Source organism: Rhodococcus sp. 008 (genome assembly GCF_001682295.1).
Lineage (GTDB): Bacteria > Actinomycetota > Actinomycetes > Mycobacteriales > Mycobacteriaceae > Rhodococcus_F > Rhodococcus_F qingshengii.
Genome location: NZ_CP012749.1, coordinates 2,752,066 through 2,808,745, shown reverse-complemented (window position 1 = coordinate 2,808,745; position 56,680 = coordinate 2,752,066). Strand labels below are relative to the sequence as shown.

The following is a 56,680-nucleotide window of genomic DNA, read 5'->3' as shown; positions in this document are numbered from 1 at the left end:
GTTTCCTCCGAGGTGAGAGTTTCCTTGGTGGTCATCGTGCTCACCGCTTCCGCGACTTGGGATCGAGGGCGTCGCGCAGAGCGTCACCCATCATGATGAATCCGAGAACGGTGATCGCCAAAGCCGTTGCCGGGTAGAACAGAATGGTCGAACCCTGACGCAGCGTCACCTGAGCGTTGCTGATGTCGCCGCCCCACGAAACCTCGGTGGACGGAAGACCGATACCGAGGAAGGACAGCGTCGCCTCGGCAACGATGTACGTACCGAGCGAGATGGTGGCGACCACGATGATGGGCGCCAACGAGTTCGGGATGACGTGGCGGATCAGTGTCTTGAGCTTCGAGACACCCAACGCTTCCGAGGCCATGACGTAATCGTTGTTCTTCGCCGAGATCACCGCGCCTCGAGCGATTCTTGCCATCTGCGGCCAGCCGAAGAGCGCCAGCACGCCGACGACGGTCCAGATGGTGCGATCGGTGAACAGCTGCATCAGGACGATGGCAGCCAGGATCAGCGGGATGCCGAAGAAGATGTCGGCGACACGGGAGAGGATCGAATCGGTCCATCCGCCGTAGAAACCGGACAGCGCACCGAAGATCACGCCGATCACCAGCACCGACGCCGTGACGCCGACGCCCACGAGTACGGATGCGCGAGCACCGTAGATGGTGCGCGAGTACACGTCACAGCCCTGGCGGTCGAAACCGAACCAGTGCCCTGAGGTCGGCCCCTGCATGCTGTAGGTCAGGTCGCAGAACCGCGGATCGGTGCTCGTGAACAAGCTCGGAAACGCTGCGATGACGATGACCGCGAGGATGATGATCGTCGAGATGATGAACAGGGGGCGCTTGCGTAGGTCGCGCCACGCATCGGTCCACATGCTGGTCGGCGCCTGATCGAGTTTGACGGCGTCCGTCTCCCCGGGTGCCGCAACTTCGGGCGGTGCCACGAAATGACTTTGCCGGACGGCGCGTCCGGTCTTCACGGTCTCAGACATAGCGGATCCTCGGATCGAGCGCGGCGTACAAGAGGTCGACGAGCAGATTCGCGATCAGGTAGATCACGATCAGGATGGTGACGAACGAAACCACCGTCGGCGCTTCACCTCTGGTCACGGCCTGGTAGATCGTGCCGCCGACGCCGTTGATGTTGAAGATGCCCTCGGTGACGATGGCGCCGCCCATCAACGTTGCGAGGTCGGCACCCAGGAACGTGACCACGGGGATCAGCGAGTTGCGCAACACGTGCACGCGAACCACTCGTCCACGGGAAAGTCCCTTGGCGGTGGCAGTGCGCACGTAGTCGGCACTCAGGTTCTCCGCCACGGATGTTCGGGTCAGTCGCAGGACGTACGCGAACGAGACCGAACCCAGAACCAGGGCGGGGAGCAGGAGATTCTTGAAGCTGGTGTTGCCACCGACCGTCGGCGGGACGATGCCCCATTTGACGCCGATGAAGAACTGAGCCAGGAAGCCGATCACGAAGATCGGGATGGCGATGAGAACGAGGCTGAACAGCAGGACGGTGCTGTCGAAGAATCCGCCCTTACGCAGGCCGGCGATGAGGCCGAAGCCGACACCGAAGACGGTCTCGACGATCAGTGCCATGAAGGCAAGTTTCATCGTGATCGGAAATGCCTGTGCCAGAACTTCACTGACAGGTCGTCCGGAGAACGACGTGCCGAAGTCCAGCGTGAAGATGCCCTTCAGGTACAGCAGGTACTGCTGATAGAAGGGGAGATCGAGGTGGTAGCGCTCCCGAAGCTGTGCTGCCACAGCCGGACTGAGCGCCTTGTCGCCCGCCAACGCGGCAATCGGATCACCGGGAAGCAGGAAGACCATGGCGTAGATCAGAAGAGTGGCCCCGAGAAAAACCGGGATCATTTGAAGCACTCGGCGACCGATGTACCAGAGCATCGGATCACCTCCTTGTCGATGATCGTGTACGTCAGCGGACAGTCCGGTGTGAACACGAGTTCGGGACGGCAGGCAGGGCGCCTGCCGCCCCGAACTCACGTTTCAGATGCGGATCGTTCTACGCGTCAGTTCTTTTCGATGTCTTCGTAGACCGGAACACCGTTCCAGCTGATGGTCACGTTGGAAACGTTCTCCGACCATCCACTGGCAGCGTTGCGGTACCACGTCGGAACTGCGGGCAGGTCCTTGAGCAGGACTTCCTGGGCCTGATCGAGCAGTTCCTGAGCCTTCGCCTGATCGGTCTGGCCGGCCGATTCGCGCAGGAGGCGGTCGAACTCGGGGTTGGAGTACTCACCGTCGTTGGAGCTGCCGCCGGTCTGGTAGTTCTGCGCCAGGAAGCCGTACTGCTGCGGGTAGTCGCCCTGCCAACCGGAGCGGAAAGAGCTCTGGATGGTGCGGTCGGTGGCTTCGGTGCGGATCTGAGCGAAGGTGGCGTACTGCTTGCCCTTTGCGTCGATACCGAGGGTGTTGCGGATGCTGTTCGCCGTGGCATCGACCCATTCCTGGTGTCCGCCGTCGGAGTTGTAGGCGATCTCGAAGCTGCCGGACCACGGTGCGATGGCGTCGGCCTTGGCCCAAGCAGCCTTGGCCGCCTCGGGATCGAACTTCACGTTGCTGTTACCGGTCAGCGAGTCGTTCCAGCCCTTGATTGCGGGGCTGGTGAAGTCGAGTGCAGGCGTCCTGGTCTTGTTGAAGATCTGCTGGGTGATCTGATCGCGGTTGATCGCCATCGAGATCGCCTGACGGCGGAGCATGCCCTCTTCGCCGCTGAAGTGCGGCAGGCGACCCGGGATCGTGAACGTCTCGATGGTTGCCGACGGCTGGTTGACGGTGCGTCCGGGCAGGTCCGACTCGAAGGTCGTGACGGCGCTCGGCGGAACCTGGTCGAGAACGTCGACGTTGTTGGCCAGGAGATCGGTGTACGCCGTGTCGAGGCTGTTGTACATGATGAAGTCGACGCCGGCGTTCTTCGGCTTACGGTTGCCGTTGTAGTCCGGGTTCACGACGGTGTCGATGCGGACGTTGTGCTGCCACGCGCCGGTTCCGTCGAGCTTGTACGGGCCGTTGCCGATCGGGTTCTCACCGAAGGCGGTCATGTCCTTGAACGCGACCTCGGGCAGCGGGTAGTACGCCGTGAAGCCGAGGCGATCGGGGAACGCCGACTCGGGCTGCTTGAGTTCGATGGTGAAGGTGGAGTCGTCCACAACCTTCAGACCCGACATGGTCTGTGCCGTCGGAACCTCGGCGGCAACTTCGTCGTAGCCCTTGATCGGATCGAAGAACGATGCCTGAAGCTGAGCGTTGGTGGAGAGGGCGCCGTAGTTCCACGCGTCGACGAACGACTTCGCGGTGACGGGGGTGCCGTCCGTGAAGGTCCAACCGTCCTTGAGCTTGACGGTGAAGTTCTGACCGTCGGTGCTCTCGATGGACTCGGCAACCTCGTTCTCCGTACCGCCGTCTGCGGTGTACGAAACGAGACCGGAGAACAGCGAGTCGAGGACGCGGCCGCCCATGTTCTCACTCGTGTTCGTGGGGATCAACGGGTTCTGAGGCTCGCCCGCCCAGGCGTTGACGACGCCACTGGACGATCCGCCCGACGAATCGCCGGACGAACATGCCGTGATCAGCACTGCCGTCATTCCGAGCGCGACCGCGCCCGTCGCTATGCGTGAGATACGCAAAGGAATTCCTTCCACATCTAAGTGACCCCGAGCATGCTCGCGGCCTGCCGACAGCCGTAACTGCCGGCGTCGTGTCGCCTACAACTGAAAGTGAACGTGACTTCGAGTTGTGGTCGAATAATGGTTTGACAATAGACACATCCGACGCGGGGCGCGCATCGCACCCATTGTCCGCAATTCCGAGGGAAATCTGTCCGCGCCCATTCACTCGTCGGCGGAAGCGACCACCCGTCGCATCAATTCGACCGATCGTCGCAGGACAACGGGTTGCAACGTGATGCAACGGTGCGTTTACGCGAGCTTGTGACTACCCTCACACGGAGTCAGAAAAGTGTCGATCAAAGTGGAAAGAAGGCCGTCAGCCATGACAAGCGCAGCCGAAACAGACGTCCCCCAGGCATATCCGCCGAGCGCAGAGTTCGCTGCGGCCGCCAACGCGGGACCGGAGTTGCAGGCTGCCGCAGATACCGACCGCCTCGCTTTCTGGGCGAATCAGGCTGAGCGCCTTCACTGGCACGAGAAATGGACCGACGTCCTCGACTGGACCGACGCCCCCGTCGCCAAGTGGTTCGTCGGCGGAAAACTCAACGTCGCCTACAACTGCGTCGACCGCCACGTCCTCGCCGGCAACGGCGACCGCGTCGCCATCCACTTCGAAGGCGAACCAGGCGATTCCCGCGACCTGACCTACAACGACCTCCTCGCCGAAGTCAGCCGCGCCGCAAACACTTTCACCGACCTCGGCCTCGTCGCCGGTGACCGCGTCGCGATCTACATGCCGATGATCCCCGAAGCGATCGTCACCATGCTCGCCTGCGCCCGCCTCGGCCTGACCCACTCCGTCGTCTTCGCCGGATTCTCCGCCACCGCCCTACGCTCACGCATCGACGACGCCCAAGCCAAACTCGTCGTCACCGTCGACGGCCAGTGGCGACGCGGCGCCGCAGCACCCATCAAGACAGCGGTCGACGAATCCGTCGCCGGAGCCGAATCCGTCCAGAACGTATTGGTGGTCAACCGGACCGGCATCGACGTCGAGTGGACCGACGGCCGCGACCTGTGGTGGCACGAAACCGTCGCACAGGCCTCACCCGAGCACGAGGCGCAGGCCTTCGACGCCGAGCATCCCCTGTTCATTCTCTACACCTCCGGCACCACCGGAAAGCCCAAGGGCATCATCCACACCTCCGGCGGCTACCTCACCCAGGCCTCGTACACCCACCACAACGTCTTCGATCACAAAGCGGGACAAGACGTCTACTGGTGCACCGCCGACATCGGCTGGGTCACCGGACACTCCTACATCGTCTACGGACCCCTCTCGAACGGCGTCACCCAGGTCGTCTACGAAGGCACCCCCAACTCCCCGAACGAGCACCGCCACTTCGACATCATCGAGAAGTACGGCGTCTCCATCTACTACACCGCCCCCACCCTCGTGCGGACGTTCATGAAGTGGGGCCGCGAGATCCCCGACGCCCACGACCTGTCCTCGATCCGCCTCCTCGGATCTGTGGGCGAGCCCATCAACCCCGAAGCGTGGCGCTGGTTCCGAGAGGTCATCGGCGGCAACAAAGCCCCCATCGTCGACACCTGGTGGCAGACCGAGACCGGCGCGATCATGATCTCCCCACTCCCCGGTATCACCGCCACCAAACCCGGATCCGCGATGGCTCCACTGCCCGGTATCTCCGCGAAGATCGTCGACGACGACGCCAAGCCCCTCGGCCCCGGCGGCAACGGCTACCTCGTCCTCGACGAGCCGTGGCCGGCGATGCTCCGCGGCATCTGGGGCGACATGGACCGCTACCGCGACACCTACTGGTCCCGCTACGCCGAAGAAGGCTGGTACTTCGCCGGTGACGGCGCCAAGTACGACGACGACGGCGCACTCTGGGTCCTCGGCCGCGTCGACGACGTCATGAACGTCTCCGGTCACCGCATCTCCACCTCCGAGGTGGAATCAGCACTGGTGAACCATCACGGAGTCGCCGAAGCCGCCGTCGTCGGTGCCGCCGACGAGACCACCGGACAGGGCATCGTCGCGTTCGTCATCCTCCGTGAAGGCGTCGAGAACACCGGCGACGTCCTCATCGCCGAACTCAAGGCTCAGGTCTCCACCGACATCAGCCCCATCGCCAAACCGCGTCAGATCACGATCGTGCCGGAACTGCCGAAGACCCGGTCCGGCAAGATCATGCGCCGCCTCCTGCGCGACGTCGCCGAAGGCCGCGACCTCGGAGACACCTCGACCCTGGTCGACCCCAAGGTATTCGACGCAATCCGCGGCAAGTAGGGCCTTCGGCCCCTGTGCGCCTTTTTGGTAGTCCCCACTACCGGAAAGGCACACAGGGGCGGAGCCCCTCTCGCAACTTCACTTCCTCTTTCGGCGTCAGCCAGGACTCCTCGGCCACGCGAATGTCTGCGGCAACCCGCTTGTGCAAGGACTTTCCGCGCGAGGAGAGAAACACGCGTACCTTCCGGCGATCGTCCTCACCGACCTCGCGATAGATCAGCGCAAGCGAGACCAACTTGTCCGCAACTCGCGTCAGCGTCGGAGCCGGTGTTCCCGTCCGATCGCGCAGCTCAGCCATCGTCAGCCCCTCGGTCGACGCCAGGGCTTCGAGCGTCATCCAGTGATCGAGAGTGAGATTCTCAGCCGCCAGCGCTTTCTCCGCTGCTGCCGCGGCCATTCGAGCCGCTCGGACCAGCGCGGTCGTCAGCGAAGCATCAAGAATTCCGGAGTCACTTTTTCCCACTGATCGCTCCCCCGCTGTTGCGTACTTCACACTTCTCGGGCAATACTTTCAAATGAAATGATAGTAACCCAGGCCAGGCCGCTGACTTCCGATTCCGGCGGCGACGCATGAGCGCTACCGGCGCGCTCGAACGCGCGCGCAGCGCGGTGTGGCGCCTGGGCATGGTGCTTCCCCTCCAGGGACCTGCCGGACTGTTCGGCCCCTCCTGCGAAGCAATCAGCGAATTGGCCGCCCGCGACCTCAACAACTCCGGTGGCGTACTGGGACGCGAAGTCCAGATCGAAGTGATCGACGGCGGCGCGACGCCGAGTGCCGTCGCCGCCCGCGTGCAACAACTACTCGACGAAGGCGACATCGACGCCGTCAGCGGCTGGCACATCTCCTCGGTGCGCCATGCGCTTGCGCCCGTGGTCGCGGACCGCATTCCGTACTCGTACACCTCGCTCTACGAGGGCGGCGAGGTCAGATCCGGCATCTACTGCTCCGGCGAAACACCACGGCAGCAGATCGCGCCGGCGCTGAAGTGGCTGCGCGACAACGTCGGAGCGCGTAAGTGGTTTGTCGTCGGGGACGACTACATCTGGCCGCACAGCTCTCTCGGGTCCGTGAGGCAGTTCGCGACCGAACTCGATCTCACCCTGGTCGGTGGTTCGTTTGTCGACCTCGGGCGCGGAAACATGAAGCAGTTGGTCGAGACCGTCTCGAACTCCGGTTGCGACGGCGTGATCATGCTCCTCGTCGGCCAGGACGCCGTCGATTTCAACCGCGCCTTCGCCCGCCGCGGCCTCGACGAGTCGATGATCCGGTTCAGCCCATTGATGGAAGAGAACATGCTGCTCGCGAGCGGGCCGAGGGCAACCCGCAACCTGTTTGCCTCCGCCGCGTACTTCCGTTCGATGGTCGACGGCAACTCCATGGATCTTCTCGGGCGCTACATCGCACTGCACGGCGCGCACGCTCCGGCGCTGAACAATGCCGCCGAGTCGTGTTACGAAGGGATACATACCCTTTCGGCCCTGGTTCGACGCGCCGACAGCACACATCCGCGCGACCTGGACGCCGTCGTCGAGGGTGCCGCGTACGACGGGCCTCGCGGAACCGTCGAGTTTCGTGATCGTGTTGCACGGCAGAAGATTCAGCTCGCCGTCGCTGACGGACTCGACTTCTCGATCATCGCAACGCTCTGAGATTTTCCCTGAGATCTCCCTCTTGACTTCTGTGGCGCGCATCACTTAGTTTCATTTGGAATCATTTCATTTGAAAGTAACCCGTCCCGAAGTAACCGTCCCGAAGTAACCGGAGGTGCCCGATGGGCAGTGTTGGTTTGCTTTACGTGGGAGCCGTCCTCTTCGTCAACGGACTGATGCTGCTCGGCACAGTTCCCGTTCGATCCGCCTCGGTCCTCAACCTCTTCGTCGGCGCACTTCAATGCGTCGTCCCCACCGTTTTGTTGATTCAGGCTCAGGGAGATTCGAGTGCCGTCCTGGCGGCCTCAGGGCTCTATCTGTTCGGATTCACCTATCTCTACGTGGGCATCAGCAATCTCGCCGGCTTCGAGCCGGAAGGAATCGGGTGGTTCTCGCTGTTCGTCGCGTGCGCCGCGCTCGTGTACTCCTTCCTCTCTTTCACAGTGAGCAACGACCCCGTCTTCGGGGTCATCTGGCTCGCATGGGCAGCGCTGTGGACGCTGTTCTTCCTGGTACTCGGGCTCGGCCGCGAGAATCTCAGTCGCTTCACCGGCTGGGCAGCGGTCCTCCTGAGCCAGCCCACGTGCACGGTCCCCGCATTTCTGATCCTGACCGACAACTTCCACACCACACCCGCCGTCGCGGCCGGTTGGGCCGGAGCACTTCTGGTTCTCCTGGGCCTGGCCAAGATCCTCGCTGCACCCAAAACCGCAGTACCCCAATCCCGTCCAGTCTTCAACTGATCGACACAACCAAGGAGTGAAAGACAATGCGACACGGTGACATCTCCTCGAGCAACGACACGGTCGGCGTAGCAGTGGTCAACTACAAGATGCCCCGCCTGCACGATCGCGCCGGTGTCCTCGAGAACGCGCGCAAGATCGCCGACATGATGATCGGCATGAAGACCGGCCTCCCCGGAATGGATCTGGTGGTCTTCCCCGAATACTCCACGCAGGGAATCATGTACAACGAAGAGGAGATGTACGCGACAGCAGCCACCATCCCGGGCGACGAGACCGCGATCTTCTCCGCAGCGTGCCGCGAAGCCGACACGTGGGGAATCTTCTCCATCACCGGCGAACAGCACGAAGACCACCCGAACAAGCCCCCGTACAACACGTTGATCCTCATCGACAACAAGGGCGAGATCGTTCAGAGGTACCGAAAGATCCTGCCCTGGTGCCCCATCGAAGGGTGGTACCCGGGAGACACGACGTATGTCACCGAAGGCCCGAAGGGGCTGAAGATCTCGCTCATCATCTGCGACGACGGCAACTACCCGGAGATCTGGCGCGACTGCGCGATGAAGGGTGCAGAACTGATCGTCCGTTGCCAGGGATACATGTACCCCGCCAAGGACCAGCAGGTGATGATGTCCAAGGCAATGGCCTGGGCCAACAATTGTTATGTGGCAGTTGCCAATGCGGCCGGATTCGACGGCGTCTACTCCTACTTCGGACACTCCGCGATCATCGGATTCGACGGCCGGACGCTGGGTGAAACCGGCGAAGAAGAATACGGAATCCAGTACGCGCAGCTTTCCGTCTCAGCCATTCGCGACGCACGCGAGAACGATCAGTCCCAGAACCACATCTTCAAACTCCTCCATCGCGGCTACTCCGGTGTCCACGCAGCAGGTGACGGAGACAAGGGCGTCGCGGACTGCCCGTTCGAGTTTTACAAGCTGTGGGTCACCGACGCCCAGAAGGCTCAGGAACGCGTCGAGGCCATCACCCGAGACACAGTGGGTGTAGCGGATTGTCGCGTCGGAAACCTGCCGGTCGAGAAGACAATCGAAGCGTAAGGATCTCACTGTGCCTTATATCACCGACATGCTCCATGACCGGAACAGTGCAGCAGCACCACCGCCGGCCGAGGAACGAACCGAACCCGTACCGGTCGGGGCCTTCGACGCTCGCAAGCTCTCGAAAGCCCTGAGTTCCAAGATCGTCGGACAACAGGCCGCCGTCGACGCAGTGGTTCGTGCGATTTCGATCGCGCATGTCGGTGCCACGGATCCGACGCGTCCGCTCGCAAACATCCTTCTCGTTGGCCCGACCGGCGTCGGCAAGACGGAATTGGTGCGGCGCGTGGCCGCAGAACTACGGTCAGGACCCGATGATCTGTGCCGCATCGACATGAATGCTCTTGCGCAAGAGCATTATGCGGCGTCGTTCTCCGGGGCTCCACCTGGATATGCCGGTAGCAAGGAGTCCTTCACGCTGTTCGACAAGAACACCGTCGAGGGCGATCCGTACACCCCCGGAATCGTCCTGTTCGACGAAGTGGAGAAGGCCGACCCCACCGTGCTGCGTGCGCTCCTGCAGGTCCTCGACAACGGCGAACTCCGGTTGGCGAACGGTCAGCAGAAGATCTCGTTCCGCAACAGCTACGTGTTCCTGACCTCGAATCTCGGCTCTGCTGCGGTGGCAGAACGTCGGCGATCCCACCTGCGGCAGTTCGCCGATCGCGTCCGGATCGATCGACCGCGCCATGGTCATCATCTGGTGCAACGCGCGTTGGAGAAGTTCTTCGACCCCGAATTCTTCAACCGCATCGACGAAACCGTGATCCTCGACGAGTTCGACGAACAGACCGCGGAACAAGTGACCCGTCTCGAGATCGAACTGATCACGACTCGGTTGGCCAGGAGAGGCATCGACGTCGAGGTGGAGGACAGCGCCGTCGCCCTGTTGCAACGGCGCGGGTTCGACCCGGTGTACGGAGCACGTGGCCTGCGCCGCACCATCCGGAACGTCTTGGCCGACCCGGTGGCCGCCGCCGTTCTCGACCTTCGGCCGGTCGGGACGCAGCCACTCGCCTTGCAGGCGCGGGCAGTTGGTGATCAGATACAGGTAAAGAAAGTCCCATGAGTGCTCGCTCACGTTGCGGATCGAATCCGCAACGTGGGCGACACATTTCAAACATGTCCGCGTAACGCCACCTCCCTAGGTTGGGTGCCTGCACCGCAAAGTGCACATGCACAGGCACCCAGGGGAAGTGACGTCATGACAGCAGTGAACGAGCAGGTGTCCGCCGGCGCACCGGACAGGGCAGATCTCGGTGAGAATGCCGCACTGAAGGAGACTCTGGAGGACTACACCCTCCGATTTGCGCCACGCAGCTACCGCAAATGGGGAACCGGCGTCGTCGCGACCTCCGCGCTCGGCGGAATCGCGTATCTCGCAGACTTCTCGATCGGCGCCAACATCGGCATCTCGTACGGCACCGGTAACGCATTGCTGGGCATCGCCGTGTTTGCCGTCGTCATCATGGCGACCGGCTTCCCACTCGCCTACTATGCCGCGCGATACAATATCGACCTCGATTTGATCACTCGCGGAAGCGGTTTCGGCTACTACGGCTCGGTGGTCACCAACGTCATCTTCGCGACGTTCACCTTCATCTTCTTCGCGCTCGAAGGTTCCATCATGGCCCAGGGTTTGAAACTGGGGCTCGGGATCCCACTCTCGATCGGCTACGCGGTCTCGACCCTGATGGTCATTCCACTGGTCATCTACGGAATGAAGGCTCTGGCAAAGCTCCAAGTGTGGACGACGCCTCTGTGGCTCGTCATGATGGTGCTGCCGTTCCTGTATCTGCTGTTCAAGCACCCTGATTCGGTGAGCGCGTTCTTCGCCTTCGGCGGTGAGGACGGCGCAAACGGCAAGGGCGTCAACTTCGGATCGGTGATGCTGGCCGCGGGTGTCTGCTTGTCGCTGATCGCACAGATCGCCGAGCAGATCGACTACCTACGCTTCATGCCGCCCAAGACGCCGGAAAACACCCGTCGTTGGTGGGCTGCAGTAATTCTCGCCGGCCCCGGCTGGGTCATCTTCGGTGCGTTCAAGCAGATCGTCGGACTGTTCCTCGCTGTGTACATCATCGCGAACGTCGTCGACGGATCTTCGATCGCCAACCAACCCGTGCACCAGTTCCTCGAGATCTACCAGGACATGATGCCGCACTGGCTGGCCATGACGCTGGCCGTGATCCTCGTGGTCATCAGCCAGATCAAGATCAACGTCACCAACGCGTACTCCGGCTCACTGGCCTGGACCAACTCGTACACCCGCGTCACCAAGACCTACCCCGGACGCATGGTCTTCGTTCTGGTCAACCTGGCGATCGCACTGATCTTGATGGAAGCCAACATGTTCGACTTCCTCAACACGATCCTGGGCTTCTACGCCAACTGCGGTATCGCCTGGGTCGTGGTCGTCGCCTCGGACATCGCGATCAACAAGTACTGGTTGAAGCTCTCCCCGAAAGTCCCCGAGTTCCGACGCGGGATGCTCTACGACGTCAACCCCGTCGGCTTCGTGTCGATGCTGCTGGCCGCGGGCATTTCGATCCTGGTGTTCTTCGGTGCTTTCGGTTCGGCGATCAAGCCCTTCTCCCCGATCGTCGCAATCGTCATCGCGCTGGTGATGCCGCCGGTCCTGGCCGTCGCCACCAAGGGAAAGTACTACCTACGACGCACCGACGACGGCATCGAACTGCCGATGTTCGACGAGTACGGGAACCCCTCCGGTGAAACGCTTCTGTGCTGCGTCAGCGGAATCGAATTCGAGCGTCCCGACATGCTCGCGTCGAACGTGCCCGGCCCGAACGGCGAGAAGCAGTACATCAGCTCCCTGGCCTTGAGCACCGACAAGACCGGTGAGCACGTCCTGCCTGCTCAGCTTCCCTGACAACTGCTGTGCGCCTTTATTAACCGCCGGGGGTTAATAAAGGCGCACAGCAGGGTTATGCCCCTACATCGTCGAGCGACTCACCCTTCGTCTCACGCATGACCAGCAGCGCGACAAAAGTCAGCGTCGCCGCTACGAGAAGATAGATGCCGACCCAACCGACGCCGTAGTTCTTCGCGAGGTAGACGGCGATGAACGGCGCCACCGCTGCGCCCAGAATACTGGCCGTGTTGTACGCGATTCCCGAGCCCGTGTAGCGGACGTTGGTCGGGAAGAGTTCCGGGAGAACGGCACTCATCGGGCCGAAGGTCAGGCCCATGAGCAGCATGCCCACGATGAGGAACGCCAACATGCGACCGTCGTTCATTCCGTCCGGTTCGAGGAAGACACCGAAGGTCAAGCCGAACACCATGATCAGACCGGTGATGATCAGCAAGGTGATACGACGCCCGTAACGGTCGGCGAGCCAACCCGAGACCGGCACGGCGGCAGCGAAGAACACGACTGCGATCAACTGCAGGACAAGGAAATCGGTGTACTTGAAGCCCGCACCGGTTCCACCGTCGGCCGGCGTCTTGCCGGTTCCGTGGCTGAGAACCCAGGTGGTCATGATGTAGAACAGCGTGTACGTCGCGAGCATCACGAACGTACCGATGATCAGCTGACGCCAGCTGGTCTTGAATACCTCGGCGACCGGAGTCTTGACCTTCTCGCCGCGCTCGACTGCACGCGCGAACACCGGGGTTTCCTCGAGCTTGAGCCGGACGTACAGGCCGATCATCACCATGATTGCGCTGAGCAGGAACGGAATTCGCCATCCCCAACTCAGGAAGGCACCCTCGAGGTCCGGGCTGGAATTGTCGTGGTTCATGAACAACGTGATGATCAGGAACAGTCCGTTGGCCATGAAGAAGCCGATGGGCGCACCGAGTTGCGGCCACATCGCCGCCCAGGCCCGCTTGCCTTCCTTGGCTGTCTCGGTCGCGAGCAGCGCCGCACCCGACCATTCGCCGCCGAGCCCGAGACCCTGGCAGAAACGCATGAGCGCCAACAACGCCGGGGCCAGCAGTCCGATCTGGTGATAGGTCGGCAGTAGTCCGATGAGGAAGGTCGCTATGCCCATCGTCAGCAACGAGCCGACCAGAGTTGCCTTGCGTCCGACGCGGTCACCGAAGTGCCCGAAGAGAATCGAACCGAGGGGACGGGCGACGAACGCGAGTCCGAACGTCGCCAACGACGCGAGAAGCGCGGTGGTGTCGTTGCCCTTCGGGAAGAACAGGTGCGGGAACACCGATACTGCCGCTGTTGCATAGATGTAGAAGTCGTAGAACTCGATGGATGTACCCACCATGCTGGCGACCACGATTCGGCTGCGCGGCACTCCGGCGACGGTATCTGCGTCGCCGCCCTCCGGCTTGGGTGGATTCTCACTGACTGACGTGCTCAAAACATGCTCCTGCGCCGTTATACGAAAGATGCCCAATTGGTGGGATAGTGTCCCAATCAGTAGGAATTGAACACCCGCGGGGTTTTCCGACGCAAATTCGGTTCGCGAATTCGGCTCAGCGGGCAATCCGCGATAAAATTCCGTAAAGGTGAGCCGGGAAGTCTGGTCGGCACGTGCATTCGATGCGTCACAACGTCGATCACGTTCATGTCTGTTGCATCCGAATTCGGTTGCACGAACAAAGGTCGTCCCCACGCGTGATCTCCACCCTGCGTTCCGAACTGTCCCGCTACCTCCGCACCGAAACGGTGGGCGGATCGATCCTCCTGATCGCTGCCGCCCTCGCTCTGATCTGGGTGAACTCGCCTTTCGGTGAGAGCTACATCGCACTACGTGACTTCCAGATCGGTCCGTCCGCACTCCATCTCGACCTCAGCTTGGGCACGTGGGCGCAGGACGGACTGCTTGCCGTCTTCTTCTTCGTCGCCGGCCTCGAACTCAAACGTGAACTGGTGGTCGGCGAACTCGCGGACCGCAAAGCCGCGATGCTCCCGATCATCGCGGCGTGCGGCGGCGTCCTGGTTCCCGCGATCATCGCGGCGTCCATCGGTTTCGGTACGCCCGGCATGGACAAGGGCTGGGCCATTCCCGTCGCGACGGACATCGCTTTTGCCCTCGGCGTGCTCGCGCTGACCGGCTCGAAGATCCCGGCGAGCGCCCGAGTTTTCCTGCTCAGCCTGGCCGTCGTCGACGATCTGCTCGCGATCATTCTCATCGCCGTACTGTTCACCGGTTCCCTCGCGATGTTGTGGCTGCTGACCGCGGCCGCAGCCCTGGCTGCCTACGCCTACGCCCAACACAAACGCATCACGACGCCGTTCCTCTACGTCCCGCTGGCACTACTGACCTGGTACGCGATGCACGAAGCGGGGATACACGCCACACTCGCGGGCGTCGCGCTCGGCTTACTGACCCGGGTGAGGCGCGATCCGGACGAGGAGTACGCGCCCGGTAGCCGTCTCGAGCACCGCATTCAGCCCTACTCTGCAGGCTTCTGTGTCCCCGTCTTCGCACTGTTCGCCTCCGGTGTTCCGATCAACGCGGCGGTACTCGGCGACATTTTCACCGACCCCGTCGGGCAATCGGTTGTCGTCGGTCTTCTGGTCGGCAAAACCGTCGGAATCTTCGGAATTTCCCTGCTCGCGATCAAATTGGGGATAGCAACCAAACCCAAGACACTGGAATTGAGAGACATGTTTGCCCTCTCAGTTCTCGGTGGCATCGGGTTCACCGTTAGCCTGCTTGTAGCAGACCTCGCATTGGACGGGGTCGGCGATGGCAGCGAGGCCGAGATAGCGAAGGCCGCAGTTCTCGTGACATCGTTGGTGGCATCGCTGATCGGATCAGCGCTGCTGTGGCGACGTGGACGAGTTCATGCGGCTCGAGACGACGCTTCCGCCATTGCCACGGACGCGAGAGAACTACCTGGAGAGGTCGACAAGTGAGCTTGACCAACGGAGAGAGCCAGCGCTTCACCGGAGATGGAGTACCGAACACGGTCTCTTCCATCCCTCTCACCGATGTGGACGCCCGCACGCCGGGCGAGGCCACCATCGGGGCCCTCGTCAAGGACGCGACCGCACAGGTCTCCACCCTCGTGCGCGCCGAGGTCGAACTTGCCAAGGCCGAGGTGACGGGCGAGGTCAAGAAGGGTCTGCAGGGCAGCGTCTTCTTCATCCTGGCCTTCACGGTTCTGCTGTTCAGCTCGTTCTTCTTCTTTTTCTTCCTGGCCGAGATGCTCGACACCTGGGTGCCGCGCTGGCTGGCGTTCCTCATCGTCTTCCTGATCATGGTGGTGACCACCGCGATTCTGGCGCTGCTCGGTTATCTGCGCGTGCGCAAGCTGAGGGCTCCGGAGAAGACGATCGAATCGCTCAAGCAGGCCAAGAACGTCATCCCCGGCAGCCATGACGACGCAAAGCCGTCGGTCGATTTCAACGCGCGCCGGTAGCGAGTCTGATCGAAAGTGGCAGCCCCAGATCCATCCACCGTCAGGTTCGACGGCCCCTGGATTCACCGGGACATTCACGCCAACGGCATCCGGTTTCACGTCGTCGAGGTAGGCGACGCGGAGCCGGATGCTCCGTTGGTGGTGCTTCTGCACGGATTCGCCGACTTCTGGTGGTCCTGGCGCCATCAATTGACGGCACTGTCCGAGCAGGGCTTCCGCGTCGTCGCAATGGACCTTCGTGGGTACGGCGATTCCGACAAGCCCCCTCGTGGCTACGACGGTTGGACGCTCGCCGGTGACGTAGCCGGCCTCATTCGTGCGATGGGTTACGGCAAGGCCACGCTGATCGGTCATGCCGACGGCGGGTTGGTGTGCTGGGCGACCGCGCTCCTGCATCCACGCCTGGTGCGGTCGATAGCGCTGATCTCGTCACCACACCCGATGGCGCTCAAGAAAGCAGTCGTCCGCGACCCCTATCAGCGCCGCGCGCTTTTGCCCTCGTTCCTGGCCTACCAGGTACCGCTACGCCCGGAACGTCGGTTGACGGCCGACAACGGCGCCGAAGTGGAGCGTCTGGTTCGCTCGCGGTCCGGCCCCACCTGGCCGCAGCAACCCGAATTCGCGGACGTGATGACCAAGATGCGGGCCGCGATCCGGATCCCGGGCGTCGCGCATTCCACGTTGGAGTACCAGCGTTGGGCCTTCCGCAGCCAGCTCCGCCCCGAGGGCCGACGTTTCATGCGTTTGATGGATCAGGTTCTTCGCATTCCGATCGTCCAGATTCACGGCGAACTCGACCCGTACGTGCTCACCCGTACCGTGCGTCGCGACAAGCACTGGGCTCCCGGCGAGAAACTGCGCACCATTGCCGGAGTCGGTCATTACGCGCATCAGGAAGCCCCCGAGCGCGTCAATCGCGAACTCGGGGACTTCCTCCTTACGGAGAAGTGACCGCTACAGGATGCACGCGCCCGTCGGTACGGGCGTCGATGCCGAGGCAGCCGCGTTCAACTGGCGCGAGACTTCCTGCGCGGTGAGGACGAATCCGGTGTCACTGTCGTCGACGGCAGCACCGAACACGACGCCGAGGACCCGCCCCTGATCATCGACCATCGGTCCACCCGAGTTGCCCTGCCGGATGGATCCGCGGACGGTGTAGACCTCACGCTGGGTGGTTCCGGCCTTGTAGATGTCCGGCCCGTTCAGGTTGAGGACCTCACGAACGCGGGCTGCGCTGGCCGTGTACGGACCACCGCCGGGGTAGCCGAGCACCAACGCGTTGTCACCGGTCCGAGCCTGCTCCGGAGCGAACGGCAGCACCGGCGCGTCCAATCCGGGAACCGCCAGAATCGCGATGTCCACGGCGGAGTCGAAGAGAACCACCTGCGCGGGCAGTGCGCCCTCCATGGTGTCCACGGTGATGCTCTCGGTTCCGGCAACCACGTGGGCGTTGGTCATGACGCGTTCGGGGGCGACGATGAATCCGGATCCCTCGAGCGCGCGCTGGCAACTCGGTGCGACGCCGTTGATGCGGAGAACACTCGGACGCAACTGCGCCGCCAACGGACTGGCGAGAACGCTCGCGTCGGGTGCTTCGACCTCGGTGATGGGCGTGCGCCCGAACGGGCCGATGACGTCCGGCAGGCCGGAGGTGTCGAGCAGCGCCGAGAACTCGGTCGGGATGCGGCGCAGCCACTGCGGCGCCACTTCGTCCACGCTGGCGAGAACGTCCGAACCACGAACAGCGGCGGCAATGTTCGGCTGCGACGAGGAAGTGAGCGGAATCGCGAGCAGCCACGCCGCGACCACGACAGCCACCGCCTGTAGACCCGCACCGATGACGCTGTCGACGGATCGCGCCGTCGGACTGTGCATTCCGCTGCGCGCCGCGCGTCCGAGCACCATGCCGGCGACCTCGCCGATGATGACCAACACGACGATCAGCGAGATGCCCGCGAGGATGCGCAGCTTGCCTTCGGTGACGTGCACGAGCAGGTGCGGCGCCAACAGAATCCCGGCGACGGCACCGAGGATCACGCCGACGAACGCCAGCGCCGACGCCACCGCGCCCTGACGCCATCCGGACGTGGCCGCGATGAGGGCGACCAGAACGATGGCGATGTCCACCCAACGAGAACCTGTCATCGCGGCACCGCCGAATCCTCGACACCTTCACCGAACTCGGACAGCGCTGTGTCCAGGTCTCTCACGTCCTCGTAGTTCCACGGAATCTCCCAGCCCGACACCGTGAACAGCGCCGCGAGGATTCCTGCTGTGAACCCCCACACCAGCATGCCGTCGGCGCGGAACGCCGGGCCCTGGTACCCGAGGGGATGTCGAACCTGAAACCGGTTGTCGGGGTCGAGCAACGTGCGCAGCGGCACCCTGGCCACCCGTCCGACCTCGCCCTCGTCTTGAATGCCCACCGTCGTCGGCTGCTCCCAGTAGCCGAGCACCGGCGTCACGTCGAAACCCGACGGCGGGATGAAGATCTCCGGCAGCACGGTGAGGGGCTGAACTCCGCTCGGATCGAGCCCGGTCTCCTCCTGCGCTTCACGCAGCGCGGTGCCGACGGGGCCGTCGTCGCCCGGATCGGCGGCGCCGCCCGGGAATGCGACCTGTCCGCTGTGCTGACGCATCGTCGACGCCCGTTGGGTCAGCAGGACGTCTGCGCCCTCCGGCAAGCCGCCGACGGCGAGAGGGTCGGCCTCACGCGGTCCGCCGAAGAGCACGAGCACCGCGGCCGGACGCGTCACGGTGCCGCGCGGCGCGCGACGCTCGAGGACGGGGTTGATCCGATGGGGATCGGTGGGCTGGGTGCTGGCGACAGCGCGCAACCACTCGGGAACCGGTGTACTCATACGACGACTCCCAGATATTGCGCCGCAGCGGCGGCGATCTCGTCCGCACTGCGGAAGGGTTGGGGCAAGACCTTGGCGACTGTTCCATCCGCGCGCACGAGCACCGACACCGGCAGCACCGGCGGTGCGCCCACTGCGATCCGTACCTTGCCGTCACCGTCCTGGACGCCGGGCAAACGCACCGAGTAGTCGATGAGTCGCGTCAAAGCGTTCTCCTGATTCGGATCCGAATGCACGGTCAGCACGTTGATGCTGCCGTCGGCGCGCTCCGCGAATTCCTGAAGGTACGGAAGCTCTTCGGCGCATGGCGCGCACCAGTACGCCCACAGATTGAGCAGAGTCGGCTTTCCGCCCACCGCTGCGGCAAGGTCGACGGGCGCTCCGTCGGAGACGCAGTCGAGGGTGATTCCGGCGAGAGCCGAGCCGGCAGGCGCTTCGCCGGTCGGAGTCGGGCAGGAAGCCAGAGCCGCCTGGCTACGGAGTTGATCGAGCGATTCCGACGACGGAGTGAACGTCGGCGGCTGATACGCGGACGAGGACGGGCCCGTCGAGGTGGGCGTCGTGTCGTCTCCCCCGCGCGGCCAGATCGCCACGACGAGAGCCGCGACGACCACGAGCGCAGCGAGAGACCATCTTCCGGCACTTGTCATCGGCGATCACAACCCTGCCAGGGCGAGCAGATGATCGGTCTCGGGGCCTTTCACCAGGGCCGCGGCCTCGGTTTTGTCGGTCGGGCCGAGACCGTACGACGGGCAGTCCTTGGCCAGAACACACACACCGCACGCGGGCTTGCGCGCGTGGCAGACCCGTCGGCCGTGAAAGATCACGCGATGCGAGAGCAGAGTCCATTCCTTACGTTCGATCAGTGCCCCGACGGCGTGTTCCACTTTGACGGCATCTTCTTCCTCGGTCCACTTCCACCGACGCACGAGCCGACCGAAGTGGGTGTCGACGGTGATTCCCGGAATGTCGAAGGCATTGCCCAGCACGACGTTCGCGGTCTTGCGTCCGATGCCTGGGAGTTTCACCAGATCTTCGAGCTTGTTCGGGACCTGCCCGTCGTGGCGTTCGAGTAGCGCCTGACCGAGTCCGATCAGCGACCTCGTCTTGTTCCGGTAGAAGCCGGTGGAGCGGATGTACTCCTCGAGTTCGGTCCGATCGGCTTCCGCGTATGCCTTTGCGTCGGGATAACGGGCGAAGAGTGCCGGCGTGACCATGTTGACGCGGACGTCGGTGCATTGCGCCGACAGGATTGTCGCCACTGCCAGTTCCAACGGAGTCGTGAAGTCGAGTTCGCAGTACACGTGTGGGAAAGCCACAGCGAGCTCACGATTCATCCGACGCGCCCGGCGTACCAATCCGAGGTGTGATTCTTCCTTCCGCGCACCCCCCGAACGCGGTTTCTTCCGCTGCTCTGAACTGCCTGTCGGGGTGGTCTGCACTCAGACAACTGTACGGATACGACATGAGTGGAGACTCCGTCGTGTCGATTCTGAGACCTTCGACGTGTTTACTTCCCCCTATGCAAGGACTCGCAGTAATTCTCTTTCCGCTACTGCTTATGCTCTTTGCCCTGGCGATGGAACGAGTCGAAGGGCGATTGCGTCGGCTCTCGGTCCAAGAGCATGAAGTAGAAGACTTCCTCGACCAGGCAAGTCACGACGACGTCGCCCGCCTGGCAAGCGATGGGTTTCCCCATGCGTTCGCCCGCTTCCACCGGAAGCGTAAGGGCCGTCAGTCGGAGGCTCCCGAGAGCGCCAGCCTGGGCGAAATCCGGACACAACGGGCAAGTTGACGGCCATACAAAGTAGTCACCGCAGCGGATTCCGGAAGAATTTTCGGCTCTTACGTGGCATCAATCACTCGTCGCGAGCTAACGGGACGTAGACTTCGATGCCGTACCTGTTGCATTGAACACAGATTGCATTGGACACAGTGTCTCACTCATGAGGGCTGAGCCTGTGTACGACGGTTTGTGCGCAGCGCGGGTACAAAGATAGATAGCGCAAAAATGACACCACAAACGAACAAATCCCAACAAGGAGCGCACGTGGACGACGTCCTGGCAAGAGCCGGCATCTTCCAAGGAGTCGAGCCCTCAGCGGTAGCGGCGCTGACAAAGCAGCTGCAGCCCGTCGACTTCCCCCGTGGACATGTCATCTTCAACGAAGGTGAACCCGGTGACCGCCTGTACATCATCGTGTCCGGCAAGGTGAAGATCGGTCGACGCTCACCCGACGGTCGCGAGAACCTGCTGACGATCATGGGCCCGTCCGACATGTTCGGCGAACTGTCCATCTTCGACCCCGGCCCCCGCACCTCGACGGCTACGACCGTCACCGAGGTTCGCGCCGTGAGCATGGACCGCGACGCTCTCAAGGCATGGATCCAGCAGCGCCCCGAGATCGCCGAGCAGCTTCTGCGCGTTCTCGCCCGCCGTCTGCGTCGTACCAACAACACCCTGGCCGACCTGATCTTCACGGACGTTCCCGGCCGTGTCGCCAAGGCGCTCCTGCAGCTCGCGCAGCGCTTCGGCACTCAGGAAGGTGGCGCCCTGCGCGTCACTCACGACCTCACGCAGGAAGAGATCGCCCAGCTCGTCGGCGCTTCCCGCGAGACCGTCAACAAGGCGCTCGCTGATTTCGCACACCGTGGATGGCTTCGCCTCGAAGGCAAGAGCGTCCTGATCTCGGATTCCGAGCGTCTCGCTCGTCGCGCGCGCTAGTTTCTTCCGGTTCGACTCTTTCGGCCGCTCCCGCTTCGGTGGGGGCGGCCGAAGTCGTTCACTGGACTCTTGTTGTACCTATCGGTAAAGTCTGTACCGATAGGTACATATCTGATCGAGAGGCCCCGCAATGACCGTCCGAGCACCGATTCCGCCCTTCACTCACGAAACTGCCGTCCAGAAGGTCCGCCTCGCCGAGGACGGATGGAACTCACGCGACCCGCACAAGGTGTCGCTGGCCTACACGCCGGACAGTTGGTGGCGTAATCGGTCGACGTTCGTCACCGGCCGATCCGAGATCGTCGAACTTCTGACCGAGAAGTGGACCCGCGAACTGGACTACCGGTTGATCAAAGAGTTGTGGGCACACAGCGACGACCGCATCGCCGTGCGATTCGCGTACGAGTGGCACGATCACGACGGGCAGTGGTTCCGCTCCTACGGCAACGAGAACTGGGAATTCGACGCCGACGGACTCATGCACCACCGTCATGCCAGCATCAACGACGTTCCCATCGAGGAGTCCGAGCGAAAGTTCTTCTGGGATCCGACCGGACCACGCCCGCACGATCATCCGGGCCTGAGCGAGTTGGGTCTGTGATGAAAGGATGAATCCATGGCCAGACAGGTAGCTGAACGCTCGGACACGATTCCCGCTCTCGCAAACGTGTTTCGAACCTACGGGTTCGACGGAGCAAGCCTGGCCGTCATCACCGAACACACCGGTTTAGGCAAAGGCAGTCTCTACAACTTCTTTCCGCGCGGGAAGGAAGAGATGGCCGAGGCCGTACTCGACGAGGTCGACGGATGGTTTCGCGCCGAAGTCTTCGAACCTCTTCGAGCAGAATCGGTTCCACCGAGGCAGCGCATCCAGAGCATGTTCGCTACCGCGGGCGACTACTTTCGGTCAGGGCAACGCATTTGCCTGTTCGGCGCATTTGCACTCGGTGAAGAGCGAAACCGCTTCGGCGCCAGGGTCCGAACATACTTCGACGAATGGACAGCGGCTCTCGAGGCGGCACTCGTCGGTGCCGAAGATTCCATCGGACTCGCCGAAGAAGCCGTGGCCGGGATCCAAGGGGCGATCGTGATGTCCCGGGCACTGGACGACGGTTCCGTATACAGCCGAGTGACGACGCGACTCGAAGATCGACTGGTACAGGCACTCACGCCGTAACGCATACCGCACGACCACAAAGGCATTTGTGCCGCGGCATCCACCTGGCATGCTCGAAAAAGCATGCACAAGAAGAAAGGAACCCATGCCCTCGTTCGAGACGGTGATCGCATCCACCCCTTCGGGGAAGGTCCGCGGCCGAAAGCGTGACGGTTCCTACTACTTCGGTGCGATCCCCTACGCCAGCGCACCGCGCTTCGAGAAGCCGCGACCGGTGGAACCGTTCTCCGACGTCTTCGACGCCACAGCGCTTGGAACGGTCTTCCCCCAACCACCTTCACGACTCGAACGCATCATGGGGCCACCGCTCCCCGAACCGGGGCACAGCGAGGACAGCTTCACCGTCACCGTCACAACCCCGTCGCTGACCGGTCATCGCCCGGTGATGGTGTGGCTTCACGGTGGCGGGTACTCCAGTGGCGGCGGCTCACTCCCCTGGTACGACGGCGGCGCTTTGTCAGCCGAGGGCGACGTCGTCGTGGTGTCGGTCAACTATCGCGTCGGCGTGCTCGGATACCTCCTCCTCGACGGCGTCAGCGAAGGCAATCTCGGGGTACACGATCAGATCGCGGCGCTCGAGTGGGTGCGCGAGAACATCGAGGCATTCGGCGGCGACCCAGACTCGGTCACCGTATTCGGGCAGTCGGCCGGCGCCCATTCCATTGTGAATCTGTTGAGCAGTAACAACTCTCGAACCCTGTTCCATCGAGCAATTCTGCAGAGCACTCCACGGCCGGACCTCAACTTCACGCAGGCTGCCGCGATCGAGAACGGGGAGACGTTTGCCCGACTGCTCGACGGAGATCCTCGGACCGCGCCGCTCTCCCACATTCTCGACGCATTCCGCGGCACGGCTGTCGAGTTCAGCCGGCGGTCCCCCAATGTCGTGCAACCGCCCTTCGCGCCGATCTCCGAACTGGAACCGGTGATCCGAACTTTCGAAACAGCGCCTGACGTCATCGTGGGATACACCCGAGACGAGGGATCTGCTTTCGTGCGCGACGTAGCGGGAGTACCCGATCCCGAACACGTCGCCGAAAAGGCACTGACACAGAACATGTTTGCCGAACCGGCAATGGAGCTGGCCGAGACCTTCACAGCGGCCGGCGCGTCGGTGTACACGTACCGCTTCGACTGGGCACCGACGGACGACGTCTTCGGAGCAACTCACTGCATAGAACTACCCTTCGTGTTGGGAACCGAGCAGTCCTGGCAGGGCTCACCGATGCTGGGCAGCAGCGACTGGCAGAGCATCGACGCACTGGGCCGTCGGATACGCCGGCACTGGACGTCGTTTGCGCACACGGGAAGTCCGGACAGCAGCGAAACCTGGGAGAAGTACGCCTCGTCCCAATCGATCGGAATCACCTTCTCCTGAGCAACTTCGGGCGCCTACCCACCCGGAGAAATCCCGTCTAGGATTGCTCCATGGACATGCCCAAGCTCCTCGACGGGCGACTCAAACTCCGCCATCTCCTGCTCGTCGACGCATTGAGCCGTCAGGGCAGTGTGGTCGGCGCCGCTGCCGCACTTCACATCACGCAACCCGTCGCGACTCGGAGTCTGCACGACATCGAGTCCATTCTCGGTGTCTCGCTCTTCGACCGCGGCCCACGCGGCATCACCCCGACCATTTTCGGCGAGGCCTTCACAACTCATGCACGGGCCGTGATCGCGCAGCTGACCGAAGCCGGGCGGCACGTCGTCGAACTTGCCGACGCCAATCGCGGAACCGTCATCGTGGGAACACATCTCGCCGGATCCAACGTGCTGCTTCCCGGCGCTATCGCGCGCCTGAAGGTTCACCACCCGTTGCTCACCGTCGTCGTGCGCGAAGGTACGCCAGAGCAGTTGCTCACCGATCTGGAAGCGGGCCGAATCGACCTGATCGTCGGCCGGCTCACCTCACCTACCGATGACACCGCGACAAGACGGAACCTCTACGCCGAATCCGTCGAACTCGTCACCCGCGTAGATCACCCGCTCGCTCACCGCGAGGACGTCCAACTCGAAGAACTACGCGGCTTCCCCTGGATCCTTCCCGGGGTCGAGACAGTGCTCCGCCGCGAACTCGAGGAGTTCTTCGCCCGCAACGGCTTGCCGTTGCCCGAAAATCGGGTCGAGGCAACCTCTTTCCTCACCGTGCGTCAGCTACTGGTCGAGACCGACATGATCGCGGTACTACCGAGCCTCATCCCCCGCGACGACGCGCGCTTGACCACCCTGTCCATCACGCTCGATCCGATCGGGCACAGCGTCGGCATCACCTCGTCGGCGACTCGCACGTCGAGTCCGTCCGCGCAGGCCCTGATCGCGACGCTGGAGTCCTTTGCAACTGAGCTCATGCGACCGTGAAACGCCGATCGGCCCGTTCCCTCCAGAGGGAACGGGCCGATGTCGGATCGACCAGGACTCAGGCGTTTTCGGAGACGCGAATCTCCTCGTGCTCCAAGCCCCGCGACGAATCGGGGACAATCTTGAACAGGGCGATGGCGCCGACCAGGCTGATCGTGCACACCCCGGCGAGATACCAGGTCACACCGACCGAAGATCCGGTGGCGTCGAGCAGAGCCGTGGCGATCATCGGTGCCAGTCCACCGCCGAGAATCGCACCGCTCTGGAGGATCAGAGACGAGCCGGAATAGCGGACCTTGGCCGGGAAAGTGTCGGCGATGATGCTGCCCTGGACACAATGTGTGACCGGAACGATCAGGCCCATGCCCAGGAACGCGATGACGGCGACCATTTTGTTCTCGGTGTTGAGGAGCGGGAAGAACACGATGCACCACAACAGGATTGCAGCTGATCCGCCGATGAACATGTGCCGACGCCCGTACTTGTCGGCGATCTTTGTCCAGAACGGGATGGAAAGGAACCACAGGACTGCTGCCGCGGTCACGCTGAGCACCAGGAATTGCTTGTCGTAACCCAGATGTTGAGTTCCGTACGACAGGGTGAACACCATGAAGGCGTACGCCACGGCGGAGTTCGCCAAGCACGCGGCAAGCGTGAGAGACAAACGGGGGAAGCCGACCTTGAGCGACTCACGCAGCGGGAAGCGGACTATTTCGCCCTTCTCCATGATCCCGGCGAATGACGGCGACTCGGTGACGCGCAGGCGAATCACCAGACCGATCGCCACCAGAACGAAGCTGAGCAGGAACGGGATTCGCCAACCCCACGAAGCGAATGCCGAGTCCGACATCACGGCGTTGGTCGTCAGGAAGATGCCGTTGGCGAGAACCAGTCCGGCGGGTGTGCCCATCTGAGGGAAACCTGCATAGAGATTCTTCTGCCCCGCCGGCGCGTGCTCCATCGACATGAGTGTCGCGCCGGCGCCTTCACCGCCCAGACCGATGCCCTGAACGACGCGCATTGCCACCAGGAGGACGGGCGCCCAGAAACCGATGGAGTCGTAGTTCGGGATGAGGCCGATGAGTGTGGACCCGATGCCCATCATCACCAATGAGACCACGAGCGTGGCCTTGCGCCCGATCCGGTCACCGAAGTGCCCGAACACGAGTCCACCCACCGGCCGTGCAATGAACCCGACGGCGAAGGTGCTGAAGGCAGCCAGCGTGCCGGCCGTGGGGCTCAGGCTCGGGAAGAATTGTTTGTTGAAGATCAACGCGGCGGCTGTGCCGTAGAGGAAGAAGTCGTACCATTCGAGAGTTGTGCCGGCCAGGGTTGCCATGGCAACTCGGCTACGGGCCGCTTTCTCCGGCAACGGCTTTCCGTCGCTCGTAGTGCTGTTGGATATCTTGTCTGACATCGCGGAACCTATCGATTGGATGGGGCAGGCGGACGATGAAGTCTGTAGTCACCGACCCCGTCTTCGGGATTGTCGGTATCACGAGCGTCGTCGATCGTTGTGTTTGGAATTGTGCTCGCTCGAGACATGACTCACAAATGCCGAATTCACCGTCCGCCATACCGGAAAAGGTATAGCCGGGGCCTCAGACGAGACCCAGGAAGCGTTCGGCATTCCCCCGCGAAATCAGTTGGCGCGCAGTATCGTCCAAGAACTCACTCTTGCGAACCACCTCACCGACCGGACGCTCCCCCAAGGGGTACGGGTAATCACTACCCACCATCACACGGTCCACCCCCACCGTGTCCACCAACAGTCGCAGCGCGCGCTCGTCGAAGACGACGGAATCCACGTAGAACCTTCCCAGGTAGTGCGAAGGCGGGAACTGCGACGTACCGATGATGTCGTTGCGGCCGTGCCAGGCGTTTTCCATCCGTCCCAACCAGAACGCGAAAGATCCACCACCGTGCGCAAATCCGATCTTGAGACGATCGTCGATCTTGTCGAACACCCCACCGAGAATCAGTGCGAGTATCGACAGGTGCGTTTCGGCCGGCATCGCAGTGAGCCACTGCGCCATCCAGCGATCGAGGCGCGGAGAGTTGGCCATGTCCCACGGGTGCACGAATACCGGCACGTCCAGCGACGCGCAGTGCTGCAGGAACGTCACCACGCCCTCGCTGTCGAGGTCCAGATCGCCGACATGATTGCCGATCTCGACACCGCGGTGCCCGTTCGCGATGCACCGCTCCAACTCACGGCACGCTGCGTCGGTGTCTTGCAGAGGCACCTGGCAGAAGGGAATCAACCGATCCTTCGCCGGCTCCACGATCTCGAGTGCGAGGTCGTTGAAGATCCGTGCAATGCGACTTGCCTGCTCACCGCTCCGGCCGTAGTTGAAGAACGCCGGAGTAGGTGAGACGACCTGCTTCTGCACGCCGTCGGCATCCATGTCCCGAAGCCGCACCTCGGCGTCCCAGGCATCGGACTGGATGCGACGGAACTCCTTGGTGCCCATCATGATCATTGCTTCGGTTTCCGACTCGACCTTCAGCCACGGCGCTTGCGGCCCCGCGTCTTCGGTCAGATCCGGCCACCCGTTGGGCACGTAGTGGGTGTGGATGTCGATCAGGTTGCTCATAGCTCAGCCCTTGCCGGGATGGAGCGTGCCGCACTTGTCACACGTGCGGGCTTCTTCGCTCTCGTAGAACTTGACGAACACCGGCGGAAGGTCGGCCACGATGTCGCGCACCTGAAGTTCGACCTCGTGAATCTTGTGATCACATTCGAGGCAGTACCACTGGAACTTCTCGAGCGTGCCTTCCTTGCGGACGCGTTCGATGACCAGGCCGATCGAGCCCGCGGTGGGACGCTGCGGCGAATGCGGAATGTCTCCTGGCAGCAACCAAGTTTCACCCTCGCGAATGTCGACGCGCTGAGGACCGTCTTCGGTCATGACATTGACGTGGATGTCGCCTTCGAGCTGGTAGAACCACTCCTCGTACGGATCGAGGTGGTAGTCGGTCCGCTGGTTGGGGCCGCCGACGACCTGCACGATGAAATCGTCTCCGAGCGCCATCGTCTGATTGTTGACGGGCGGCTGCAGGAGGTGGCGGTTGTCGTCGATCCACTTCTTGAAGTCGATGACGGGAGGAATCGTGGTCATGATGCATTCTCCGTATCTTCGGACGCCGAGCGTCGGGAGGCGGGCACGTACGCCACGCCGGAAATTTCGATGAGCAGGTGAGGGTGGGGCAGCTGGTGAACAGCCACAGTCGTTCTCGTCGGACCGTTTTCGTCGAACAGTTCGGCGTACACCTCGTTGTATCCGCCGAAGTCGTTCATCGACACCAGGTAGGAGGTGACCTGAACCAGATCACTCAGTTCTCCACCCACTTCGGCGAGAATCGCCGCGATGTTCTCGATGACGGCACGCGTCTGCGCCCGAATGTCGAGCGCCGTGGTCCCCATCTCGTCGACCGCGACGCCGACAAACGTGTTGTCGGGCCGACGCGAACTGGTCCCGGAGACATAGACGAAATCGCCGACCACCTTGACGTGGGGGAACTTTCCGCGCGGCTTCGCCAGCCTCTCGATGACCTGCGCCCCACTCATCGCTTCACACCTTTCACCGTGACGGTTCCGAGTCCGTCGATCGTGCACTGTGCGACGCCCTCGTCGAGTCGCACAGCTGCTGTGGCGGCACCGGCCAGAATTACCTGCCCGGCGCGCAACGGGATTCGGCGTCGACGAGCGATGTCGAGCAGTGCATGCAGAGCTCGCACCGGATCGCCGAGAATGGCCGACGTGGAACCGACTACCGTCTCGCCGCCGACTTCCATACGTACGGAACGGTCTTCGACGTTCTGTAGCGGCAGCCACCTCCCGATCACGTACCCGGCAGCGCTGGTGTTGTCAGCGACGACGTCGGTGTAGGTGAAGCGGAAGTCGCGGTACCGCGAGTCGATGATCTCCATTGCGGGAGCCAGTGCGTCGACGCAGGTTTCGATGTCGACGTTCGGATCGTCGAGATCGACGTCCTTCGACAGGCGGTATGCCACTTCGGGTTCGATCTTGGGATGAATGAACGTCCTCAGGTCGACTTCGCCGCCGTTGCTCACGCACATCGCGTCGGTCAACTGACCGACGATCACTTCGGAGACACCCATCTGCGCCATCTTCGCTTTGCTCGTGAAGCCGAGCTTGATGCCCACAATCGATTCACCACGGCTGGTGCGCCGTTCGAGGAGTTCGTTCTGGATCCGGTAGGCCTGGTCGATGTCGATGGTGTGTTCGTCGGCGAGGCTCGGGGTGTCGGTGCGCGTCTGCGCAGCGTCGTCGAGGCGACGCGCGAGCGCGGATACGGTGTCTTCGGGGGCTGTCATCACGCCTCGCTCATTTCTGGAAAACTTTTGCGGTTTCGATGTTCACAGTTGCACACATACATTCGTCGGTTCGGTGTAGAAGTGCAGCGAGGACTCGCCGCCCTCACGTCCGATGCCGGACAGGCCCATGCCGCCGAAGGGAGATCGCAGTTCGCGGGTGAACCACGTGTTGACCCAGGAGATTCCGACGTTCATCTTCTGCGCGACGCGGTGTCCGCGGCGCAGGTCGTTGGTCCACACGGAGGCAGCAAGGCCGTACTCGGTGTCGTTTGCGAGGGCGATCGCTTCGGCTTCGGTCTCGAACGGAATGAGTGCCGCGACGGGTCCGAAGATCTCCTCACGTACGGCGCGATCCTTGTTGGTCAAGCCAGTCCACAGGGTGGGTTCGATCCAGGATCCGCCCGACAGTTCCTGTCCGAGGTCCGGAATACCGCCGCCGGTCAGCACTTTCGCGCCTTCCTGCTCGGCGATCTCGAAGTAGTCGAGTACCTTCTTCCGGTGTGCCTGCGAAATGAGCGGTCCGGTCGTCGTTGCATCGAGCGTCGGGTCGCCCAGACGCAGTCCTGCTGCCCGCTCGACGAGTCCACCGGCGATGTCTTCGAAAATGCTGCGGTGCACGTACACCCGCTCGGTGCACAGGCAGACCTGGCCGGTATTGGTGAACACCGATTTGGTCAGGCCCGTCAGGGCTTCGTCGATGTCGACGTCGTCGAAGACGATCGCGGCGTTCTTGCCGCCGAGCTCGAACGAGACCGGACGGACTCGCGGCGCAACGGTTTTCATGACATGCGAACCCGTTGCCGAAGATCCGGTGAAGGTGACCCCGTCGATACCGGGGTGCGTGGTGAGGAACTCGCCGGCCGAGTTCGCACCGAATCCATGGACGACGTTGTAGACGCCGGCAGGCAGGCCGACCTCTTCGAGCACCTCGGCCAGCAACGACGCAGTCGCCGGGGTCTCCTCGGAAGGTTTGACCACCACGGAGTTTCCGCACGCGAGCGCGGGCGCAACCTTCCAGGTCAGGAGAAGCAGCGGCAGGTTCCACGGAACGATCACGGCGACGACGCCGAGCGGCTTGCGGATCGCGTAGTTCAGCGCCTGCTTGCCGCCCGCGAGATCCGTGACAAACGATTCCTGTCCCGCCGCGGCGACGATGTCGGCGAAGGTGCGGAAGTTCGTCAGGGCGCGCGCGACGTCGAGTTCGCGTGCCTGCGTGATCGGCTTGCCGGTGTCCGCCATCTCTGCGGCGACGAACTCTTCGAATCGCTCCTCGATCCGGTCGGCAGCGCGTCGCAGCAGAGCCGTCCGCTCTCGAACCGGCGTATCGGCCCAACCGTTGTCCAGAGCACGTCTGGCAGAGGTCACGGCCCGATCGACCAGGGCCTTGTCGGCCTCGTGGACCCGGGCGAGAACACGGCCCGTTGCTGGGTCGACCTGATCGAAGCTCGACGACTCGTCGGGTTCGACATAGGAGCCGTCCACGTAACTGCGGATCCATCCGTCGCATTGTGAGGTCATGGACTAACTATTGGGCCGTTACCCATATCAAACAAATGCAAAAACTGCCGCCAGCTATACCTCGATCGGCATAGATGGCGGCAGTTCGGCCACACAACTCAGCTCTTCGTGTCGGCGCCGAGCGCCTCAGCGTCGCAGATACGCCAACTGCACGTTGACGGATTTCTCCGCGACCGGCCACAGCTTCGGGTCGACGTCGGAGTAGACGTGCTCGACTACGTCGCGCACCGAGGCAGACTCGCCCAACGTCGACAGAGCAGCCCGCACCTGATCCAGACGCTCCTCGCGGTGGGCGAGGTACTGCTGCGAAATCGCCTGCAGATCGGGTAGGTCCGGACCGTGCCCGGGAAGAACCGTCAGTCCTTCGCCGAGTGCGGCCAGCGATCGCAGCGAGGTGAGGTAGTCCCCCAGATCGCCGTCGGAGTCGTCGAGAACTGCCGTGCCGCGGCCGAGAATGGTGTCGCCCGTCAGCACGCTCGCATCGTTCTCGATGACTATCGACACCGAATCCGCGGTATGGCCCGGCGTCGCGAGGATCCGCAACTTCAGGCCCGCTACCTCGATCACTTCACCGTCGACAAGCGCCGAAGCGCCCCCGCGAAGAAAAGTTGGGTCGACGGAACGCACTGGAGCCGAAGTCAATTCGTGGAAACGGTCCACCCCGCCGGTGTGGTCGTAGTGCCGGTGCGTGATCAAGGTCAGCGCTACCGGACCGATACCAGCGACACGTTGCAGGTGTTCCTCGTCGTTGTCGCCTGGATCGACGACAACACACTCGACGCTGCCCGGAGCATGCAGAATCCAAGTGTTCGTACCGTCCAGCGTCATCATGCCCGGGTTGTTCTCGAGCAAGACCGAAGCGATGTCGGTGACGCGGCGTAGCTGCGCGTAGGCGGGATGGACCGTCGACATCAGCGAACTTCGACGATCAGTTCCACCTCGACGGGTGAGCCGAGGGGAAGTTCTGCCACGCCGACTGCCGAACGGGCGTGGATACCGGCGTCGCCGAGCACCTCGCCGAGGAACTCGGATGCGCCGTTGATCACGCCGGGCTGGCCGGTGAATCCTTCGGCGGATGCCACGAAGCCGACAACCTTGACGACGCGAACGACGTTGTCGATGCCGACCAGGGCGTCGATGGCAGCAAGAGCGTTGAGCGCGCAGGTGCGAGCCGCGGCCTTGGCGTCCTCATCCGACACGCCCGCGCCGAGCTTGCCGGTCAGCGCCAGTTTTCCGTCGACGAACGGGAGCTGACCCGACGTGTACACGTGGTTGCCGCTGCGAACCGCGGGAACGTAAGCAGCGACGGGTGCCGCGACGGCGGGAAGTGCAATGCCCAGTTCGGCGAGACGCTCCGACCAGGTCTGTGTTGCCTCTGCCATGTGATTCAGCCCTTCGGACGCTTCATGTACGCGACGTGCTGCTCGCCCGACGCGCTCGGCAGGACGGCGACGAGTTCCCAGCCGTCGACACCCCAGTTGTCGAGAATTGCCTTCGGATTGTGGACCAGCAACGGAGTCACGGTGTATTCCCAGGAAGTTATTTCGCTCATGCGGTGAGCCTATCCCGCGTACATCTTCGGCCCCAGACTTATAGGCTCGCGGTGTGGTTGCATCCCAAGATGAGCTGAGCAGGACCTGGCCCGAGTCTGCGACGAAGGCCCGCCTGCACTTTGTGTCAGGTAAAGGCGGAACCGGTAAGTCCACGGTTGCCGCCGCGTTGGCGCTCGCGTTGGCCGAAGGCGGCAAGCGCGTTCTCCTCGTGGAGGTCGAGGGCCGCCAGGGAATCGCGCAGCTCTTCGACGTACCACCGCTTCCACCGCAGGAGACCAAGGTCGCGGCCGCCGAAGGTGGCGGTGAAGTGATGGCTCTGGCCGTCGACATCGAGACCGCGTTCCTCGAATACCTCGAAATGTTCTACAACCTCGGCTTCGCCGGCCGGGCGATGCGTAAGTTCGGCGCCATCGAATTCGCCACCACAATCGCTCCAGGCCTTCGCGACGTTCTGCTCACCGGCAAGATCAAGGAGTGCGTCATCCGCACCGATCGAACCGGCAAACGCGTGTACGACGCCGTTGTCGTCGATGCTCCCCCGACCGGGCGGATCGGCAGCTTCCTCGACGTCACCAAGGCGATGGCCGACCTCGCCAAGGGCGGCCCGGTGCATTCGCAGAGTGAAGGCGTCGTTCGGCTGCTGCACTCGCCGGAGACCGTCGTACATCTTGTTGCGCTTCTCGAAGCGCTGCCCGTTCAGGAAACCGCCGACGCCGCCGCAGAACTGGCGCGTGACGACCTCAACCTCGGTGCCATCATCGTCAACCGCGCCAGCCCGAGGTTCTTGCCCGAAGACCAACTCTCCGGTGCTGCAGCCGGCAACATCGATGCAGCTTCGATCCGGTCGACGCTCTCCGATGTCGGCATCGATCTGTCCGACGACGACTTCGCCGGCCTGCTCACCGAGACGATCGAGCACGCGTCGGTGCTCGAAGCTCAAGAATCCAGTGCGGAGAAGCTCCGCGAGATCGACGGCGCGCGGGTGCAACTTCCCGCACTCGCCGACGGCGTCGATCTCGGTGGGCTCTACGAGCTGGCCGAATACCTCACGGAACAGGGCGTGTGATGACCGAGACCACCGAGAACGTGACGGTCGGCAGTTCCAGGACCGGCCGACGCGCAGCTCCTGCCCTCGATATTTCGGCGATCATCAAGGACCCGACGGCCCGGATCGTGGTGTGTTGCGGCGCAGGTGGCGTCGGCAAGACCACGACGGCTGCGTCGCTGGCGTTGCGGGCAGCCGAAGAGGGCCGACGCGTAGTCGTCCTCACCATCGATCCGGCCCGTCGCCTCGCACAGGCCTTGGGTGTGGCCGAACTCGACAACACTCCGCAGCCGGTGAAGCTGGGTCCCGAGGCCACGGGCGAACTCCACGCGATGATGCTGAACATGCGTCGGACTTTCGACGAGATGGTCATCGAGCATTCGAGCCCTGAGAAGGCCGAGCAGATCCTGGCGAATCCCTTTTACCAAACCGTTGCCACATCGTTCTCCGGAACGCAGGAGTACATGGCGATGGAGAAGTTGGGGCAGCTGGCGTCGAACGACGCGTGGGATCTGGTGATCGTCGATACCCCGCCGTCGCGCAATGCGCTCGACTTCCTCGACGCTCCACAGAGGCTCGGAACATTCCTCGACGGACGGATGATCCGGCTGCTCTCGGCACCCGGCCGTGGCCTGACCAGGCTCGTGGCCGGCGCGATGGGATTGGCCCTGAAGGGTGTCTCGACCATCGTGGGAAGCCAAATGCTTTCGGATGCATCGGCATTCGTGCAGTCGCTCGACTCGATGTTCGGCGGTTTCCGTGAACGCGCCACGAAGACCTACGAGTTGCTGCGTCAGCCGGGGACTCATTTCCTGGTGATCGCAGCGGCCGAGCCCGACGCTCTCCGTGAGGCGGCGTTCTTCGTCGATCGCCTTGCGGGTGACTCGATGCCGTTGGCCGGTCTGGTTCTCAACCGCACTCACCCGACGTTGACGGCTCTGCCTGCCGATCATGCGGTGACCGCCGCCGACAAACTGGAAGCGAAGGAAAATGCGACCGAGGCCGAGGCCCTCACCGCAGCCGTTCTCCGCATCCATGCCCATCGGGCAGTGATCGCGAAGCGAGAAATCGCCTTGCTGAGTCGATTCACCGCAGCTCACCCGAGGGTGCCGCTGATCGGTGTTCCGTCGCTACCGTTCGAGGTCTCGGACCTCGAGGCGCTGCGCGCGGTGGGAGATCAGCTCACTCGTAAGGGCTGATCCCCCGATCGACCTGGATCAGACTGCTGAGTGATGCTGGCGCTGGTCTTCGAAGAACTCGGACCAGGAGTCGACGTCGGGGTGCTGCTTGAGCAGTGCACGGCGCTGACGTTCGGTCATTCCGCCCCACACACCGAACTCGACACGGTTGTCGAGAGCATCTGCTCCGCACTGCATGAGGACCGGGCAGTGACGGCAGATGGTGGCTGCCTTGCGCTGTGCGGCGCCACGAACAAAAAGTTGGTCGGGATCGACCTCGCGGCATCGCGCCTGAGTTACCCAGGCAATTCGTGCCTCGGCCTGCTCGATGTCCAAACGGCTACTCGGGGTGGCTGTGTACATTCTGGGTCCCCTCTACAAAGTCTGACCGTCGCCATGAGGCGAGCAGCGCACCATCTCAGCCGTCTCGCGGTAGCACGTGAAAGCTGAGACACATTCGTGATCGAGTGTTACGTCGATCACACTGATCACAATTTAGGTAAAGAACGCCCCTAACGCAAGACGGTCGGGAGCATTTTTTGGTACGGCAGTACAAAGCGCGTGTTCAGGAGGTTTTGAACACCCGCAAAACACTGAAACCGGTTCCAATGGGTGGGCACACGTACTCTGTAGATCGTGTCGATTGCAAAAACAGTGGCGAAGCTCGCCGGAAGCTCCGCATTGGCGGGTGTCCTGGTCGCAGGGGTGATGTTCCCGGTGGCCGGCGGATTCGGATTCGCGTCCAATCGCGCTGCCGATACCGTCGACAACGTCTCGGCCGAACTGGTCGAAGGCACGGTCCCCGCGGTGTCCACCATGGTCGATGCGGCAGGCAATCCCATTGCCTGGCTGTACGACCAACGACGCTTCGAAGTCCCGAGCGAGAAGATCTCCAACAACATGAAGTTGGCGATCGTCTCGATCGAGGACCGCCGGTTCCCCGACCACAAGGGCGTCGACTGGCAGGGAACGCTGCGCGCCTTCCTCACCAACACGACGACCGGTGAAGTGCAGCAGGGCGCGTCGACACTCGATCAGCAGTATGTGAAGAACTACCAACTGTTGGTCGTGGCCAAGACGGATGCCGAGCGCCGCGCTGCCATCGAGACCACCCCGGCCCGAAAGATCCGCGAGATCCGGATGGCGCTGACGCTGGACAAGGAACTCACGAAAGACGAGATCCTCACCCGGTACCTCAACCTCGTACCGTTCGGCAACGGATCCTTCGGCATTCAGGACGCGGCTCAGACCTACTTCGGCGTCGACGCCGCAGATCTGACCGTTCCGCAGTCCGCGATGCTGGCCGGCATGGTTCAGTCCAGCTCCGCGCTGAACCCGTACACGAACGTCGAGGGCGTGACCGAGCGTCGTAACACCGTGCTCGACACCATGATCACGAACATTCCGGATCGTGCCGACGAGTTCCGTGCAGCCAAGGAAGAGCCCCTCGGCGTCCTCGAAACCCCCAACAACTTGCCGCGCGGCTGCATCGCTGCAGGCGATCGCGGATTCTTCTGTGATTACGCACTGAAGTACCTCTCGGATGCCGGAATCACCCGCGACCAGATCAACGAGGGTGGTTACCTCATCAAGACCACTCTCGATCCGCAGGTCCAGGCGTCCACCAAGGCCGGACTGAACGCGAACGCGAGCGCCAACCTCGACGGCATCGCGAACGTGATGAACGTGATCAGGCCGGGCCAGGATTCACACAAGGTCATCGCGATGGCCAGCAGTCGCACGTACGGACTCAATGCCGACGCCGACGAAACCGTCCAGGCGCAGCCGTACTCCCTTGCCGGTGACGGTGCGGGTTCCGTCTTCAAGATCTTCACGACCGCTGCGGCGATGGAGAAGGGCCTCGGCATCAACGCGACCCTCGACGTGCCCAAGCGCTTCGAAGCCAAGGGCATGGGTAGCGGTGGTGCGGCAGGCTGCCCGGTCTCGACGTACTGCGTGGAGAACGCCGGCAACTATCCGCCGACGCTGTCCGTGACCGACGCCCTGGCACAGTCCCCAAACACCGCTTTCGTCAAGCTCATCGAGGCGACCGGCGTCACGCCGACCGTCGACATGGCTGTCCGTCTCGGCATGCGCTCGTACGCCGATCCCAACACCTCGGGCTTCGACGAGCGCAGCATGGCCGACTTCCAGAAGGAACAAAACCTCGGTTCGTTCACCCTCGGCCCCACCTGGATCAACCCGCTCGAACTCTCCAACGTCGCGGCCACTCTCGCCTCGCACGGCAAGTGGTGCCCGCCGAGTCCCATCGATTCGGTCTTCGACCGCTACGGCAAGCCGGTGGCCGTCACCGAGCAGGGCTGTGAGCAGGTCGTCGAGCCCGGCTTGGCAGACACACTCGCCAACGCCATGAGCCGTGACGACGTCGGCGCCGGTACGTCTGCCGGTGCCGCGAGCAGCGCCGGATGGAGCCTGCCGATGTCGGGCAAGACGGGTACCACCGAGACCCACAAGTCCTCGGCGTTCCTCGGCTTCACCAACAACCTCGCTGCGGCCGTCTACATCTTCGGCGACTCCCCGACGCCCGGCGAGATCTGCTCGAGCCCGCTACGCCCCTGCTACAGCGGCAACCTGTACGGCGGTACCGAACCGGCGAGATCCTGGTTCGCGGCAATGAACCCGGTCGCCAACAACTTCGGGCCCACCTCACTGCCTCCGATCGACGAGAAGTACGCACGGGGATCGCAGAACGGCCAGGTTCCCGAGGTTGTCGGCCTGAGCCAGTCGGCGGCGACGTCGAGGTTGCAGGCGTCCGGCTTCACGGTCAATTCCGTGACCACGGCATCCGGAGCACGGGCGGGAACGGTCACCGGAGTTTCGCCGTCCGGGTCCGCGATCCCGGGTTCGACCGTCACGATCTACATCAGTGACGGCTCCGTGAGGGCTCCGGCAGCACCCGCATCCCCCGCAGCTCCGGCACCGGGCGCGACTCCCCCGGATGCGACTCCGCCCGGAGGCGAACCCGCACCGCCTGCGGGGACCCCACCGAACTGACGGCCCTGAAAACTGACGGCTCTGAAAACAAGAACGGCCGCGATCTCCGAGTGACTCGGAGTTCGCGGCCGTTTTCGGTTTCCGGTGGCGCGCTACTACAGGCGGGACTTCACTGCTGCAGAGATACGGGCGCCATCGGCCTTGCCCTTGGCCAGCGCGCTGGCGGCCTTGATGACCTGGCCCATCTGACGCATACCCGGACGCTCACCGAGCTCCTCGGACACCTGAGCGAGGGCGGTGTCGACGACGTCGACGAGTTCGGCGTCGGTCAACGGCGTCGGCAGGTACTCGTCGATGATCTGAGCTTCGGCGCGCTCTTTCGCGGCAAGTTCACCGCGGCCGTTCTCGGTGTAGATCTCGGCCGATTCGCCGCGCTTCTTCGATTCCTTTGCAAGGACTTTGATGATTTCTTCGTCGGTGAGGACCCGTGCTTCCTTACCGGCCACCTCTTCGGTCTGGATGGCTGCCATGAGCATCCGAAGGGTGGCTGTACGTAGCGGATCCTTCGCCTTCATGGATGCAACCATGTCGGTTCGGAGGGTGGCTTTGAGCGATGGTGTCGTGTCGGACATGGTGGAAACGCTACGCGCTCGGCGTTTCGAGCGTGCCGATAGTTACCTCCGCCCGGACACAATTCTCTGTGGAATAGCTGTAAAAGGCAGCGAGAGCGACGCAGAAGAACGCCACACCCGTATCCTTGAGAGGTGTCTTCCCAGTTCCGCACCAATCTGACCCGCACCGCACTTGGTGCCGCGGGCGCCGCTGCACTAGGGATCGGGTACGCATCCGGCATCGAACGCAATGCATTTGCACTGCGTGAGGTGACGATGCCAGTCCTGGCGCCCGGTTCGTCGTCGCTGCGGGTCCTCCATCTCAGCGACCTGCACATGATGCCGAACCAACGGTTGAAACAGAATTGGTTGCGTGAGCTCGAAGGCCTCGACCCCGACCTCGTGGTCAACACCGGAGACAACTTGTCGCATCAGCGCAGCGTCCCGGCAGTGGTCCAGGCGCTCGGCGATCTGTTGGCTCGGCCGGGTCTGTTCGTCTTCGGCAGCAACGACTACTTCGCTCCGAAACCGAAGAATCCACTGAGCTACATCTTCAACAAGGACAAGCGCATCACCGGAGATCCCCTCCCCTGGGGCGATCTGCGGGCCGCGTTCACCGAACGTGGATGGCTGGACATGACCCACGTGCGCCGCGAACTCGAAGTGGCCGGTATTCGCATTGCTGCCGCCGGCGTCGACGATCCGCACCTGAAGCGCGATCGCTACGACACCGTCGCCGGAACACCCAATCCCGTCGCCCAGCTCAAGCTCGGCCTGACGCACTCACCCGAACCTCGAGTTCTCGACCGGTTCGCCGACGACGGCTACGACCTGGTGCTCGCCGGCCACACGCACGGTGGTCAGCTGTGCCTTCCGTTCTACGGCGCGCTGGTCACCAACTGCCAGATCGACCGATCCCGGGTCAAGGGACCGTCGAAGTGGGGCGCACACACCCAGCTGCACGTCTCAGCAGGCATCGGCACTTCGCCGTGGGCTCCGGCACGCTTCTGCTGCCGCCCCGAGGCAACTCTGCTGACTTTGGTTCCGGCGACCAGGCGCGAACCGGAGCATGTCTCCGCACACAGTTCCGCAGAGTCTCCAGCGTCGGTTCTACGCAACTGACCTGCGGATTTAATGTCAGTCGACTCGGTAATGTAAGCTAACCGAGGTTCGACACGGGGTGTGGCGCAGCTTGGTAGCGCGCTTCGTTCGGGACGAAGAGGTCGTGGGTTCAAATCCCGCCACCCCGACAGTGAAGAACAGAAATCGAGGCCCTTCCGCTTACGCGGGAGGGCCTCGATTGCGTTGACGATAAGGTGAAGCCGTGGCATCCCAACCAGACTTTGCGCACAACGACATGGCGAGCCGTAGCCGACGCGAGAAAGCCGTCGGCCTGGCCAAGTTCGCCTGGGATCGCGATATCAGTAGCGCAGAGTTGCTCGAGATGCCCGACGATCGACTGCGCAAACTCGCACGTGCGGCCGGCGCCAATCCGCCGAGCACGCGGGAGACCTGGACCATCGCGGCCGGACTGCTCGACGAGAAAGCTGTGTGGGCAGCCGCTAACCCTGACCGTCCCGAAGCTCGGCGTGAGCATCCGGACGAGAAGATCATGTGGGTGAAGAAGCCGATCGAGCCCTGGCTGTGACAGCCGAATTCAGCGCAGGTGTGACAGCCGAATTGAGTGCAGCTGTGACAGCCGAATTCAGTGGAGCTGTGAAGCGGTGATCGGGCAGGTCGATGAAGTAGTTGTGGATTGCTCCGCACCAGCCCAGTTGGCGATCTTCTGGGCCGGAATCCTCGGTGGGCAGCCGGTGGAGCGGAGCGCGGAGTGGGCGTTTGTCGACCCTCCAGGATGGACTCGCCTCGCCTTCCAGCGTGTACCGGAATCCAAGCTGACGAAGAATCGTCTACACATCGACGTCAGTGTGGATGACGTCGTCGCTGCGACCGAAGCTGCCGAGCGCCTCGGCGCAACTCGGGTCGGTACTGTCCAGCAGGACCCGGCCGGCACCTTTCAGGTGCTGCTGGATCCCGAGGGAAACGAGTGGTGCGTCGTCCGAAGTGCCGGAAGGTGATTTACGCTCCCGCTACGGTTTCGCGAGCCCAACGGTAGTCGGCCTTACCGCTGGGCGAGCGGAGGATGGTTGGTACGAGCACGATCGAGCGGGGGATCTTGTACCCGGCGACGTGGGTGCGGCAATGCTCCGACAATGATTCCGTCGCAACATCTTCGAATCCCGGTCGAACCTGCACCACCGCGGCGACCTTCTCACCGAATCGAGTGTCGGGCGCACCCGCCACCAAAGCGTCGAAAACTGCCGGGTGAGTTTTGAGTGCCTGCTCCACTTCTTCGGGGTAGACCTTCTCGCCGCCGGAGTTGATGCACATCGAACCGCGCCCGAGCAGCACGATGGTTCCGTCGGCTTCCATCGTGCCCATGTCCCCGAGCACCGCCAGACGAACCCCGTCGACGACGGGAAAAGTTGCAGCAGTCTTGGCCGGGTCGCCGAAGTAGGCAACGGGAACATGGCCGGCCCGGGCGATGAAACCGACTGTGTCCGAGCCTGGTTCGATGCGACGGAATTCGTCGTCGACAAGAATCATGTTGGGGTTGGATCGAATTCGCTTGGAACCGTCCTCACCGAATTCGACGACGCCGTCGTTGCCGGATTCCGAAGCACCGAATGCATCCTTGATCACCAACCCCGGTAGTCGGGTTGTCAGTTCTGCCTTCAGGTTCGGGGAGAACAACGCGCCACCAGACCCGATCAGTTGGAGAGTCGAAAGGTCGTAGCGCCCTTCGCTTGCGGTGATGGCGTCGGCGATCGGCCGAGCAATCGCGTCGCCGACGACGGTGATTCCGGTGATCTTCTCGGCCTCGACCAGTCGCAGCACTTCCATCGGATCGAAGCTGCGGGTCAGTACTCGGGGCGCTCCCATGAGGAATGCCGTGAGCAGTGAATAGATTGCGGCTCCATGCATGAGCGGCGGGATGAGTAGCAGCACAGTTGGATTGGTGTTCGCTACAGCTGCATCCACAACCTCTTCGAGACTCCGACGCGGCGGCCCGCTGAGGTTCGCTCCGGACAGCGCGGCGAAGAAGAAGTCCTCGTGCCGCCACACCACACCCTTGGGCATTCCGGTTGTGCCGCCGGTGTAGATGACGAAATGGTCGTCGTTGCTGCGAGGGCCGAAGTCGCGGGTATCAGTCTGCGCGGCAAGGGCGTTCTCGTAGTCTTCGCCGACGATCAACACGTGGGTGATCTCCGGACACTGCGGAACCACGGCCAATGCCGTCGGCGCGAATTCCTCTTCGACCAGCAGTGCCACCATTTGAGAGTTGGTGTAGATGTACAGGAGTTCTGCATCGGTATAGCGGAAGTTGACGTTGATCGGTACCGCTCTGATCTTCAAGCAAGCCAGGAGCGCTTCGACGTACTCGACGCAGTTACGCATGTGAATACCGACGTGCTGCCCAGGCTCGACGCCCACCGACTGCAGGTGATGAGCGAGTCGGTTCGATCGCAGTTCGAGTTCGGCGTAGCTCAATCGCACGTCTTCCAGAATCAAGGGAACTCGATCGGGGATCGCATCGGCAACGGCCTCGAACAGATCGGCAATGTTCAGGGTCATCGAAATCCTCACTACACGCGTCTTCGCTTACCAGTACAGGTCTTTCGCGAAGCTAACACGTTGGTCGCACCCTGTAGTCCGAATTGCGTAGCGGTCCCGCTGAGCGAGACCTGACGCGCCGCTCACCTGGCGTCAACGGTGCGGATACCTCCCTGACCAAGCCCGATAGCCGAAAGGTAGGGTAGCCTAATGCACTCACGCACCACTCTCCGGAGCCGCACGTCGGTCCGGGTCGCCATGGTTGCCTTGGCGACTGTTTTTGCCGCTACGGCCTGCGGCTCTTCCGACGCCGGCGGCAACGCGAACGGCAACACCGATGTCGCGACCGGCGGCAAGCTGTTCAGCACCGCCGACACGGAAACCGCGAAGCTCGGCAGCGATGCCGCGCCAGGCGAGTTCCCTCGCACCATCACCCATGCCCTGGGCGAGACCACCCTCGAGGCCAAGCCGACCCGCGTCGTCGTCCTCGACAGCGGTGAACTCGACGAGGTTCTCTCGCTCGGGATCACCCCGGTCGGCATCGCCAGCCCGGAAAGCGCCGCCGGTCAGCCGTCGTACCTGGCGGACAAGTTGGTCGGTGTCCCCGATGTCGGCACGACCAACAACCTCAACCTCGAGGCGATCACCGCACTGCAGCCCGATCTGATCCTCGGCAGCAAGCTGCGCCAGGACAAGCTTTACCCGCAACTCGCGGCAATCGCTCCGACGGTCTTCAGCATCCGCCCCGGCTTTCCGTGGAAGGAGAACTTCCTCCTTGCCGGTGACGCACTCGGCGAGGAGACCAAGGCTGAGCAGGTTCTCAACGACTACCAAGAGCACGCCGATAAGGTACGTGAGTCGATCGACGGCTCCCCGACCGTTTCACTGGTTCGTTTCATGTCCGGGAAGCTGCGCCTGTACGGCAATCTGTCGTTCATCGGCGTCATCTTGAAGGACGTCGGCCTGCCCCGCCCGGCGATCCAGGACATCGACGAACTGGCCGTCGAGGTCAGCCCGGAAACGATCACCGAGGCGGAGGGTGACCGAATCTTCTACTCCAGCTACGGAAATCCCGCCGACACGGGCCAGACCACGGTTGTTGCCGGACCGCTGTGGGCCAGCATGGACGCAGTCAAGGAAGGACGCGCCACCGAGGTGAGCGACGAGACCTGGTTCCTGGGCCTCGGCCCGACAGGTGCCGGCCTGGTTCTCGACGACCTGCAAGCCAAGCTCGGCAAGTAGCCGTCACCGGCACAAAGAACGCCGCCCGACTCTCCGGAGTCGAGCGGCGTTTTTTGTTCAGCGGTTGTCCTGCTCGAGGTGTTCGTTCATCGTCGAGTGAAGGTCGACGAGAAATTCCTCGAATCGACTGAGCAGTTCGGGCGGGTACTTCGCCATCATGGCGTCGAGTCGCACGGCAAGGGGCCCGAAGAACTCGTCCGCCAGGTCCTGCACATGCGCACTGCTGTGCAGCGTGACCACTCGCCGGTCGGCATTCTCTCGGGTCCGGACGATATGTCCCGCCTTCTCCAGGCGGTTGAGCAACGCGGTGGTTGCACCCGACGTCAGCGAGATCCGCTCTCCGAGGCGGGCGGGTGAGAGCGGCGTCCCCTTCTCCTCGGCAGCGGTGATTTCCATCAAGGCAGTCGCGTCGGTGGAATGCAGGCCGAGCCACGACGCGAATCGATGGCTGAATTCGGTGAACGTGCCACCGTACGCGCGGAATTCGTCCATCAGCCGCTCCCGCTCCACGGAGATGTCGCGCGGTGCCTCCACCTCGGTGATCCCACCTTTCCTGTGCCAGACGGCGGCCGGTCGAGCCCAGCGCGCACGTTGACAACTTACCGCCTCAAATATACCTTCATTGTAAAGTTACTTCACAATGGAGGTTTATTCGTGAACATCTCACCCACCACCCGCAAGTGGTTGGGCCTGATCGCCATTGCACTCGGCGTGGCACTGATCGTCGTCGACACCACGATCGTCAACGTCATAGTTCCCTCGATCATCGAAGATCTCGGGATCAATTCCGTTCAGGCTCAATGGATCCAAGAGTCCTACGCAATCGTGTTCGCGGCACTTCTGCTATTGGTCGGCAGAGTTGCCGATCTGGTCGGCGCTCGTCGCATCTTCATTGCCGGTGTCATCGTGTTCGGCGCGACGAGCCTGCTGGCCGGACTGGCGCCGAACGGCGGTCTGCTCATCCTGGCGCGCTTCCTGCAGGGCGCCGGCGCGGCCATGATCCTGCCCACGTCACTGTCGCTTCTGAACGCGATGTTCACCGGAAAGGCGCGCGGCCAGGCCTTCGCGGTCTGGGGCTCCACCATCGGCGCTGCATCCGCCCTCGGCCCATTGCTCGGCGGCTGGCTTGCCGAACATGCCTCATGGCGTTGGGCATTCGGGATCAACATTCCGCTTGCTGCGCTCATTCTGATCGGCGCAGTGCTGTTCATCGCGCCCTCACCCCGCACCGCTGGGCGCATCGACGCCACCGGAGCAGCACTGTCCATCGCCGGGCTCGGCCTGCTGGCCTTCGGCCTCGTCGAGGGACGAACGTACGGGTGGCTGACGACGAAGGAACCCTTCGATCTGTTCGGTCTTTCATGGTCCAGCGGACCGTCGCCGGTTCTGGTGGCGCTGGTTCTCGCCGTTCTGTCGCTCGGTGCGTTCGCCTACCGTCAAACCATGCTCACCCGCAGCGCCGATCCGTCGCGGGCGCTGATGGACGTACGGTTGTTCTCCATCTCGTCGTTCCGCAACGGCAACATCGCGACGCTGATCATCGGGCTCGGCGAGTTCGGAATCGTTGCGGTGCTTCCTCTCTGGCTCCAGTTCACGCTCGGATACAGCGCACTCCAGGCAGGGCTCGCACTGGTTCCCATTGCCATCGGCAGCTTTGTCGCCAGTGGTGCGAGCTTCGGGCTGGCATCGAAGGTCTCGCCGTTGGGCTTGGTCCGTATCGGTTTGGCTCTCGAGGCGCTCGGTCTCGCCGGTCTCGGATTCATCGCTGCGACAGACAGCCCCTGGTGGACTATCGCCGCAGTGCTGTTCTTCTACGGAATCGGCGTCGGTTTTGCGACTGCGCAGGTGACCAACGTCGTGCTCGAGGAGATTCCCGAGCAGAGCGCCGGTCAAGGCTCCGGCATTCAGAGCGCGTTCCGCCAACTCGGATCCGCACTGGGCATCGCTGTCCTCACCACGGTCTTCTTCAGCACTCTCAATTCGACGCTGAACAACGACCTCACCGGATCCGGTGTCGACCAAGCTCAGGCTGATCAGTTGACGCGGGCAGTCACCGACAGCGCAGGCGCCGCCATCGACTCGCTGTCCGGTTCACCGAACACTGCCTTCGTCGCCGACGCTGCCCAATCTGCGATGACTCACGGCATCACACTCGGCGGATACCTTGCGGCCGGATTTGTCGTGGTGGGCCTGATCGCCACGGCGCTCATCCCGAACAAGCCGGCCCCGTCAAACGAGGAGGAAACGAAAGCAGCAGCCGACGTCGCCTGACGGTCGGATCGGTGCAGTACGGTGCCGGTATGCGATTGCCCTGGTCACGGTCATCACAGTCACGGTCAGCACAGTCACGGTCAGCACCGGTGCTCAGTGAGGCCGACATCGTCGCCGTAGGTGAGCAAGCACGCGAACTGGTACTCCCAGGTTTCGCGACGTTCGACGAAATCTGCGAAGCCGCCCGAGACTGTGTCGAGGGCGGCTTCGAGAACGACGAACTCGGCAGACAGATCGACGCAGTAGTGCGTGAGGTCTGGGACCACAGACTCGGGGAGCAGACCCAGTGGACGGCTCCCGGCGACTTCGAGCGCCTCTCCGCAGCCTTCGCCGAACTCGAGCGCAACGGCATCGTAGCCCGGATGAACTTCACCTGCTGCATGCAGTGCGGCACTACTGAAATCGACGACGAACGCACGCCGTCCGAACCCGACGAGAACGGGTATCCCTTTGCTCAGTGGGCGTACACGTTCTTCCACATGCAAGATGCGGAGCGTCTCGGCGACGAGCCGTCCGATCTCTACTTGTCCTACAGTGCGTTTCGTCCGGCCCACGATCTCGATCCCGCGCTGGTCGCCGCTGCCTTCGGCGGCGACGAAACCGCCAAGGCACACATGATCGCGCACACCGATCAGACCGTCGGGCGCCAGGTAGCCGACGCACTCCGAACTCAGGGGCTGAGCGTCGATTGGAACGGTGACAACAATCAGCGTATCCGTGTCACCGACGTATGTTGGCGCAAACCGCTTCCGCAGTAGGAGATTCAGCTGGGTGGCAATACGCGGTCGAGGAACGTATTGCTGAATACGCGGTGTGGGTCGTGTTCGTCGAGAGTGGCGAGAGCGAAGTCCCAATTCCCGTCGCCACCGGCACGGAAGGTGGCAGGCACTGTGCTGGTGAGGAATTCGTCGTCCTGGTACGCCGCCTGATCGGTGAATGCCCACCCCTTGGACCACTCCGGACGGAAGGTCGCGTAATCGCCGGAGTAGTTCGCGACCATCCACCGTTCCATTTCGCGAAGGAAGGCAGGCAATCCCGCGGTGCCGGGAATCGAGACCACGTTCATCCAGATCGCTGTGTCCCAGTCCTGACGATCCGCCCGCGGCCGCACCGCTGACAGGTCCGGCACTCCGGCGCTGTCGACCAACACCTCGCCGTCATCGTCGACACCGCAGAGACGCACTTCGAACGGCATGTTGACGGGATACTGCCCCAGCGACGCGTAGTGCGTCATTCGTTCGTTCAGCCAACTCGTCATCTCGTGGACGACTCGGCCGATGTTGGACCGCTTGGTGATCACGGCTCCGCCCCCGGCTACGACGCGCAAGGTCGTGTGCCGGAGGTAGAACAGAACGTCTTTCGACCAGCCCCAGAGATCGTCGGTGTCGGTCAGCACCAATCCTGCTGCTACAGCGCCGAACTGAGAGGCGCCGAACAGCGGTGTCGCAGCTTGGAGACCCTGTGCCACCATCCCCAACGGGGTGGTGACCTCTTCGGGAATCGCGTCGGAGAAGAAGTAGTTGTACGGCCCGCTCACCTCTCGGGACTCCGGCGGTTTGACCGGGGTCGGTGTCCAGACCTTGAGCCACGGTGTTTGCGTGAACGGGAACCAGATTGCTTCCACCCGTCCGGATTTCTCGACGAAACTCTCGTAGGTACGCCCTGGCGAACCGGGAGCAGCAAAGAGTTCTTGCCACGGAATGTCGGTGAAACTCTGGCACCGCAGCCGATAATTCTCCCCGGCTTGCAGCGTCACGGAGGTGACGAAGGTTCGACCCAGATGGGTCAGGAAGGCGGTGCTCTCGACGTCCGATCGGTGAAATGTCTTCAGTGCGTACCGATTGATGCCTTCGTCCCACGCCACCACCGTGATCTCGGTGATCAGGTTGCTCAGCGAACCATACGATTGACCAGGGGTGATCGTCTCCCCCACAGCCGGATAGGTTGCCCCGTGAGCACCGATCGCCAGCGCGCCGGCGATGGACAGCTCACCGATCGCCGGAGAGTTGGCCCAGCCGAGCCCTTCTCGCTCGAGCGCTGTCAGAATCGCTTCGATACTGGCGCCGGCGCCCGCCGTGACCGTTGCGGGCGTGCCGTGCTGCACCACAACCGAATTCAAGTTGGCCATCGTATCGACCAGCAGAATTCGATCCGAAGGCGCGCCGGGCACCACCGTCAACGGGCTCCACCCGTGCATCGTTCCCTTCGCACGCACTGTGTACCCGTTGTCGAACGCCCAGTTGGCGAGGGTGACCACGTCGTCGCTGTGACGTGCCGCGGCCGTCCACACGCTGTCGAGCATGATTTCTCGCGACCAGTTCGCGTACGCCTGCTGTGACAACGGAATGTCCGACGGAAATCCGGGCGGTGGCGCGATGGTCGATGCCGAACCCCAGGGAACTGCTCCCGCCGGCGCCCAGGAAATGCCCGCGAGAGCAGCTGCGCCGGCACTCGCTGCGAGAAATCCGCGCCGGCTCACTCCGTCTTCGCTCGAGCTGTGCTCTGCCATGCGCTCTGCTTGATGCACCACTGCTCACTCCGTCAGCCGACTCGGTTCATGTCAGGGACGAACGTAGAACAAATATGATTACGATGCCAGTGGTTCCGTAATAAAAGTTTTCCGAAGCTCACTGCACCATCGGAGCGAATACCGCGTAGATCGCTTCCGGGGCACCGTCGAACGCACTGATGATCAACCAGGCAGTCAGAACCGTCAGAGCCGGCCCGATCAGAACCTTCTCTAGGTTCCCACCTGCACGGATGGACAGGAATGACGGCAGCCGTTGTTCCCACCATCGTTTGCCGCCGAGTGGGATCAGGGGCGCGAGAAACGGCACCCCTTCCTTGGTGATCGCATCGCCGAGACAGTGCGTGGCGCAGCCCAGTGCCACCGCAACACCTAGCCCCGTGGATCCGGCCTCACTCGGATACCACTGCCAGGTGAGGGCAGAGAGCACCAACGCAACGGCGGAGACCGCGAGCCAACCCTTCTCCTTGGCCAATTCACCCGCCAATCCACGGATGGCCAACCCGAGGCAGAAGAACAGGGTGATGATGATGGCTGGCTTCCCGAACTGAACAACCAGCGCCGAGACCCCGGCACCCAACCCGGCGGCGAACAGCGCGGTGTGCGTGAGCGTCCGATGCCCACCACGACGCTTGCCGTCCTTCTTGCCTTTGGTGATGCGGTAGAAGGTCACCGAAAGTGCGTCGATGCCTTTGGCCAGAGCCTTGCTGAGCGGACCGAATGATCGCGAAACCGTCGACTGACCGGTATCGAGGTCGGGAAGCAAGGCGGCTCCGGCGCACACCCCGGCAAAGGTCAAAGTTTCCGCAGTGGATGTGGGCCCTCCCCAGTCGAGAGGCAACAACTCCGCAACCACCAACCCCACAGCAGCACCGGACATCGCGTGGGTGGGGCCCATGACCATGAAACACAACACCTTTCGAAACGCGCCCCGCATCAGGCCGTACCGCACCTCTGCAAGACACCACACACATGACGCCGTCGGCGACGGCCCCGGCATGCTCGCCGAGACCGCCCCGAACGTAGCAAGTGCTACCGACAGGCTTGACCAACCTCCAGACCCAGTTGAGTACGGCCGTACCGTTCCAGGTCAAAGCGGTTCATGCGGAGCTTTTTTCGCTCGTCAGCCCGCGGCAACCGTGCATGACAGGGCAACACCCTCCTCCAGCGGAGCGACACCGGCCATGTCGAGCACCTCTGCCGGAACACCTTCGGTCGTCGGAGCCCATTCGACGGTCGGCAACGCCGGCACCCCTTCACGCGCAACGAATGTCGCAGCTTCGCTCGGCACTTCGATAGTGACTGCGGCCGTACCGGCCTCCTCCGCGCGCACGACCTTCCCCTCGTCGATGAGCTTCTGCAGCTCCTCGTCGGAAATCGGCGCCGCGACACCACACGCTACTTCGGGAGCCACACCCAACTCGGCTGGAGCGGTCGCGATCGACCGCACCGCCACCGGTGACCCGTCGGAAATCGGGTTGGAAGCCCAGGCGATTCCCGGCGCCACTGCCATACCGAGGACCGCCACGGACGCCACCACCACACCGGTCCGGCGGGCCCGCTTGCCGTTCACTTTCAATCGCGTCATCGTTGTTCTCCTTGATCGAACGTTCTCGAGTTCTCGGCGCGGTCGCATCCGAGAAACCCGAGGTTATGAAGCCAACACTGCAGATCTGTTGTCGGTTTCTTAGGAGTTGATGAGAATGCGACGGCCCTCGCTCCGAGCGAGGCCCCAGGCCTTGATCCGATGGCACCATGGCTGGGGTGAGTACACGCGAGCGCATCCTGATCGTTGACGACGACGCGAAGGTTCTGAATTCGCTCGAACGTGGACTCCGATTGTCGGGCTTCGACACGGCAACTGCCGTCGACGGACGATCGGCCTTGTCATCGGTGAACAAGCAATGCCCGGCCGCGCTCGTTCTCGACGTCAACATGCCCGGCCTCGACGGCGTCGGGGTGGTGACCGCCCTGCGCGCGATCGGCAACGAGGTTCCGATCTGCGTGCTCAGCGCCCGAAGTTCCGTGGGTGATCGCATCGCGGGGCTGGAGGCGGGCGCCGACGACTACCTCACCAAGCCCTTCGAGTTGGCCGAGCTCGTCGCCAGACTCCGCGCATTGCTTCGACGCACGACGCGAGCCACCCCGTCGGTCGACCATCCGATCACGGTGGGACCGCTGACGGTCGATCTCCGTGGCCATCGAGCGCACATCGACGGTAGACGAATCGAACTCACCAAAAGAGAATTCGACCTGTTGTCGGTACTCGCCGAGCACGCCGGTGTCGTACTCAGTCGCGCACAACTCCTGCGACTCGTCTGGGGTTACGACTTCGCTGCCGACACCAATGTCGTCGACGTCTTTGTCACCTATCTACGCAAGAAACTCGAAGTCGACGGGACTCCCCGCGTGATCCACACAGTGCGTGGGGTGGGCTTCGTCCTGAGGGCCGAACGATGAAGCGGCCGCTGTCACTTCAGACTCGCGTAGCCATCGCCTCGGGCCTGGCCGCCGGAATCGTGATTGCCGCGATCGGAATTGCGTTCGCGGTCTTTCTGCGTGTCAACGGATCCGAACAACTCGAACGCACTCTCGATTCCGTCACCCTGGGCGTCGCGGCGAGTGCGCCGAGCCCGCTATTCATCGAAACACCAACTGCAACAACAGAACCATCCGTGGTCAGCCCCGGATTCAACGCCGCGACCGTCAGCGCCTTGGCTACCACCGATGTTCGCAGTCGTGATGTTCTGGTGCCCGGCGACAGCGGCGCCGCACTGGCCGTCAGCATCCCCGAAGACCCACTGACCCAGGCAATCCGTGAGCAGCAGTTCCAAGTGGCCGCTGCAGCAGTGGTCGCCATCCTTGCCGCGGCCGGGCTCGGTTGGTTCCTCACCGGCCGAGCCGTCCGGCCACTACAGCAATTGACCGAGACCACCAGTTCGATCGGCAACAACCTCGACGTCGACGGACTCTCGCACCGGGCACCGTCGGTACGTGGAACGCGAGAAGCCGAAGAACTGTCGGAGGCAATCCACAGCATGCTCAGTCGCATCGAAAGCGATCGAAGCCGCACCGAGGAGGCGTTGGAGTCGGCACGCGATTTCGCTCGCGTCTCCGCCCACGAACTGCGCACACCTCTCACGTCGATGCGTACCGATCTCGAAGTTCTCGCAACACTCGATCTCACGGAAAGCCAACGGCGCGAACTGTCCGGCGAATTGTTGGAAGCGCAGCGCCAGATCGAGCGCACCCTGACCGACCTCGAGACTCTAGCCCTGGGCGACGTGGCCGATCCCGAGGATTGTGCCGACGTCGATCTCGTCGAGGTTGCCGATCGCGCCGTCGCTGACGCCGGCCGTCTGCACCCGCAGGTCGACGTTCGTTTGAAAGCACCGGAAGAACTTTCGGTTCAGGCCTTTCCCGCGGGTATCCGTCTGGTGCTGACCAACGCCGTCACCAATTCCGTTCGGCACGGCAATGCCGACGAAGTCGAGATCACCGTCCGATCAGGGGCTGCGACGGGTTCGGCGACGGTATTCGTCGACGACAACGGCACCGTGATCGCGCCTTCGGAACGCGAAGCGATGTTCGAGAGATTCGTTCGTGGTACCGGTGCGGGCGACGCCGGAAGCGGTTTGGGACTGGCCCTCGTCGCGCAGCAGGCGAGGCTGCACGGCGGTAGCGCGCGACTCGACAAGAGCCCACTCGGCGGAACTCGATTGATCTTCTCGATCAACCCAATTCGACGTGCAGAGCCTCGAGCAGCGGCTTGGCCGCCTCGTCGAAGAATCGGTCTTGGGTATCTCCCCCGATCTGTACCAGTGCCACATCGGTGAATCCGGCGTCCGTGTATGCCTTGACCGCTTCGACGATCACATCGAGATCGGGACCACACGGAATGCTTTCAGCTACATCCTCTTTGCGCACGAACTGAGTCGCACCCGAGAAGCTCGCCGGCGTCGGCAGTTCGGAGTTCACGGACCACCCTCCGCCGAACCACCGGAACTGCTGATGAGCTCGTGCAATTGCCGTGTCGCGATCAGGGTCCCACGAGATCGGAATCTGACCGATGGTCCGGCCTGCGGGAGCCAATCCGTATGCTCGGCCGTGCACGTGCTTCCACAAGTGCACTAGCTCCGAATCCGGTTGCACGGCAATCAGATCGTCGGCCATCGGACCGAAACGCTCGACGGACTTGTCTCCGGACATGGCCAGCGCCAGCGGAACCGGGTTCTCGGGGAGATCCCAGATCCTGGCGGACTGGACGTCGAAGTACTCCCCCTTCCAGCTCACCAGATCTCCGGCGAGCAGTGCGCGAATGATGCTCACCGCCTCCTGCAGCATGTCCTGGCGGGTGTCGATGGACGGCCAACCCTCGCCGACCACATGCTCGTTCAGGCTCTCGCCACTTCCCAATCCCAGGGTGAAGCGTCCGTCCGCGAGGATCTGGATCGTCGCAGCTTTCTGAGCGACGACGGCGGGGTGGTACCTCACGGTCGGACAAGTCACGTACGTCATCAAACCGACTCGCTCGGTGGCGTGGGCGACTGCCCCCAGCACCGACCAGGCGTAGGGCGCATGCCCCTGCTCGGTCAGCCACGGCGAGTAGTGATCACTCATCACTTCGAAGTCGAAGCCGACTTCTTCGGCCCGAACTGCATGGCGAACCAGTTCTTTCGGACCTGCCTGCTCCGTCATCAAGGTGTAGCCGAATCGTGCCATCACTGATCAACTCCCGGTATCTAGGCCTGAAACGAGTTCGGAAATCACACTGCCGTCGAGGTGGTCGAGAAGGTCGCGGGCGTCGTCGTACACGGCAGCCGCACCGGCACCTTCGAGTTCGTCGGTCGACATGCCGCCGCTGCGCACTCCCACAGCCACAACGCCCGCCCATGTCGCCGCCTTCATGTCCCAGACGGCATCCCCGACCATGACCGCATTGCCCGCGTCGACACCTGCCTTCGCGAGCGCGACCTCGATCAGGTCCGGATCAGGTTTGGCCTCGTCGACGGATTCCGAAGAGGTGGCGGCGTAGATCATTTCGTCGATGTCGAGCGTCCGGCGTAGCAACTTCAGTTCGTCGTCCGGCGCCGAGGTAGCGAGCACCACGTGCAGTCCGAGCGAGTGAACTCGGCGGATCAACTCGCGCGCTCCCGGCAGTACTCGGAGACGGTCGGCCGACTGCCGGTAGTACGTGGTGTGAAGTTCTTTGGCTCGCGGTCCGCACCCGTCGATGTCTTCGCCGAGCAAGGACTCCAGTAGTTGGTCTCCGTCCATGCCGATGCTGCGGTGTACCCGCCACGCGTCGACCGGGCGACCTACCTCGAAGAAAGCTCGCGACCACGCTTCTACGTGCAGATAGTTGGAATCGACGAGCGTTCCGTCGATGTCGAAGAGAACCGCACCTATTGCCATGGGAATTGACTGCCCAACACCTCGGTTCGCGAAACTTGTGCCCCGAGCATTCTCAGCTCGAGAAGCGGATCATGGAGAGTGCGAACAGCAGAAGTGCACGTCGAACAGGGGTGTCGTCATGGAGTCAGTCGTTGTATTCCTTCTCGCATGCTTCGTCTATTGGTTTGCGCTTCTGTAGTTGGGTAGACGGAAACGGACCGCTGCCGGGAAGTGATTTCCCTTGCAGCGGTCCGCATTCGGTAGACCTAGGCGATGCTCATGTCAGCGGGTCACTGACCTGCGCGTACACCTTCTTCGACGCGCTTGCCCAAATCTGCGTCGACGTTCTTCCAGTACTCGAAGACACGCAGCAGAACTTCTTCGCTGACGCCGGCAAGGGCGTGGCCGACGATGTTGCTCACCAGGCGCTCACGAGCTGCGTCGTCGAGAACTTCACGGACCAGCGTTCCGGCCTGTGTGAAGTCGCCGTCCTCGGCGTGCTCGATGTATCCGGCGCGCACTGCCTTGCCGTCGAATGCCCACAGTCCTTCGTCACCGGCAACCGACGGATCGGCATGCGGTCCGCCGTACGAGTTCGGTGCGTACACCGGCGTCGACGGGGAATTGAAGCTGTAACGCATGGCGCCCTCCTTGGAGTAGGAGTTCACCTCGTTCTTCGGCGCGTTGACCGGCAGGTCGGCGTAGTTGGTGCCGATGCGGTAACGATGTGCGTCGGCGTAGGAGAAGACGCGACCGAGAAGCATCTTGTCCGGGCTGAATCCGATGCCGGGCACCACGTTCGACGGCTCGAAGGATGCCTGCTCGATCTGCGCGAAGAAGTTCTCCGGGTTACGGTTCAGCGTCCACTTGCCGACCTCGATCAGCGGGTAGTCCTTCTGGGACCAGACCTTGGTGAGGTCGAACGGGTTGAAGCGGTAGCCTTCGGCCTCGTCGACCGGCATGATCTGAACCTTGAGTGTCCAGCTCGGGAAATTACCGGCCTCGATGGCGTTGTACAGATCCGCGCGGTGGTAGTCGGGATCGCTACCGGCGAGGCTGTCTGCTTCGGCCTGCGTCAGGAACTCGATGCCCTGATCGGTCTTGAAGTGGTACTTCACCCAGAAGCGTTCACCCGCAGCGTTGACCCACTGGTAGGTGTGCGATCCGAAGCCGTCCATGTTGCGCCAGGTCTTCGGGATACCGCGGTCACCCATCAGCCAGGTCACCTGGTGAGCGGTCTCGGGACGCAGAGTCCAGAAGTCCCACTGCATGTCGTGGTCACGAAGACCGGAGCCGGGCAGTCGCTTCTGCGAACGAATGAAGTCGGGGAACTTGATGGCGTCCTTGATGAAGAACACCGGGGTGTTGTTGCCGACGAGGTCGTAGTTTCCCTCTTCGGTGTAGAACTTCATCGCGAAACCGCGCGGATCGCGCCAGGTGTCCGGGCTGCCCTGCTCACCGGCGACGGTGGAGAAGCGGACGAGGGACTCGGTCTTCTTACCCGGCTGCAGGAACGCGGCCTTGGTGTACTTGCTGACGTCGTGTGTGATGACGAGTTCACCGAAAGCGCCGCCGCCCTTGGCGTGGACGATGCGCTCCGGGACACGCTCGCGGTTGAACTGCGCGAGCTTCTCGATCAGGTAGTGGTCGTGGAGGAGCACCGGCCCCTGAATACCCGCGGTCAGCGATTCGTCATCACTTGCGACCGCGATACCGAAATTGTTGGTGGTGGGCTTGGTCATGGCGAAGCCTCCTAGCGTTGTGGGCTGGGCGTCAGAGGAGCGGGGCTGCATCCGAGTCGAACGCATGGGCTGCATGCGAGGTGGCTGACTCGGAGGTTCTGGACGCATCAATTCGATTCTGCGAGACCGCGTCCGACTCGGTGTCGGATTCGGCAGAATTCTTCAGGCAATCTTCGCAACGGCCCCAGAACACGACCTCGGCTTCGTCGATTTCGAAGCCGTGATTATCGGAAGGTTCGAGGCAGGGAGCTTGGCCGACAACACAATCGACGTCGACGACCTTGCCGCAGCCGCGACAGACGAGGTGATGGTGGTTGTCACCAGTCCTCGTCTCGAACCGTGCGGGCGAACCCGCCGGCTCGATGCGTCGCAGCAATCCTGCGTTCACGCATGCCTTCAGCACGTCGTAAACGGCCTGTGTGGATACCGATCCGAGCTGCTGCCGCACGAGTGCTGCAACAGAATCGGCGTCTGAATGCGGTTGGGCTGTAACCGCATCCAGCACGGCGAGGCGCGGAGCAGTGACCCTCAACCCGACGGCGCGCAGTTGCGCTCGGGGGTCGAAGTCATGCTCTCCGTCTCGCATGTTTCCCAGTATGCCGCTTTTCTGGAATTAGTCAAGAAAAGGATTGCCTAAGTTGAATCGAGACCGGTGTCACATATCAAGGACGGGAACAAATACGGGCAGACCGCCGTTGAACACCCTGTCGGCGTCCGAACAAGCCCCGGGCCCCACCCCTTTTGTCGCTGCGAGCGACCACCCGCCGAGAGGCGCCTGTGGGACGTCGACACCTGACTTTCACACCACACGACCAAGGCCGCCCGGTCACTGACGGGCGGCCTTGGTCGCTTTTTCGCAGGTCAAACCCCCGTTACCGACGCCTGGCCGCTCCCGTAGTCATTTTTCCGCCCAGAATCACGACGCCGTGATGGGTGCCCGCAGCCAACCAGTCCGGCAGGGTCCGCCCCTCTGCCTCGACGCTCACGCGCGCGTATCGGAACGATCCCGTCAGCCTTGCCGACGCGATCGCCAGACCTCCACCGGACTCCGGCTGCGCAAATCCCAACGCCCCGGCAATCGGCAGACGCGGCCCGAGCATCCGCGTATCCGAACGCACCCGCCAACCGTCGCCGGTTGCAGTGAATTTCTGCTGCACGTCTCCGTCGAACTCGGCCAGAACCTTGGGTAGTTGCCAGTGGACTCGCCCACCGTGCACCGACGGTTCCGAATCCACCGCGATGAAAGGGACCGCCATCCGCGGCATAGGCCCGATCCGTTTCCCTGGCGCATGCAAGACCGGACTGGCGAGGATCTCGCGATACGGGCCGACCGGCGAATCGAGGTAGTCCACCATCATGGCCACCGTCATCGGAATCGTTCGACCATCCGGGCCGAGCTCGCGTGCCGCCGACGTACTGCGGTGCCACCACAGTGTCGCGCGAACGCGAGCCGGCCACGGCGGCGGATCACTCACCGGCCAGTCGACGCGGTCACTTGTCGATTCAGGCACGCTCCACATCGGACACCTTCTCAGCTCGAATGGTCAGGGGAAGCCGCAAAGCGCCTGGTGCATGCGTCGGCACCACTGGATCGGACGGCAAAGTCGGATCGATACGTACGTATGGCTCGCCGGTCTTCGGGCGGGCGTCCGCGCCACCCTTGTTCGGCCACATCGCGCACGCTCGTTCCGCCTGCGCAGTGATGGTCAGGGAAGGATTCACTCCGAGATTTGCGCTCACCACCGAACCGTCCATGACGTGCAGTCCCTCGTGACCGTATGCACGCAGATACGGATCGACGACGCCACTCG

General features: G+C 62.8%; 58 protein-coding genes and 1 tRNA gene (2 of these 59 running past the window's edge). 27 read left to right on the top strand and 32 right to left on the bottom strand.

What is annotated here, in order from left to right; genetic code table 11:
* From AOT96_RS13160 to AOT96_RS13145, 4 genes are all read right to left on the bottom strand, one after another.
* Positions 1-35 carry the 5' portion of a dipeptide ABC transporter ATP-binding protein gene (locus AOT96_RS13160; RefSeq protein WP_116058234.1) on the bottom strand. It extends 1,690 nt beyond the left edge of the window, so 35 of the gene's 1,725 nt are visible here — the first part of the coding sequence; it begins with the start codon at positions 33-35; its stop codon lies beyond the left edge, outside the window.
* A 5-nt stretch (positions 36-40) separates the two neighbouring features.
* Positions 41-997 (bottom strand): ABC transporter permease, encoded by a 957-nt coding sequence (locus AOT96_RS13155; protein WP_019746638.1) that lies wholly within the window; start codon positions 995-997, stop codon positions 41-43.
* Entirely contained in the window at positions 990-1,916 is a 927-nt protein-coding gene (locus AOT96_RS13150; RefSeq protein ID WP_003946101.1) for an ABC transporter permease, read from the bottom strand. Before AOT96_RS13150 ends, AOT96_RS13155 begins: the two co-directional genes overlap by 8 nt.
* 125 nt (positions 1,917-2,041) lie before the next feature.
* Positions 2,042-3,658, bottom strand: a complete 1,617-nt coding sequence (locus AOT96_RS13145; RefSeq protein WP_007732431.1) for a peptide ABC transporter substrate-binding protein — start codon at positions 3,656-3,658, stop codon at positions 2,042-2,044.
* Positions 3,659-4,022: 364 nt separating this feature from the next.
* On the opposite strand from AOT96_RS13145, the gene acs reads away from it, so the two are divergent.
* Positions 4,023-5,954, top strand: a complete 1,932-nt coding sequence (gene acs / locus AOT96_RS13140) for an acetate--CoA ligase (protein WP_065351837.1) — start codon at positions 4,023-4,025, stop codon at positions 5,952-5,954.
* Positions 5,955-5,991: 37 nt separating this feature from the next.
* Here the strand turns inward: acs and AOT96_RS13135 are convergent, their stop codons facing one another.
* On the bottom strand, positions 5,992-6,417 hold the full coding sequence (locus tag AOT96_RS13135) for a MarR family transcriptional regulator (RefSeq protein WP_003946121.1): 426 nt from the start codon (positions 6,415-6,417) through the stop codon (positions 5,992-5,994).
* Positions 6,418-6,524: 107 nt separating this feature from the next.
* Here AOT96_RS13135 and AOT96_RS13130 point away from each other — a divergent pair, with 107 nt between their 5' ends.
* The 5 genes from AOT96_RS13130 (at position 6,525) to AOT96_RS13110 (ending at position 12,301) form a co-directional block, all read left to right on the top strand.
* Positions 6,525-7,604 carry a substrate-binding domain-containing protein gene (locus tag AOT96_RS13130; RefSeq protein WP_065351836.1) on the top strand — a complete coding sequence of 360 codons (1,080 nt, stop codon included), beginning with the start codon at positions 6,525-6,527 and terminating at the stop codon, positions 7,602-7,604.
* A gap of 122 nt (positions 7,605-7,726) precedes the next feature.
* Positions 7,727-8,347 carry an AmiS/UreI family transporter gene (locus AOT96_RS13125; protein WP_065351835.1) on the top strand — a complete coding sequence of 207 codons (621 nt, stop codon included), beginning with the start codon at positions 7,727-7,729 and terminating at the stop codon, positions 8,345-8,347.
* Between the two features lie 26 nt (positions 8,348-8,373).
* The gene (locus AOT96_RS13120) at positions 8,374-9,411 is read left to right on the top strand and encodes an aliphatic amidase (protein WP_003946093.1); all 1,038 of its coding nucleotides are present in this window, start codon (positions 8,374-8,376) and stop codon (positions 9,409-9,411) included.
* Between the two features lie 10 nt (positions 9,412-9,421).
* A complete protein-coding gene (locus AOT96_RS13115) occupies positions 9,422-10,480 on the top strand; it encodes an AAA family ATPase (RefSeq protein WP_065351834.1) in 1,059 nt (352 codons plus the stop codon).
* Positions 10,481-10,615: 135 nt separating this feature from the next.
* Complete coding sequence (locus AOT96_RS13110) at positions 10,616-12,301, top strand: purine-cytosine permease family protein (protein ID WP_007732417.1); 1,686 nt, start codon at positions 10,616-10,618, stop codon at positions 12,299-12,301.
* A gap of 55 nt (positions 12,302-12,356) precedes the next feature.
* On the opposite strand, the gene AOT96_RS13105 is transcribed toward AOT96_RS13110, so the two are convergent.
* Positions 12,357-13,748 (bottom strand): MFS transporter, encoded by a 1,392-nt coding sequence (locus AOT96_RS13105; protein WP_003946096.1) that lies wholly within the window; start codon positions 13,746-13,748, stop codon positions 12,357-12,359.
* A 173-nt stretch (positions 13,749-13,921) separates the two neighbouring features.
* On the opposite strand from AOT96_RS13105, the gene nhaA reads away from it, so the two are divergent.
* The 3 genes from nhaA to AOT96_RS13090 are packed head-to-tail and all read left to right on the top strand — an operon-like array spanning position 13,922 to position 16,710.
* A complete protein-coding gene (gene nhaA, locus AOT96_RS13100; RefSeq protein ID WP_371683642.1) occupies positions 13,922-15,253 on the top strand; it encodes a Na+/H+ antiporter NhaA in 1,332 nt (443 codons plus the stop codon).
* Positions 15,250-15,759, top strand: coding sequence for a phage holin family protein (locus AOT96_RS13095; RefSeq protein WP_007732413.1), 510 nt, complete (start codon positions 15,250-15,252; stop codon positions 15,757-15,759). The genes nhaA and AOT96_RS13095 overlap by 4 nt, the downstream gene beginning before the upstream one ends.
* Positions 15,760-15,774: 15 nt before the next feature.
* Positions 15,775-16,710, top strand: a complete 936-nt coding sequence (locus AOT96_RS13090; protein ID WP_042922851.1) for an alpha/beta fold hydrolase — start codon at positions 15,775-15,777, stop codon at positions 16,708-16,710.
* 3 nt (positions 16,711-16,713) lie between these two features.
* Here the strand turns inward: AOT96_RS13090 and AOT96_RS13085 are convergent, their stop codons facing one another.
* From AOT96_RS13085 to nth, 4 genes are read right to left on the bottom strand one after another with little or no spacing between them, the layout of a single operon-like run.
* Positions 16,714-17,904, bottom strand: a complete 1,191-nt coding sequence (locus AOT96_RS13085) for a MarP family serine protease (protein ID WP_003946095.1) — start codon at positions 17,902-17,904, stop codon at positions 16,714-16,716.
* The gene (locus tag AOT96_RS13080; RefSeq protein WP_007732411.1) at positions 17,901-18,620 is read right to left on the bottom strand and encodes an NUDIX hydrolase; all 720 of its coding nucleotides are present in this window, start codon (positions 18,618-18,620) and stop codon (positions 17,901-17,903) included. The genes AOT96_RS13085 and AOT96_RS13080 overlap by 4 nt, the downstream gene beginning before the upstream one ends.
* A complete protein-coding gene (locus AOT96_RS13075) occupies positions 18,617-19,270 on the bottom strand; it encodes a TlpA family protein disulfide reductase (protein ID WP_003943500.1) in 654 nt (217 codons plus the stop codon). The genes AOT96_RS13080 and AOT96_RS13075 overlap by 4 nt, the downstream gene beginning before the upstream one ends.
* Positions 19,271-19,276: 6 nt before the next feature.
* On the bottom strand, positions 19,277-19,957 hold the full coding sequence (gene nth / locus AOT96_RS13070) for an endonuclease III (protein ID WP_442978606.1): 681 nt from the start codon (positions 19,955-19,957) through the stop codon (positions 19,277-19,279).
* A gap of 185 nt (positions 19,958-20,142) precedes the next feature.
* Between nth and AOT96_RS13065 the strand changes: the two genes are divergently transcribed.
* From AOT96_RS13065 to AOT96_RS13040, 6 genes are all read left to right on the top strand, one after another.
* Complete coding sequence (locus AOT96_RS13065; protein WP_019746620.1) at positions 20,143-20,415, top strand: hypothetical protein; 273 nt, start codon at positions 20,143-20,145, stop codon at positions 20,413-20,415.
* A 255-nt stretch (positions 20,416-20,670) separates the two neighbouring features.
* On the top strand, positions 20,671-21,345 hold the full coding sequence (locus AOT96_RS13060; RefSeq protein ID WP_003943506.1) for a Crp/Fnr family transcriptional regulator: 675 nt from the start codon (positions 20,671-20,673) through the stop codon (positions 21,343-21,345).
* A gap of 130 nt (positions 21,346-21,475) precedes the next feature.
* Entirely contained in the window at positions 21,476-21,946 is a 471-nt protein-coding gene (locus tag AOT96_RS13055; protein WP_007732407.1) for a nuclear transport factor 2 family protein, read from the top strand.
* Positions 21,947-21,961: 15 nt separating this feature from the next.
* Entirely contained in the window at positions 21,962-22,522 is a 561-nt protein-coding gene (locus AOT96_RS13050) for a TetR/AcrR family transcriptional regulator (protein ID WP_042446684.1), read from the top strand.
* Between the two features lie 85 nt (positions 22,523-22,607).
* Entirely contained in the window at positions 22,608-23,900 is a 1,293-nt protein-coding gene (locus AOT96_RS13045; protein ID WP_065351832.1) for a carboxylesterase family protein, read from the top strand.
* Positions 23,901-23,950: 50 nt separating this feature from the next.
* Positions 23,951-24,877, top strand: a complete 927-nt coding sequence (locus AOT96_RS13040) for a LysR substrate-binding domain-containing protein (RefSeq protein WP_003943516.1) — start codon at positions 23,951-23,953, stop codon at positions 24,875-24,877.
* 58 nt (positions 24,878-24,935) lie between these two features.
* Here AOT96_RS13040 and AOT96_RS13035 read toward each other — a convergent pair whose 3' ends face one another.
* From AOT96_RS13035 to AOT96_RS35685, 9 genes are all read right to left on the bottom strand, one after another.
* Positions 24,936-26,294 (bottom strand): MFS transporter, encoded by a 1,359-nt coding sequence (locus AOT96_RS13035; protein ID WP_042446679.1) that lies wholly within the window; start codon positions 26,292-26,294, stop codon positions 24,936-24,938.
* Positions 26,295-26,478: 184 nt separating this feature from the next.
* A complete protein-coding gene (locus tag AOT96_RS13030; protein WP_042446676.1) occupies positions 26,479-27,474 on the bottom strand; it encodes an amidohydrolase family protein in 996 nt (331 codons plus the stop codon).
* A 3-nt stretch (positions 27,475-27,477) separates the two neighbouring features.
* Complete coding sequence (locus tag AOT96_RS13025) at positions 27,478-27,999, bottom strand: 3-hydroxyanthranilate 3,4-dioxygenase (protein ID WP_003943511.1); 522 nt, start codon at positions 27,997-27,999, stop codon at positions 27,478-27,480.
* A complete protein-coding gene (locus tag AOT96_RS13020) occupies positions 27,996-28,448 on the bottom strand; it encodes a RidA family protein (RefSeq protein ID WP_063315191.1) in 453 nt (150 codons plus the stop codon). Before AOT96_RS13020 ends, AOT96_RS13025 begins: the two co-directional genes overlap by 4 nt.
* On the bottom strand, positions 28,445-29,218 hold the full coding sequence (locus AOT96_RS13015; RefSeq protein WP_003943526.1) for a 2-keto-4-pentenoate hydratase: 774 nt from the start codon (positions 29,216-29,218) through the stop codon (positions 28,445-28,447). The genes AOT96_RS13020 and AOT96_RS13015 overlap by 4 nt, the downstream gene beginning before the upstream one ends.
* Before the next feature lie 42 nt (positions 29,219-29,260).
* Positions 29,261-30,736: a 2-hydroxymuconic semialdehyde dehydrogenase gene (locus tag AOT96_RS13010; RefSeq protein ID WP_065351831.1), complete on the bottom strand. Its 1,476-nt coding sequence runs from the start codon at positions 30,734-30,736 to the stop codon at positions 29,261-29,263.
* 126 nt (positions 30,737-30,862) lie between these two features.
* Positions 30,863-31,648 carry an MBL fold metallo-hydrolase gene (locus AOT96_RS13005; RefSeq protein WP_007732381.1) on the bottom strand — a complete coding sequence of 262 codons (786 nt, stop codon included), beginning with the start codon at positions 31,646-31,648 and terminating at the stop codon, positions 30,863-30,865.
* A complete protein-coding gene (locus tag AOT96_RS13000; protein ID WP_003943508.1) occupies positions 31,648-32,118 on the bottom strand; it encodes a RidA family protein in 471 nt (156 codons plus the stop codon). The genes AOT96_RS13005 and AOT96_RS13000 overlap by 1 nt, the downstream gene beginning before the upstream one ends.
* A 5-nt stretch (positions 32,119-32,123) precedes the next feature.
* The gene (locus AOT96_RS35685) at positions 32,124-32,288 is read right to left on the bottom strand and encodes a hypothetical protein (protein ID WP_003943454.1); all 165 of its coding nucleotides are present in this window, start codon (positions 32,286-32,288) and stop codon (positions 32,124-32,126) included.
* Between the two features lie 53 nt (positions 32,289-32,341).
* Here AOT96_RS35685 and AOT96_RS12995 point away from each other — a divergent pair, with 53 nt between their 5' ends.
* Both AOT96_RS12995 and AOT96_RS12990 read left to right on the top strand, forming a co-directional pair.
* Positions 32,342-33,355 carry an ArsA family ATPase gene (locus tag AOT96_RS12995; protein ID WP_037130910.1) on the top strand — a complete coding sequence of 338 codons (1,014 nt, stop codon included), beginning with the start codon at positions 32,342-32,344 and terminating at the stop codon, positions 33,353-33,355.
* Entirely contained in the window at positions 33,355-34,533 is a 1,179-nt protein-coding gene (locus AOT96_RS12990; protein ID WP_007732380.1) for an ArsA family ATPase, read from the top strand. Before AOT96_RS12995 ends, AOT96_RS12990 begins: the two co-directional genes overlap by 1 nt.
* An 18-nt stretch (positions 34,534-34,551) precedes the next feature.
* Here the strand turns inward: AOT96_RS12990 and AOT96_RS12985 are convergent, their stop codons facing one another.
* On the bottom strand, positions 34,552-34,875 hold the full coding sequence (locus AOT96_RS12985; RefSeq protein ID WP_007732375.1) for a WhiB family transcriptional regulator: 324 nt from the start codon (positions 34,873-34,875) through the stop codon (positions 34,552-34,554).
* A 291-nt stretch (positions 34,876-35,166) separates the two neighbouring features.
* On the opposite strand from AOT96_RS12985, the gene AOT96_RS12980 reads away from it, so the two are divergent.
* Positions 35,167-37,527, top strand: a complete 2,361-nt coding sequence (locus AOT96_RS12980) for a penicillin-binding protein (RefSeq protein ID WP_047270021.1) — start codon at positions 35,167-35,169, stop codon at positions 37,525-37,527.
* A 95-nt stretch (positions 37,528-37,622) separates the two neighbouring features.
* Here AOT96_RS12980 and AOT96_RS12975 read toward each other — a convergent pair whose 3' ends face one another.
* Positions 37,623-38,099: a GatB/YqeY domain-containing protein gene (locus AOT96_RS12975; RefSeq protein ID WP_003943491.1), complete on the bottom strand. Its 477-nt coding sequence runs from the start codon at positions 38,097-38,099 to the stop codon at positions 37,623-37,625.
* 132 nt (positions 38,100-38,231) lie between these two features.
* Here AOT96_RS12975 and AOT96_RS12970 point away from each other — a divergent pair, with 132 nt between their 5' ends.
* The 4 genes from AOT96_RS12970 to AOT96_RS12955 all read left to right on the top strand — a co-directional run bounded on the left by AOT96_RS12970 (position 38,232) and on the right by AOT96_RS12955 (position 40,156).
* Entirely contained in the window at positions 38,232-39,200 is a 969-nt protein-coding gene (locus AOT96_RS12970) for a metallophosphoesterase (protein ID WP_003943461.1), read from the top strand.
* A 54-nt stretch (positions 39,201-39,254) separates the two neighbouring features.
* A tRNA-Pro gene (locus AOT96_RS12965) sits at positions 39,255-39,328 on the top strand.
* A 74-nt stretch (positions 39,329-39,402) separates the two neighbouring features.
* Positions 39,403-39,726: a hypothetical protein gene (locus AOT96_RS12960; RefSeq protein ID WP_019746603.1), complete on the top strand. Its 324-nt coding sequence runs from the start codon at positions 39,403-39,405 to the stop codon at positions 39,724-39,726.
* A 76-nt stretch (positions 39,727-39,802) separates the two neighbouring features.
* On the top strand, positions 39,803-40,156 hold the full coding sequence (locus tag AOT96_RS12955; RefSeq protein WP_007732370.1) for a VOC family protein: 354 nt from the start codon (positions 39,803-39,805) through the stop codon (positions 40,154-40,156).
* Between the two features lies 1 nt (position 40,157).
* Here the strand turns inward: AOT96_RS12955 and AOT96_RS12950 are convergent, their stop codons facing one another.
* A complete protein-coding gene (locus AOT96_RS12950) occupies positions 40,158-41,714 on the bottom strand; it encodes an acyl-CoA synthetase (RefSeq protein WP_065352838.1) in 1,557 nt (518 codons plus the stop codon).
* 189 nt (positions 41,715-41,903) lie between these two features.
* Here AOT96_RS12950 and AOT96_RS12945 point away from each other — a divergent pair, with 189 nt between their 5' ends.
* The gene (locus AOT96_RS12945) at positions 41,904-42,935 is read left to right on the top strand and encodes an ABC transporter substrate-binding protein (RefSeq protein ID WP_003943522.1); all 1,032 of its coding nucleotides are present in this window, start codon (positions 41,904-41,906) and stop codon (positions 42,933-42,935) included.
* A gap of 57 nt (positions 42,936-42,992) precedes the next feature.
* Here the strand turns inward: AOT96_RS12945 and AOT96_RS12940 are convergent, their stop codons facing one another.
* Complete coding sequence (locus AOT96_RS12940) at positions 42,993-43,469, bottom strand: MarR family winged helix-turn-helix transcriptional regulator (protein WP_003943458.1); 477 nt, start codon at positions 43,467-43,469, stop codon at positions 42,993-42,995.
* A gap of 120 nt (positions 43,470-43,589) precedes the next feature.
* Here AOT96_RS12940 and AOT96_RS12935 point away from each other — a divergent pair, with 120 nt between their 5' ends.
* Both AOT96_RS12935 and AOT96_RS12930 read left to right on the top strand, forming a co-directional pair.
* Positions 43,590-45,206, top strand: coding sequence for a DHA2 family efflux MFS transporter permease subunit (locus tag AOT96_RS12935; protein ID WP_065351830.1), 1,617 nt, complete (start codon positions 43,590-43,592; stop codon positions 45,204-45,206).
* An 89-nt stretch (positions 45,207-45,295) separates the two neighbouring features.
* Positions 45,296-45,964: a DUF6891 domain-containing protein gene (locus AOT96_RS12930; RefSeq protein ID WP_042922833.1), complete on the top strand. Its 669-nt coding sequence runs from the start codon at positions 45,296-45,298 to the stop codon at positions 45,962-45,964.
* 5 nt (positions 45,965-45,969) lie between these two features.
* Here AOT96_RS12930 and AOT96_RS12925 read toward each other — a convergent pair whose 3' ends face one another.
* The 3 genes from AOT96_RS12925 to AOT96_RS12915 all read right to left on the bottom strand — a co-directional run bounded on the left by AOT96_RS12925 (position 45,970) and on the right by AOT96_RS12915 (position 49,321).
* Entirely contained in the window at positions 45,970-47,715 is a 1,746-nt protein-coding gene (locus AOT96_RS12925; RefSeq protein ID WP_065352837.1) for a cholesterol oxidase substrate-binding domain-containing protein, read from the bottom strand.
* A 118-nt stretch (positions 47,716-47,833) separates the two neighbouring features.
* Entirely contained in the window at positions 47,834-48,637 is an 804-nt protein-coding gene (locus AOT96_RS12920; protein WP_064689102.1) for a metal-dependent hydrolase, read from the bottom strand.
* A 219-nt stretch (positions 48,638-48,856) separates the two neighbouring features.
* Positions 48,857-49,321 carry a hypothetical protein gene (locus AOT96_RS12915; protein ID WP_003943487.1) on the bottom strand — a complete coding sequence of 155 codons (465 nt, stop codon included), beginning with the start codon at positions 49,319-49,321 and terminating at the stop codon, positions 48,857-48,859.
* Positions 49,322-49,488: 167 nt separating this feature from the next.
* Here AOT96_RS12915 and AOT96_RS12910 point away from each other — a divergent pair, with 167 nt between their 5' ends.
* Positions 49,489-50,193, top strand: coding sequence for a response regulator transcription factor (locus AOT96_RS12910; protein WP_042922831.1), 705 nt, complete (start codon positions 49,489-49,491; stop codon positions 50,191-50,193).
* Positions 50,190-51,569 carry a sensor histidine kinase gene (locus AOT96_RS12905; protein WP_058227110.1) on the top strand — a complete coding sequence of 460 codons (1,380 nt, stop codon included), beginning with the start codon at positions 50,190-50,192 and terminating at the stop codon, positions 51,567-51,569. Before AOT96_RS12910 ends, AOT96_RS12905 begins: the two co-directional genes overlap by 4 nt.
* Here the strand turns inward: AOT96_RS12905 and AOT96_RS12900 are convergent.
* The 6 genes from AOT96_RS12900 to AOT96_RS12875 all read right to left on the bottom strand — a co-directional run.
* Complete coding sequence (locus AOT96_RS12900) at positions 51,466-52,455, bottom strand: LLM class F420-dependent oxidoreductase (protein ID WP_007732341.1); 990 nt, start codon at positions 52,453-52,455, stop codon at positions 51,466-51,468. The genes AOT96_RS12905 and AOT96_RS12900 overlap by 104 nt on opposite strands.
* Positions 52,456-52,461: 6 nt before the next feature.
* Positions 52,462-53,148 carry an HAD family hydrolase gene (locus AOT96_RS12895; RefSeq protein WP_003943463.1) on the bottom strand — a complete coding sequence of 229 codons (687 nt, stop codon included), beginning with the start codon at positions 53,146-53,148 and terminating at the stop codon, positions 52,462-52,464.
* A gap of 269 nt (positions 53,149-53,417) precedes the next feature.
* A complete protein-coding gene (locus AOT96_RS12890; protein ID WP_003943483.1) occupies positions 53,418-54,869 on the bottom strand; it encodes a catalase in 1,452 nt (483 codons plus the stop codon).
* A gap of 31 nt (positions 54,870-54,900) precedes the next feature.
* Positions 54,901-55,455: a Fur family transcriptional regulator gene (locus AOT96_RS12885; protein WP_003943517.1), complete on the bottom strand. Its 555-nt coding sequence runs from the start codon at positions 55,453-55,455 to the stop codon at positions 54,901-54,903.
* A 286-nt stretch (positions 55,456-55,741) separates the two neighbouring features.
* A complete protein-coding gene (locus AOT96_RS12880) occupies positions 55,742-56,389 on the bottom strand; it encodes a hypothetical protein (RefSeq protein ID WP_065351829.1) in 648 nt (215 codons plus the stop codon).
* Positions 56,373-56,680: the final stretch of a GMC oxidoreductase gene (locus tag AOT96_RS12875; RefSeq protein ID WP_065351828.1), read on the bottom strand. 1,408 nt of this gene lie beyond the right edge of the window; only the last 308 of its 1,716 coding nucleotides appear in the window; its start codon lies beyond the right edge, outside the window; the stop codon is at positions 56,373-56,375. Before AOT96_RS12875 ends, AOT96_RS12880 begins: the two co-directional genes overlap by 17 nt.

What these genes read in the sequence shown, in the direction of transcription:
- AOT96_RS13155 (WP_019746638.1), bottom strand. Translation starts at nt 997, where the DNA reads ATGTCTGAGACCGTGAAGACCGGACGCGCCGTCCGGCAAAGTCATTTC.
- AOT96_RS13150 (WP_003946101.1), bottom strand. Translation starts at nt 1,916, where the DNA reads ATGCTCTGGTACATCGGTCGCCGAGTGCTTCAAATGATCCCGGTTTTT.
- acs (WP_065351837.1), top strand. Translation starts at nt 4,023, where the DNA reads ATGACAAGCGCAGCCGAAACAGACGTCCCCCAGGCATATCCGCCGAGC.
- AOT96_RS13130 (WP_065351836.1), top strand. Translation starts at nt 6,525, where the DNA reads ATGAGCGCTACCGGCGCGCTCGAACGCGCGCGCAGCGCGGTGTGGCGC.
- AOT96_RS13125 (WP_065351835.1), top strand. Translation starts at nt 7,727, where the DNA reads ATGGGCAGTGTTGGTTTGCTTTACGTGGGAGCCGTCCTCTTCGTCAAC.
- AOT96_RS13120 (WP_003946093.1), top strand. Translation starts at nt 8,374, where the DNA reads ATGCGACACGGTGACATCTCCTCGAGCAACGACACGGTCGGCGTAGCA.
- AOT96_RS13110 (WP_007732417.1), top strand. Translation starts at nt 10,616, where the DNA reads ATGACAGCAGTGAACGAGCAGGTGTCCGCCGGCGCACCGGACAGGGCA.
- AOT96_RS13085 (WP_003946095.1), bottom strand. Translation starts at nt 17,904, where the DNA reads ATGACAGGTTCTCGTTGGGTGGACATCGCCATCGTTCTGGTCGCCCTC.
- AOT96_RS13080 (WP_007732411.1), bottom strand. Translation starts at nt 18,620, where the DNA reads ATGAGTACACCGGTTCCCGAGTGGTTGCGCGCTGTCGCCAGCACCCAG.
- AOT96_RS13075 (WP_003943500.1), bottom strand. Translation starts at nt 19,270, where the DNA reads ATGACAAGTGCCGGAAGATGGTCTCTCGCTGCGCTCGTGGTCGTCGCG.
- nth (WP_442978606.1), bottom strand. Translation starts at nt 19,957, where the DNA reads ATGAATCGTGAGCTCGCTGTGGCTTTCCCACACGTGTACTGCGAACTC.
- AOT96_RS13065 (WP_019746620.1), top strand. Translation starts at nt 20,143, where the DNA reads ATGCAAGGACTCGCAGTAATTCTCTTTCCGCTACTGCTTATGCTCTTT.
- AOT96_RS13055 (WP_007732407.1), top strand. Translation starts at nt 21,476, where the DNA reads ATGACCGTCCGAGCACCGATTCCGCCCTTCACTCACGAAACTGCCGTC.
- AOT96_RS13050 (WP_042446684.1), top strand. Translation starts at nt 21,962, where the DNA reads ATGGCCAGACAGGTAGCTGAACGCTCGGACACGATTCCCGCTCTCGCA.
- AOT96_RS13045 (WP_065351832.1), top strand. Translation starts at nt 22,608, where the DNA reads ATGCCCTCGTTCGAGACGGTGATCGCATCCACCCCTTCGGGGAAGGTC.
- AOT96_RS13040 (WP_003943516.1), top strand. Translation starts at nt 23,951, where the DNA reads ATGGACATGCCCAAGCTCCTCGACGGGCGACTCAAACTCCGCCATCTC.
- AOT96_RS13035 (WP_042446679.1), bottom strand. Translation starts at nt 26,294, where the DNA reads ATGTCAGACAAGATATCCAACAGCACTACGAGCGACGGAAAGCCGTTG.
- AOT96_RS13030 (WP_042446676.1), bottom strand. Translation starts at nt 27,474, where the DNA reads ATGAGCAACCTGATCGACATCCACACCCACTACGTGCCCAACGGGTGG.
- AOT96_RS13025 (WP_003943511.1), bottom strand. Translation starts at nt 27,999, where the DNA reads ATGACCACGATTCCTCCCGTCATCGACTTCAAGAAGTGGATCGACGAC.
- AOT96_RS13020 (WP_063315191.1), bottom strand. Translation starts at nt 28,448, where the DNA reads ATGAGTGGGGCGCAGGTCATCGAGAGGCTGGCGAAGCCGCGCGGAAAG.
- AOT96_RS13015 (WP_003943526.1), bottom strand. Translation starts at nt 29,218, where the DNA reads ATGACAGCCCCCGAAGACACCGTATCCGCGCTCGCGCGTCGCCTCGAC.
- AOT96_RS13010 (WP_065351831.1), bottom strand. Translation starts at nt 30,736, where the DNA reads ATGACCTCACAATGCGACGGATGGATCCGCAGTTACGTGGACGGCTCC.
- AOT96_RS13005 (WP_007732381.1), bottom strand. Translation starts at nt 31,648, where the DNA reads ATGTCGACGGTCCATCCCGCCTACGCGCAGCTACGCCGCGTCACCGAC.
- AOT96_RS13000 (WP_003943508.1), bottom strand. Translation starts at nt 32,118, where the DNA reads ATGGCAGAGGCAACACAGACCTGGTCGGAGCGTCTCGCCGAACTGGGC.
- AOT96_RS35685 (WP_003943454.1), bottom strand. Translation starts at nt 32,288, where the DNA reads ATGAGCGAAATAACTTCCTGGGAATACACCGTGACTCCGTTGCTGGTC.
- AOT96_RS12990 (WP_007732380.1), top strand. Translation starts at nt 33,355, where the DNA reads ATGACCGAGACCACCGAGAACGTGACGGTCGGCAGTTCCAGGACCGGC.
- AOT96_RS12985 (WP_007732375.1), bottom strand. Translation starts at nt 34,875, where the DNA reads ATGTACACAGCCACCCCGAGTAGCCGTTTGGACATCGAGCAGGCCGAG.
- AOT96_RS12975 (WP_003943491.1), bottom strand. Translation starts at nt 38,099, where the DNA reads ATGTCCGACACGACACCATCGCTCAAAGCCACCCTCCGAACCGACATG.
- AOT96_RS12950 (WP_065352838.1), bottom strand. Translation starts at nt 41,714, where the DNA reads ATGACCCTGAACATTGCCGATCTGTTCGAGGCCGTTGCCGATGCGATC.
- AOT96_RS12945 (WP_003943522.1), top strand. Translation starts at nt 41,904, where the DNA reads ATGCACTCACGCACCACTCTCCGGAGCCGCACGTCGGTCCGGGTCGCC.
- AOT96_RS12925 (WP_065352837.1), bottom strand. Translation starts at nt 47,715, where the DNA reads ATGGCAGAGCACAGCTCGAGCGAAGACGGAGTGAGCCGGCGCGGATTT.
- AOT96_RS12920 (WP_064689102.1), bottom strand. Translation starts at nt 48,637, where the DNA reads ATGGTCATGGGCCCCACCCACGCGATGTCCGGTGCTGCTGTGGGGTTG.
- AOT96_RS12915 (WP_003943487.1), bottom strand. Translation starts at nt 49,321, where the DNA reads ATGACGCGATTGAAAGTGAACGGCAAGCGGGCCCGCCGGACCGGTGTG.
- AOT96_RS12910 (WP_042922831.1), top strand. Translation starts at nt 49,489, where the DNA reads ATGGCTGGGGTGAGTACACGCGAGCGCATCCTGATCGTTGACGACGAC.
- AOT96_RS12905 (WP_058227110.1), top strand. Translation starts at nt 50,190, where the DNA reads ATGAAGCGGCCGCTGTCACTTCAGACTCGCGTAGCCATCGCCTCGGGC.
- AOT96_RS12900 (WP_007732341.1), bottom strand. Translation starts at nt 52,455, where the DNA reads ATGGCACGATTCGGCTACACCTTGATGACGGAGCAGGCAGGTCCGAAA.
- AOT96_RS12895 (WP_003943463.1), bottom strand. Translation starts at nt 53,148, where the DNA reads ATGGCAATAGGTGCGGTTCTCTTCGACATCGACGGAACGCTCGTCGAT.
- AOT96_RS12890 (WP_003943483.1), bottom strand. Translation starts at nt 54,869, where the DNA reads ATGACCAAGCCCACCACCAACAATTTCGGTATCGCGGTCGCAAGTGAT.
- AOT96_RS12885 (WP_003943517.1), bottom strand. Translation starts at nt 55,455, where the DNA reads ATGCGAGACGGAGAGCATGACTTCGACCCCCGAGCGCAACTGCGCGCC.
- AOT96_RS12880 (WP_065351829.1), bottom strand. Translation starts at nt 56,389, where the DNA reads ATGTGGAGCGTGCCTGAATCGACAAGTGACCGCGTCGACTGGCCGGTG.